Here is a 57,671-nt window from a genome sequence, read left to right as displayed (position 1 = left end):
ATGGCATGAGCCAGAGCTTCGTTTGTCATGCCGCCGCCTGCATCCTGAATACAGATCAGCAGTTGATCCGGCAATTCGGTAAAACTTAATTGAATAAACTCTGGCCTGGAGCCTGATTCATGGGCGTTTTTCAACAGGTTTAATAACAGCTGCGACAACTGCAACGGGTCCGCTAACCAGCTACGCTGTGGTAAATCGCCTTCCAGCTCAAACTCGTATTGATCCTGTAACTGATTAATCAGCCTGGCCCAGTGTACTGGTGCTAAAACCGGAGTGGGTAATTTGGCGAACTGAATATAAGACTGTAAAAACTGATTCAGATGCTGCTGGCGTTCACTAATAGTCTGGAAAATTTGTTGCAGCTGCTTATGTTGCAGTTCGGTTGCCACTAACTGGCCTGAGTAAGCTAATGAAGATAAAGGCGCCAGCGTATTATTCAGTTCATGCCCAATCACCCGCAGCAGTTTTTTCCAGGCTTTCACTTCTTCCCTATGGATTTCGCGGGTCATAGGTTTCAACAGATACAACTGATGCGATTTTTGGTTTAGCGAGAAAAAACTAACAGACAAATGCCAAATCGATGCGGGTTCGCCCAGATGCAACAAGCCTTGTTGTCCATTTTCAATAGCCAAAGCCAGCTCAGGTAACTCTGCTGTTAACTCTGAAAACAACAGACCTTCAAACTTACGGCCCTGATGCAGCAATACCCGGGCCGCCGGATTGCTCATCAGCACCCTGCCATTTTGGTCGGTTAACACCATAGCACTGGGGCTGGATTGCAGAACTGTATCAAGCAGCAGTTCGCGCTGATACAAAGTGGCGCGTTCTTGCCGCAATTGCGCTGACATTTGCTGCAATACTTCGGCTAAAGGCTTAAGTTCACATAAAAGATGGCGGTTGGCATCGACGTTAAAACTGCCGTCCTGCAAGTTCTGGGCATGTAAATTCAGCGCTTCAATTTCCTGTAGCAGCGGTTTAAGTGCCCAGTGCAACACTAAGATGAACAGCAGATCAAAAGCCAAAAAGAGCCCATACCAGAGCGGTTCAGCCTTCAGATAAGACAACAACAAAAAAGCTGGCACCAGTAAGGCCAGCACCAGCAGATATAAACGCCGCATCAGCTGCATAAGCTCTTACACAGGTTCAATGCCATAAAATTCCATTCTCCGGTACAACGCCTGCCGGCTAATACCCAGTTGTTTAGCTGCACGGGCTACCACCCCCTGAGCCTGATGCAGCGCCTGTTCTATCTGCTGTTTATCCAAATCATCCAGCGCTTTTTTCGCTGTAGTTTGCTCCTGAGGCAAGGCCAAATCGCCAGCATCAATTTCATCGGCCAGAGTCAGTAATAAAGCACGCTGACATAAATTTTGCAGCTCCCGCACATTGCCCGGCCAGCTATAACTTTGCAGCGCCTGCTCGGCTTTTTTTGTTAAACTTTTTTGCCCTGCTAAAAAATGCCGCGCCAAAGGCACAATATCATCCACTCTGTCTTTAAGGGCTGGTAAATGCAGCTGTACCACATTGATCCGGTAATACAAATCCTGGCGGAAATGCCCTGCGTTAATGGCATGGCTTAAATCAGCATTAGTCGCGCTGATAATACGCACATCCACTTTGCGGGTTTGACTGGAGCCTAAACGTTCAAACTCTCCGGTTTGCAGTACCCGCAATAATTTCATTTGGCCTGATAATGACAAATTGCCAATTTCATCCAGAAACAAAGTACCACCATCTGCAGCTTCAAAGCGGCCAATACGGGTTTTAGTCGCGCCGCTGTAGGCACCGGCTTCAGCACCAAAGAGTTCGGCTTCCATTAAATCGGCCGGCAAAGCGCCCATATTTACTTTAATCAAAGGCTGCTGCTTACGCTTTGAATTAGCATGCAGCACCTGAGCTATGCCTTCTTTGCCAGAACCATTTTCACCCGTAATCAGCACTGCGGCGTTACTTGGAGCCAGTTGCAATGCCATGTGCAGCAGTTGCTCCATAGCCGTACTGGTAAAAACTAAGCCACATAAATCTTTACCGGCAAACAAACCTAACCTTTCCTGCTGCTTGCGCTCAGCTTTTAAGTTTTGTTCGGTCAGTTGTTTGATTTTTAGTGTGTTGGCAACAGTGGTCAGCAAACGCTGATCGTCCCAGGGTTTGGCGATATAGTCGGTGGCACCGGCTTTCACCAGTTCCACCACCATATCCAGATGAGTCCAGGCCGTGAGCAGTACCACAGGAATACTCGGGTGATCAGAGCGTAACTGATAAAACAGTTCTTTGCCCTGAACACCACTCATTTCCCCCTGAGCAAAGTTCATGTCCTGCAAAATCAGATCGATAGATTGCTGCTGCAAAATACTTTTGGCGACACCAGGCTGCTGCGCGATAAACACCTGATACCCCTGCAACTGAAACAGGGTCATCAGGGCGGTACAGACCGCTTCGTTATCATCGATGACCAGTATTTTTTTCATTCTTTATAAGGTCTTAGTTGCTGTGGCCGGAGATATCCGTGTTGCTATTCTGGCAGGATACCATGTGGCCAGCGTGACACAAAGCAACAGTAAGAGCATAGTCAACAGCGGCAGCCAGACTGGTACTGCAGGTATGCTAATCACCTTAGCCAGACTGATGTTTAAACCGTAACAGACCAGAATACCAAAACCTGCCCCTATGGCGGTGGTCAGCCAGCTTTCACTTAATACATCCAATAAAACACGGGCTTTACTGGCCCCCAAAGCCCGTTTAATACCCACTTCTTTTTGCATTTGCAGCGCATGGAAATGGGCGTGGCTGTAAGCAGAAATCATAGCAACCAGCAGCATTAATCCGCTTAATACCGACAACAAAGTGGCTAAACCTATTTCAGAACGGAATACGTCGTCACGGTTTTCATCCATCCGCAGCACAGTACCTATATCCATTTGGGGTTCTGCATTTCTGATCACATCTGTTAATTGCTTGCGTACAGCTTCAGATTGCCCCTGTGCCACTCTGACAATTAACTGATAACCTTGTTCAGCTCTGTGAAGAGGGCCAAATACAATCTGACCATAAAATGGATGGCTGGCGTAACGCTGTGAATAAAAGTCAGATACCACCCCGACCACAGTGCCATTGTTGGTCACTTTACCTATCGGGTTTTGTTCAGCAAACAGTTGTTTAGCCAGCTTTTCAGTCAGCAGAATATTATCAATCCCCCAGTCCTGTTGGGTTAATAAACGGCCTGTGATTAATTGAACACCAAGTACCTGAAAAATTTGCTCTGACGTATAGTAATAAGGCACTGAATCCACATTACTTTCGTCTTGGCGGTCACGTTCAAAAATATTCCAGTTTGATCCGCCTTGCCGCAGCGGGATCTGATTAACAAAGTCTGCGGCTTCCACGCCCGGTATTTGTCTGACCGCAGTCAACTGACGTGAGATCAGGTCTGTTAAGGCAGGCTGCAAGCGCAATGTTTTGCTGGTTGGTTTTACCCATACCGTCAGAATTTGCTCCAGCGACAAGCCTGTTGGTTGATCCACCAGTTCTTTAGCAGCACTTGCCAACAACAAGGAGTTCACTACTAAACCTAAAGTAACGGCCAGTTGCAGCAACAACAAGGCTGTGACCACTTTGCGGCGCAATAAGGATTTAATAATTAAAAATACCGACATGATGCTCTCCTTATTGTTTTAACTGCTGATTCAGCGGGCTGAATGAGGTTTTTAATGCCGGGTACAAGGTCACCAGATAGCTGATCAACACAACAAACAGCGCCATCACACTCAGCATCTGCCAATCCCAACTGGCCAAAGCGCGGGTCCCGGGTAATAACGAATTAATAGTCCACAAGCCAAGTTGAGCAAACACCAGTGCCGCAACAAAAGCTAAAACTGAGCTCAATAACACATCGGCCATAATCTGGCTTTGTAGCTGCCAGCGGCTGGCACCTAAAGCACGGCGTAAGCTAAACTCATACTGATTGGCCATATAGCGGTTCAGTGACAAGTGGCTGGCGTTGACCACACAAACCAGCAGAAACAGAGAAGCAACCAAAGCAAAAGCATCCAGTTGATCGTTGGTTGCACGTAAGGCTTTTTGCACATTCAGAATATTGTCCAGTTTATTACCTTCTGGTCTGGTATGACGGCCTGCTGCTTTTTCATCCTGTACCAGATTTTTAAGGTACTGCTGATATTGCTGCACTTTTTCCGGGCTATCCAATTGCACCCAAAACTGTAATTGGTTTACAAAGTTGGTTCTGGCCATTTGTGGGTAGGTGGCCATATCACCATCCCAGTCCACATCAAAAAATGAGTTTTGGGTGTTAGACTGAATAGCCAAATCGTATGCAGTTTCCAGCGGCAGATAAATATCTTCTGTAGGTTCAGCAGAGCGGCTGCCATTCACATCATACAAACGTGGCAACATACTCCATTCATCCAATACCCCAATGACTTTATACAACTGATCATCAATCAGCATGTCCTGCCCCACTACATCAGTGCGGCTAAAAAACTTAGTGGCGGTATTTTTACTGATCACCACCTCCATCCGGGCATTGTTATCGGGCCAGGTTTCACCATGCAGAAAAGGCACATTAAACAATTTAAAAAAGTCGCGCTGGGTCACCCGCAGTTCCACCTGACTGGGTGTAGCCTGCTGGTTTTCCACAGTTTTGGCATAAGCGTTGCTGGAGTACATAGCGGCTTCGGCTGAGGTAATACCGCTGCCACTCATTTTTTGCATATCCATATAACTCATCACACGTGGTGGTTCAAAACAATCGGTGCAATCACCAGGTACTGAGTTCATCCGCACCATAAATAAGGTTTGGCTTTTTTCTGGTATTGGGTCGCGATTCATCCAGTAATACAAAGTGGCGTTACTGAAAAAGGTGCCTAAACCTAAACTTAAAATCAGCAGGGTTAAGGCATAAGGCAAAGGGGCTCTTTTAATGCTGTGCCAGCTCAGCTTCAGGTTATGAACTAAGGCTTCCATCTTAAGCTCCTGCTGCTAAAGGTTCGTACATACTGGAGTCATTGAGCTGACCGTCCACAATTTGAATATGCCGATTGGCACGACGGGCCTGATCCGGGTCGTGCGTCACCATTAATATGGTGCAGCCTTGCTGGTTAATTTTTTCCAGCAGTTCCATCACCTGACGAGCCATTAATGAATCCAGGTTACCCGTGGGTTCATCCGCCAGAAGAATACGGGGTTCACCTGCAATTGCCCGGGCTATAGCCACACGCTGTTGCTGACCACCAGAAAGCTGACTTGGGTGATAGTCGCGTCGAGCTGCTAAACCTACAGTTTCTAAGGACTGCTCGACCCGCCGTTTACGTTCGGCTGAACTAAAACCACGATAACGCAGCGGCAGTTCAATATTGTCGTACAAGCTAAAATCTTTAATCAGGTTAAAGCCTTGAAAAATAAAGCCTATTTTTTCGTTTCGAAGGGCTGACAATTCACGGTCAGACAAGCCTTTCACGGAACGTCCATCCAGCAAATAATCGCCCTGGTCAAAACTTTCCAAAGTACCAAGCACATTGAGCAAGGTGGATTTACCTGAACCTGAAGGGCCTGTTAAAGCAGCAAACTCGCCTTCATTCACTTGCAGGTTAATTTGTCTGAGTGCATGAGTTTCAATTAAATCTGTGCGGAAAATTTTGCTTAAGTTATTAATTTGAATCATGGTTTTCTCCTTTGGCATTTAAGCCGATATTCCTGTATAGACTGTTAGTTCAACTGAACTTTGTCTTGTTGTTTAAATTCATCCAGATTAGAGATAACCCATTGGTCACCTTCTTTGGCACCTTGTAAAATTTCGACGTACTGTACTGAGGATGCGCCTAAGACCACTGAGGTTTTAACCGCCAGATTGTTCGTCACCTGATAGGCGATGCGGCTGGCACCTGAGCCAACAAAGTCGCCTCTTTTGATGCGCAGTACATTGTCTTTTTGCTCAATAATGACGCGGGCAGATAAACGCTGGTTCTGACGTAAGCTGGTGCTGTCGTTCTGAGAAAAACGCACCCGTGCAGTCACTAAATTGTCTTTCACTTCGGGGGCTATATGGCTCAGCTCACCTTTGAGTTGCTGATTGCCTAAATTCACTTCAACCAGCATGCCAACAGCTAAATCGCGGATATAACTTTCCTGCACCGAAAGCTCTGCTTCGTAGCGGCTTAAATCGATCACTGTTAATAAACCTGTGCCAGCCAGTACATGGCTTTGCTGCTCTGCCAGCCAGTTGCCCACCTGACCTGTAACTGGTGCTTTAATTTGCAGTGCCGCCAGTTTTCGATCCAGTTCAGCCACAACCAAAGCCTGACGGGCTAAGGCGGACTGACCAGACTTTTTTTCAAAACTCAGCTTATCTGAAGCCAGTGCCACCTTACGTTTGGCGTGATCAAATTCCAGCTCAGCTTGCAACAGATTATCTTTCGCCACGTCGTAATCCAATTGGCGAATGACACCCATTTTGATCGACTGTTCGGCGCGGGCCAGTTCACGTTTGGCGGCCACCAAATTCACCTGAGCCGTGTTTTGCACTTGCTCCATATCCAGTTGCAGTTCACGCGCTAATAAAGCTGAACGCTCGAAGTCGGATTCCATACTGGCGAGTAAAGCACGTTGTTGCTCCAACTCGTTATCCAGAGCCGGGCTTGATACCACAGCCAATAAGTCGCCCAATTGCACAGCTTCGCCTGGTTGTTTCAGATACTGCACCTGACCTGCTTCCTGGCTAAATAAAGTGGGCGCATTAGCTGCAACCACCCTGCCCTGCACCGACAAATCACGGGTAAAACTGCCCCGTTCCACTATAGCCAGTTGCACCTGATCTTTGGGCAGCACTAAGGAAGCCTGAGCAGAGCTGGCCGCCAGCAGGCTATAACTGATATAACAGATACCAGCCATAAACAAAGTGGCCAGCACTGGACGGCGCCACTGCCTGGTTTTGCCCGGCTGGATTTGAATATCCTGATTTTCTGTACCCTGGATCATCTTTGTTCTCCGCATTCTGATTAACCAGATATAGCAGGGACTGTGCCAAGGCAAAAAATGCACATAAGCCATTGTTTTAATGATAAATATTAAAACACACTGAATACAAAAAACTGTCCGCGGACAGAAAAAGTGTCCGCAAAAACCAAGCGGACAGCGGACATAAACAAACGCAGGAGTAAAAATGCATTATTTATTGCAGTATCAAACATCAGCAGATTATCTGGAAAAACGTGTGTTGTTTCGGGCCGAACATTTGCAACTGGCCTGGTTGGCCGCAGAGCGGGGTGAGTTGGTCTTAGGTGGAGCTGTAGGAGAGCCTATCGAGAGCGCCTTGCTGTTGTTTAACGTAGCAGATCCGGCGCAGGTTCAAGCCTTTGCCGAATCCGATCCCTATGTGATCAACGGTTTAGTCAGCAGCTACCGTATAACACCATGGCATACGGTAGTGGGCGAACAAGCCGCAACACCAGTTCGCTAATTATTTTTTCAGCCACTGGCCGTTCAGCTGAATAAACTGACCGGCTTCGGTTTTTTCAATGGCTTTTTTACCCGCGATCGCTTCAACATCAGACAGTTGAATGCCATTTTTAGCCGCCAGTTTCTGATACTCGGCTTTACGGGCCTGGTTGATCAAGTCTGCAATTTCTTTGGCCTGAGCAGAGGGGCTGACCACACCTAAATAGCCATTTGGTTGCTCGCCGACCAGACCCTGAGTTTTAGCAGGACCAAGAGCCGACATGGCTTGCTGCAAATCCATCGCCAGCAAAGGCAAACTGATGGCAAACACACTTGATAGCAGTAATTTATGTACAGTTTTCATTTTGGCTCTCCTTAAAATAAACCACTGGAATCACTGATCAATTCGTCCAGTTCTTTGTCCACTTTAATCAAAATTTCATGCTGAATTTTGACATTCAGATTGATATTAATAGGCTCACTTGGCATAGCAACCTGTACTGTGGGGGTACAGGCTGCACTTAGCAGCAGTGCCAAACATAGGCTTAAGCCATGTGCCGCCCCCTTAAGGGCAGCCTTCGGCTGTGAAAATTGTCTATCCTGCCAATTTTTCATTCTTACTCCTTGCGGGCGTCTTTGGCTTTTTGAGCTGCCAGACGCTGTTGAACCCGTTTTTTTACTAACTCGCTGACCTGACCACTTAACTGCAAGCTGGTGATCATGGCCGGTAAATTTTCTTCTAAATTAATGTTCAAGTTCACAGCCCGGCCTTTTTCAAAATCCGGGTTATTGCCTTCCAGTTTAAGCGCCAGTAATAACTGGCCTTCTTTGCTATAACTCACTCCGGCCGACAACACAGTAAAATGAAAATTCTGCAGCGCCTGCACCACAATTTTCATGCCCTGATTCGACTGTGCCATAGCAATGGCTTTATCAGACTGATAGGAGATCCGGCCACCTGGTTCCAGAGCGGCCACCGAGCCCTGAGCTACCGTCAGTTTGCCTTGCTCTATGCTCAGAGGCAAAGTACCGGATATAGTTCCTTGCCCTGTCATATCGGCGCTTGGATGCTGTTTTAACAGTTCGGCTAACTGTAATTTATCCAGTTGCAGCAAGACTTTAGCATCTTTACTTAAATCAATCTTCTGCTGCGAAGCCCTCACCTGACCACCAAACAAAGCCAGTTGCAGTTGCTTCAGATCCAACTGGCCTGTTAACCAGTCTGGCGCTTTGGTTATGTATACAGCCTTAAGCTCTAAAGGCCCAAATACCAGACCATGATTGACCTGCTGCAGCTTTAAATCATCAGTCTGAACAGTCCAGGCCGCACCCTGGCTGAACAACTTTAAATTTGTGCTCAACGCAGTGAATACAGTTCTGTCGTAAATGCCACTTAAATCGCTCAACAATAGATCGGTCTGTTGTTTTGTCAAAGCCATGCTGGCCAGATCAAACTCCAGCTGGCCTTTGCCTGACAGCTTGCCCTTTTGCAATGTCAAAAGTTCAGGCCAAAATGGGCCAATTTGTAATGGATTACCAGCCAGAAAAAACAGTTCAGGCAAAGTCCAGCTCAGACTGATTTTCTGACCAGCCAGTTGCACTTTATGCTCAAGTGACAAGGACTGACTGTTCGCCAGCCGACCATCCACCTTTGCTTGCTGCTGTTGATACAAGGCTTTTCCAGCCCAGTTCCAATCCAGCGTTTTTAGCATCGCATGCTGCAGCTGTTTTACATCAAGTTTCAGTTCAGTTTGTAGTTGAGTATCTGCCAGCTGCGCCGGGTCTATCTTCAGCTGCAAAGTCTTAGCATTCAGCAGCAGTTGTTGTATCTTCAGATCAGGATGCTGATAACCGGATCTAAGCTGCAGGGGCTTAGTCGCTTCAAATTGCAGCTGATTGTTTTGCCAGACAGCTCGTCCGCTTAACTTTAAATCCAGCTCAGAGAACTGATGTTGTTGCCAATTCAACTGGCTGCTTGCAAGACTCAGTTCAAACTCTGGAATTTCTAGTTGTTCCGCTGTTGGCTGGACCAAAGCTTTCAGGGCCAGCTTTATATCACCCAGCCCCTCAATCGACACAGCTTGTTGATTGGCCAATTGCAGCTGTATCTGCTGGCTAGGCTCGCTGTAGGTTAAAGACCCTATCAGCAAACAGTCAGCATTTGCAGCACTGTTGCTCAGCTTGCTGTTTAAACGGGCACAAGGTAATGAAACTTCAATCTGTTCAAAAGCTAAAACTCCAGGTAACCACAGTGGCAAAGTGGGCAGAGTAACAACCTCTGTTTCAGGTGCTGATTCGGATTGTGTTTCAGCAGCTGTTGCCAGTTGCAAATCCAGTTGAGCTTTTAAAGATTGAGCCCGCACCAGCTCTAAAGGCCATGGCCAGCCAGTCCAGCCCAGTTCCAGTTGTTCCAGTTGCAGCTGCTGCTTGCCATAAAATGGCAGTTGTACGGAAACTTGGGCAAGACGCACTTGTCCCCATGATAAATCAAGTCCTTGCCACTTGGGGTTCAGTTGGTTCCACCAGTACTGCAACTGGATAAAAGCAAACACAATGCCTGCCAGCAGCAACAGCAGCAGGTTCCACTTTAACCAGGATCTTGATTTTTTTACGCCAGAACCAGCCTTTGCCACATCATCCCCTTTTTGCTTACTTAAACTTTAAGCCCTTAGGCTGAATCGTCAGTGAATTCAATTTGCTAGTCTGGCGCTAAAGTCAGACACTAACCAGTACTTTTGAGCCTGTCTCCATGGCATTGTATCGTTTTGTTACATAGTTGTAGCTTTTTACCTTGCAGTAAACGTGTTTTAATCGTGCCATTTTAAAGGAGGGACCAATGAAAAAATCTAAACTGGCCTTTGCCATAGCTTTTGCTATTACCTTAACTGCCTGTGGCAGTCAGATCCAAACCAACTTACCTGCTGGCGTCAAATTAATCGAACAATCTGAACCCCAGCAAGGCATTCATATTCCGTATAAAAAGTATCAGCTGGATAATGGTTTAACTTTAATAGTTCATGAAGATCATTCAGATCCACTGGTGCATGTAGACGTGACTTATCATGTAGGTTCAGCCCGCGAAGAGTTAGGTAAATCTGGTTTTGCGCACTTTTTTGAGCATATGATGTTTCAGGGTTCTGAAAACGTCGGTGATGAGGAACACTTCCGGATCATCACAGAAGCAGGTGGTACATTAAACGGTACTACTAACTCCGACCGCACCAATTATTTTGAAACTGTGCCTGTCAATCAGGTAGAAAAAATGCTCTGGCTAGAGGCTGATCGCATGGGTTTTTTGCTGGACGCCGTCACAGAGAAGAAGTTTGAAGTACAACGCGAGACAGTGAAAAACGAACGAGGCCAGCGTATAGATAATCAGCCTTATGGCCGCTTAGGTGAACGCGTGGCTCAGGCTTTGTATCCGGATGGTCACCCTTATTCCTGGCCTGTAATAGGCTACATGGACGATTTAAACCGCGCCAACGTCAATGACGTAAAAGCCTTTTTCCTACGTTGGTATGGCCCAAACAACGCGACTTTAACTATTGGTGGCGCTGTTAAAGCCGAAGAAATCTTACCTTTAGTACAAAAGTATTTTGGCTCTATTCCGCGTGGCCCTGAAGTCACAGCCGCGGCCAAAGTTGCGGTAAAACTGCCAGAAACCCGTTATATCTCAATGGAAGACAATGTCCATTTACCGCTGCTGTATATCACTTATCCGACCGCTTACGCCAACCATAAAGACGAAGCGGCTTTGGATATTTTGTCGGAAATTTTAGGTGGCGGTAATAACTCACTGCTGTATAAAAACCTGGTGAAAAACCAGGTGGCTGTGCAAGCTGCAGTAACCCACCCTTGCCGTGAACTGGCTTGTGACTTTTCGTTATATGCCTTGCCAAATCCAGCTTCAGGTAAAAACCTGGCCGATATAGAACAAATTATCCGCGCCAGTCTGACTGAATTTGAACAACGGGGTGTCACAGACGACGACCTGTTAAAAGTAAAAGCAAAAATTGAAGCTGGCAGTATTTTTGGCTTGCAAAGTGTTGCCGGTAAAGTGAGTCAACTGGCCGCCAGCGAAACCTTTTTAGGTAAACCTGACACTATTGGCGACGATATAGCCCGTTATAACGCTGTCACCAAAGACGATGTGATGCGGGTGTACAACACTTACATCAAAAATCAGCACTCTGTGGTGATGAGCGTCGTGCCAAGAGGTCAAACCCAGCTGATTGCCAGAGCGGATAATTTTAAGCCGGTGCAACATGATTTTGGTGGCCCTTCAACCACTAAAGCAGAAGATCTGCAGGTGCGTAAAGCGACAGACAATTTTGACCGCAGCAAACAGCCGGTTGCAGGCGTGAATCCAGCTGTTGAATTACCTGCTACCTGGACTACAGATCTGGGGAACGGCATTCAAGTGCTGGGCAGCCAAAGTACAGAAACCCCAACCACCTCTTTGTTGCTGAAAATTCCTGTCGGCAGTTACTACGAAACCGCAGATAAAGCAGGTGTATCAGCTTTACTGGCAGCACTCTTGAATGAAAGCACGCAAAATTACAGCACAGAGCAAATGAGCCTTGAGCTGGAAAAACTGGGTAGCAGCATCAGCATCAGCAGTGGTGACAGCTACATTGATGTCTTTGTTTCCAGCCTAAGTAAAAACCTGCCAAAAACCTTAGTATTACTGGAAGAAAAACTACGTAATCCGGGTTTTAAAGCTGAAGACTTCAGTCGCCTGCAACAACAAACCCTGCAAGGTATTCAGCACAGCGCCACTAACCCTGGTTACATTGCAGCAACGGCGTACAACAAAATGATGTTCGACGGCAGTATTGCAGCAGTGCCAAACGAGGGAACTCTGGAGTCTGTCAGTAAGCTGACGCTGGATGATGTGAAGAACTGGCACCAAACCTACTTCAAACCAGCTGGCGGTCAGTTGATTGTAGTTTCTGATCTGCCTCAGGACACTGTAGCGACAGAGCTGAAAAATCAGTTGGCAGACTGGCAAGGTAAAGGCCCGTCGATACAGGTTAACACCGGTAAAATGAAAGCTCAGCCGGGCACTATCTATCTGTTGGATAAACCCGATGCGCCTCAGTCTGAAATCCGTATTGGTAAGCGTTCACTAACACAGGACATCACGGGTGAGTTTTATCAGGCAAGCTTAATGAATTTTGTCTTAGGTGGCACTTTTAACAGCCGTATTAACCTGAATCTGCGTGAAGACAAGGGCTACACTTATGGTGCCCGTGCCAGCTTTATTGCGGATAAGTTCGCGGGTACTTACACCGCCTCTGCAGCAGTACGAGCTGATGCAACTGTCGATTCTATCCGTCAGTTTATCAACGAAATTGACACTTTCAGGCAAAATGGTATCAAAGATGACGAACTGGCCTTTATGCGCCTGGCCATCAATCAATCGGATGCACTGAAATATGAAACCCCTAATGCCAAGTTAGGTTTTATGGCGCAAATTCTGGAGTTTAATTTAACGCCGGATTTTGTCCGTGAACGTAATCAAATTGTGTCCAGTATCAGTAAAGAACAAGTGAATGCTTTGGCAGCCAAACACCTGGATACCAAAGAGATGATCATACTGGTAGTCGGAGATGCAAAACGCTTAACAACTGAATTGGAAACACTGGGTTATCCGGTGCAACAAATCAGCATGTAAAACCTCTTATCCTGATAAGGCCGCTTTGGGGCGGTCTTATCAGGAGCAAGTTTCGACATATAATTCCATTTTATTCCCTGCCCTTTGCCGCTGTAATGCCTTAACATTCCCACTATTTGGTTACAATTTTCTACCATAATTTGATAGGTGAAAGCATTTTTGCTCGCTACACTATGGCTGCAGTTTTTCTGCTGATTAAAGCTTAAAAGTCTCTGGAAAAGCAGTTTCTGGCTAGAAAATCCGGGATCCACAGCTTCATTTTTCTTAAATTTTTATTAATTTATGACTAATCGTCACAAATTCAAAAAAAACGTGGCAAACTAGCCTGCCGACTAAAGGTGTGAGTAATACATTAGATCAACACAAGGATCTGAAATTAACCTGTAGATGGTTCTAATCCGAAAGTGCAGCAAAGACGTACTCTGAACGCTGAACCTTTTGGCTCCTTATTAACTTTTTAATCTGGTCACTGCTATGAAAAGATTTAAATCCATTTTATTTGCCGTTCTGGGCCTGCTTTGTGTGTTTATGGTACTTGCAGGGGTCAAAGGTGGCCAGATTGCAGCCATGATCGAATCTGGCGAAACCTTTGTGCCGCCACCTGAATACGTCAGTACTTTTAGCGTGGAACAACAAAGCTGGCCTAATACCTACAATGCCATAGGCACTGTGCTGGCCGACGAAGGTATTGTGATTGCCGCCGAAGTACCGGGCCGGGTAAAGAAAATCAGTTTCAGCAATGGTCAGCAAGTCACAGCAGGTACAGTGCTGATTGAACAGGAAGCCACTAATGAGCAAGCTCAGTTGCGCTCAGCTGAAGCCAGTTTAAAGTTAGCTAAAACAAGTTATGACCGTTTGGTGCAGTTACGCCGCACTAATATCGCTACTCAAAGTGAGTTAGACAACGCCAAACAACAACTCGACAGCGCCTCTGCTCAAGTGGACAACTTAAGAGCCACTTTGCAGAAAAAAGTGATTCGTGCACCTTTTGATGGCCGCATTGGTATTCGTCAGGTGGATTTAGGCACTGATTTACAAACTGGCACAGCCATTGTGTCGTTGCAGGCCACCAATAAAGTGCGGGTAAACTTCCCTGTGCCACAAAACTGGCTGTCGCAAATTACCAAGGGTTTACCTGTTGAAGTGTCTGTAGGCGAAGGCGCTGTGGTAGTCAAAGGTGAAATCAGTGCTATTGGTGCTGAAATTAATACCAGTACCCGTAATGTCATAGTGCAGTCAGTTTTAGACAACAGCACTGATGTGTTGATCCCAGGCATGGCCGTCTCTGCCACTGTCACCTTAACCGAGCCTCATCAGTTATTGGTGGTGCCAAGCACAGCCATTATTTACGCCCCTTTTGGTGACACTGTATTTGTGGTCGAAAAAGATGACAAAGGTGGCTTAAAAGCTCGTCAGCAATTTATTCGTTTAGGCAAAGCCCGAGGCGATTTTGTTGAAATAATTGATGGCTTAAAAGCCGGCGATCAGGTGGTAAGTGCAGGAGCATTTAAGTTGTTTAATGGTCAGTCTGTGGTACTGAGTAAAACTCAGCCACCAGAATTTAAAGCTGCACCAACACCAGCTGATACCTGATATGTGGCCTCACATCCTAAATCATTGATCACCAGCCATTAACAATGAGCAGATTATGAACTTTACCGATATTTTTATTAAAAAGCCTGTGCTGGCCATAGTGGTCAGCCTGCTGATATTGCTGGCTGGTTTCCAGTCGATGAGCAATATGACGGTACGACAGTACCCACGTTCAGATATAGCTGTGATAAAAATTACCACAGCTTATATAGGCGCCAACGCTGATTTAGTCCGTGGTTTTATTACCACGCCTATAGAAAGGGCTATCGCCTCAGCTGGTGGCATCGACTACATCGAATCCCAAAGCACCATGGGTGTTTCTACTGTTATAGCCCACTTGCACCTGAACTATGATCCACTCAAAGCCATGACGGAAATCAGCGCTAAAGTGAATCAGGTGCGTGGTGATTTGCCGCCAGAAGCCGAAGTACCAGCTATTGCCATTGAAGCAGCAGACAGTGAGTTTGCAGCAGCTTATTTAAGCTTCAGCTCGGATATTCTGGAGCAAAACCAGATCACAGAGTTTTTAAGCCGCTCTGTCCAGCCGCGTTTAATTGCCATCAGCGGTGTACAAAAAGCCGATATTTTAGGTGGCCGTACTTTTGCGATGAGGGTCTGGTTAAAACCAGAGCGTATGGCGGCTTTAGGCATCACAGCTTCGGATGTACGCGCAGCACTTACCGATAACAATGTGCAGGCTACTATAGGCCAGACCCGCGGCGCTTACACTCAGGTGAATTTACGCGCCAACACAGATATGAAAGGTGTGGACGAATTTAAACGTATGATTTTACGTCAGAATAGCGACGGTATAGTGCGTTTATCTGATGTTGCCGACGTTGTACTTGGGGCCGACGACTACAACGTTGATGTGAATTATTCTGGTGAAACCGCCGTCTTTATGGGGGTATTTGTTGCGCCTAATGCCAACTCGCTGGATGTGATTAAAGCTGTTACCAAAGAGATGGAAGCAATCCGGGCTGAACTGCCAGGTGGTTTAACAGGCGAAGTCTCTTATGACGCCACTAAATATATTGAAGCCGCCATAGACGATGTAGTGAAAACACTGGCCGAAACCCTGCTGATTATCGTAGTGGTGATTTTCCTGTTTTTAGGCTTCAGCCGCTCAGTGCTGATTCCTATCATCGCTATTCCGCTGTCGCTGATTGGTGCCATGTTTATTATGAAAGTTTTTGGCTTTTCCTTAAACCTGCTGACCTTATTGTCGATAGTGCTTTCTGTAGGTCTGGTGGTCGATGATGCCATAGTTATGGTGGAAAACATTGAACGCCATATCCAAAATGGTCTGAAACCATTTAAAGCAGCTTTAGTGGCAGCCCGTGAACTAGGTGGCCCTATTATTGCGATGACAGTGACGCTGATTTCGGTTTATGTGCCTATAGGTTTACAAGGCGGTTTAACAGGTACTTTATTCCGCGAATTTGCTATTACCCTCGCGGGTGCTGTGACTATTTCTGCAGTAGTGGCTATTACGCTGTCGCCCATGATGGCGTCGCGCATGTTAAAGCCTCATACCAACAACAGAGCGCCACTGGATGGTATTTTCAATAAATTCCAGGGCTTTTACAGCCGCAAACTCGAAAGCAGTTTAAACAACAGAACAGGGGTTTATGTATTCTGGGTTGGCATTATGTTGCTCTGTGTACCTTTGTACAGCATGTCACCCAAAGAGCTGGCTCCTATGGAAGATCAGGGCGTTATTTTTGGTATTGTCGACTCTCCAGCCAACTCTACTGTTGATCAGTCGTCTTATTACGGCAAATACGTCAACGAAGCTTTTATGTCTGTGCCAGAAACCGACTTCACCTTCCAAATCACGTTCCCGACTGGTGGTTTTGGTGGCATGGTCACCAAACCCTGGGCTGAACGTGAACGCACTGTGTTTGAAATGTTGCCTGAAGTACAACAAAAACTGGCGGAAATTTCAGGGGTACGGATATTACCTATTACCCCCGCTGCCCTGCCAGGCGGTGGTAGCTTCCCTGTTGAATTTGTGATTGCATCTACTGCAGATTCAAAAGAAATTTACGACTATGCGCTGAAGCTTGAGCAAGTGATGCGTGAAAGCGGTATGTTTCCATTCCAATTGATTGATATGAAAGTGGATCAGCCCGAGTATCAGCTGAATATCGACCGCGATAAAGTGGCCGATTTAGGCTTGAATATGCGGGATGTAGTGCAGGATCTGGGCACTTTATTGGGTGGCGGTTACGTCAACCGCTTTAATATGTCAGGCCAAAGCTACAAAGTGATACCACAAGTAAAACGTCTGGAACGTTTAACACCTGATGATTTAACTAACCTCTATATCAAAGGCCCTGAAGGTCAGATGATCAGAGTCGATCAAATCGCCAGCCTGAGCCACAGCACAGTGCCGCGTAGCATTAATCGTATGCAGCAGTTAAACGCAGTGAAAATCAGCGGTGTGACGATAAAGCCGCTGGATGAAACATTAACCTTCCTTGAAACTGAAGCGAAGAAGTTATTGCCAAGTGGTTATTCTATTGATTACACAGGTGAATCGCGCCAGTTAAAACGTGAAGGCAATACCTTCCTGCCAGCCTTTACGCTGGCTGTGACTATGATATTCCTGGTGCTGGCCGCTCAATACAACAGCTTCCGCGATCCTATCGTCATTCTGCTCGGTTCAGTGCCGCTGGCGCTCTTTGGTGCTCTGGTCTTTACCTTCCTGAAGATCCCGGCGCCAATGCCATTTTTCACTGACGCTTTTACCAGTACGCTCAATATCTATTCACAGGTGGGTTTAGTCACATTGGTGGGTTTGATAGCGCGGAACGGTATTCTGGTGGTGGAATTTGCCAACAAGCTGCAGGAGCAAGGCAGAACCAAACTGGAAGCCATTCGTGAGGCTTCTGTACTGCGTTTACGCCCTGTAGTCATGACCAGCTTCGCCACTATTGCCGGCCACACGCCGCTGATATTCGCTGAAGGTGCAGGCGCTGAGGCCAGAAATTCGATTGGTATAGTGCTGGTACTGGGCATGACCATAGGTACCTTTATGACTCTCTTCGTTTTACCTTCGGTTTATATGCTGATTGCTAAAGATCACAGCCATGACAAAGTCATGCTCGAAGATGATGAAGAAGAACATCAGGTGAAACCAGCCTGACCACTGCGGGTTGAACGAAGGGCTAACTCAGGTTAGCCCTTTTTTATGGATACCAGCCTGTAACAGACTGGCTCAATGAGTTGGCAAACTACAAAATAGCTTCGTTTGTAAACTCGTCCTGCTGATATTTTGATTTAAAGGACTCAGTGACATCCTGTAACTGCCCGTGATGCAGCCGCAAGATACGTTGAGCTTTCACTATGGTTTGTGGTCTGTGAGCAATAATGATGCGGGTAATTTTCAGTTGGCTGATCGCCTGATTCACCTGATGTTCAAGCTGCACATCCAAATGACTGGTGGCTTCATCCATAAACAGAATTTTGGGTTGACGATACAAAGCCCGTGCTAAGAACAGACGTTGTTTTTGACCGCCAGATAAACTGTTACCCATGTCGCCAATCAGACTGTTATAGCCCATAGGCATTGCGGATATATCCTGATCGATACCGGCTAACCTGGCGCATGCAATCACCTGCTGCATATCCACCTGACTGTCGAAAAAGCTGATGTTTTCAGCCAAAGTACCAGACATTAACTGATCATCCTGCATCACAGCTGCAATCTGACTGCGATAAAAACGTAAACCAGACTGTCGGACATCAACGCCATCAGCTTCAACCTTGCCACTTTCGGCAGGCATTAAGCCTAACATCAACTTTAACAGGCTCGATTTACCGCAGCCTGAGGGGCCAATAATAGCCACATTCTCTCCAGCCTGAACATCCAGCTCCAGTTCGTTAAAGAGTAAAGGTTCGGTATTGGCGTACCTAAAGCTGACGTTTTTTAAACTAAGCTGCCCAGTGAGTTCATTCGCAGCTACTCCAGTCCCTTCATCTTCTTTATCGGTTAATGCAATATCTGCTAATCGCTCTAAATGTAATTTAGTCATTTTGATCTGCACCACTAAAGAGATCAAAGCAGACATCCGGCCGGTAAACTGACTTTTATATGCCATAAAAGCAAAGAGCATACCTACAGTCATGGAGCCGTCCAGCACAGCATGAGCGGCCAGATAGATCACCAGAATACCTTCAATACCAAACAGTAACTGGTTCACAGTGCTGGCACTGATGCCCCACTTCGCCAGACGGTAACCAGAGTTGATGGCTTCAACATGAGTGTTTTGCCAGATACTTAATCTCTGGCTCTGCTGACCAAACAACTTAATAGTACGGACAGCCCTGATACTTTCCATAAACACGCTGTCTTCTTTGGCGCCTGCAACTATGCTCTGCTCAGTTAACTGACGCATCGGCCAGTAAAACATCCAACGGAAAAAAGCATAAAGAACCACAGCACAGACCACGACCAGACTGAGCTGTGGGCTATACAAATACATCATGGCAAATACAGCTATCACCATAATGCCATCAAGTAAGCCTTCCACTAAACTACTGGTCAACAAAGACTGCACTGCTGACAAGGCTCCAAAACGGGAGGTGATATCCCCCATATGTCTATTTTCAAAATAAGGGACGGGCAAGTGTAATAAATGCCTGAACAGGTTAGTCACCATTTGCATATTCATCATGGTGCCCAAGTGCAGAGCTATCCAACTTCGCAGCACTTTAATAATGATTTGTATCAACATGATCAAACCAAAACCCAGGGCCAGTACCACAAGCAGCGGTTTATCCTGACTAACCAGTACGTCGTCCACCACCAACTGGGTGTAATAAGGAGAGGCCAAAGCAAAAAGCTGCAAGACCAACGACAGCACAAAAAGCTTCAACAAAGCAGGAGCAAGGCCCTGCACCTTAGACCAGAATGACGTCAGACTTAGTTTTACTCTTTCATCAACTGTTTTGAACTCACCAGTCGGAGTCAGCTCCAAAGCCACTCCGGTAAAAGCTTTGTCCACATCTTTCATCGATAAACGCCGCTCTCCCATAGCAGGATCAAGGATAGTAATACCATTGCGATGCACCTGTTTCAAAACCACAAAGTGGTTCATTTCCCAGTGCAAAATACAAGGGGTTTGTAGTTTATGCAGCTCCTCTGGTTCAAGCCGCAAAGCCCTGCCAGCAAGACCCAGTTGATTCGCCAACACCACCAATTGCTGCAGGCTGGCTCCTTTTAATGACACGCTGTAGCGACTACGTAACAAAGTTAAATCTATCTTGTGTCCATGGAAGTTAGCCAGCATAGCAATACAGGCCAAACCACACTCAGCCGCTTCGGACTGGTAAGTGATCGATAATTTTTTATAGTTCATCAGCTCTATTCAGCTCTGTCATCGGAAATAAATTGTTAAAACAGCGATAGTATTGCTTACCGCATGCAGGAAAATTGCTGGATACACCGAGTTTGCTTTTTCTCTCGCCCAGCCATACAGCAGCGCAGATACAAAAACGAATATCAGGCCATAACTGTACTGAAGATGCATCAAGGTAAAGGGCAGTGCCACAATCAAAATTCGCGGCCATATATAAGGTAAAAAACTTTTTAGTTTTGTCTGTAAATAGCCGCGAAACAATAGCTCTTCTGCTACAGGAGCTAACACCGCAGACATAATCAATGAGATCATCAAATGATCTACAACTGTGACTGATGTCTCTGCCCTGTACACATCTATTGTAACGGGAGAAACAATACTGAGTGTTAAATAGAAGGCAAACTGTATGATGTAGGTTATTAGCAGCAACACCAGCCAATACAACCATTTCTCGTTTGGATTAAAACGTAAAGCCGTATTTAATCTGAACTGGTGAACATTAAATCCTGACAAAGAAAAGACACCAAAAATCACAGTAACAAAGAAATACAAAGTTACACAGCCTCTGAAATCAAACCACTGTCTATCATGACTATCGACACTCTGAGAGCATAACAAAGCGACTGCGACCACCAACATAAAAAAAGCTGTTATTGAAGCTAAAGATGTCAATCGTGACGACGAAGCGAATCGAAGCTGATTCATGTCTTTCAATCTAAAAAGTGTGCTGTAACTCTGATACTGACTATATAAGAAAAACAGCCCAATCAGAGCTATTAGTGGATACAAAACGACTTTCATCTGTAGTAGTAATGCTTCCTGCTGAGCAGAGTCAACATTTATATTCAGGTCGGAATATATATAATAATAGAAAAGCTGAATTGTCTGAGCAACTGGTTCCACCCGAAACAAACAAAACACAACCAGCACCACTGCAATCATTGGAGGGCAGAGAAATTTAGTCTTTAACAAGTGAATTATCCTTGCAACCAAAACCGGCCACCCCCCAGTAGCTTACATTAAACTTGCCACAGACCACGAGCGCGCGTTCTGCATTCAATTTTATAAAAACCTTGATAATTAATGGCTTCGTGTAAGAAGCGACAGAAAGAAAAAAAATAAAACAGAATAAAAACCTTATAAAATTATTCATTGTCACCTCGTAGCTAAATTTAATATCAAAGAAAAAATACAGAATTGTACGTGCCATGCATGACCATACATGGATAAACAGAGCCACTTACTATTCCTGCATAACCTATCATGCTTGAGACTGTAAAAACTTCAAAAAGGAAAGGCGACGAGTAGTTATAGTGGAACGCAGTAAATAACATAGAAGAAAACACAACACAAAAGTGTTTATTCAACATCCTATCCAATAAGTAGCGTATCAGATAGCCTCTAAAAAAGATTTCCTCGCATGCGGGAACTATCAAACAAACGAAAAAAAATGCTAGAAATATTTTATAAGTGTCACTTTCCAGAAGTCTATCATCTACAAATAATCTTGAAATAGAAGTACCGCCGAATAGACACCTTAAAAAATCATATAGTGAAAAATACAAAAACACGCAACCAACACATAAAGAAAAGCATTTAAATGATACTACTTCAAACCCCAATATATGTCCGCAGCGATTCCTGTTGGAAATACAAATGCACAATACCAGAATAAATGTCACGATCAACTTTATAAGGCTTGAGACAAAGTCGAAATCGCCACTCCCTCTTAAAGAAACATACTCATGCAGATATATTGACTTATAAAAAAACAAAAAAGAATTATAAACAACATCAAATAGAAAAAAATAACCAATGACAATCAATGCAACACCAGTAATACCTGATCCTATTTCATAGGAAACTCTTTCATTTATCATATCAACACCGATATCGCATTATCACTGGAACAGTAAAAAATCAGTAATAATGCTGTATATACCTACAAAGGACCGCCAGTCATCATGCCACGATCTACTGCAGCTCTTAGTTCATCCGCACTTGGTAATGGTTGGGATGCAACATCCCTTATATATTCAGAATAGTTAAATTCCCACACCGGAAAATTATAATTAAATGGCCCAAAGCTCCCAAAACAACAATCTATAGTTATATAATTATCATAACAATAACTCGTCCCGTCAGAGTTATTATCAGTTCCATAATTATTTCAGTCACCTGAAGATTTTTTATGTATTAGCGCCAGCACACTGTACGTGACTCAGCATTTCCATACTTATTTCTTGCATATTAAATTCATCCTTACGTCTACCAGATCAAAAAATAAAAACAACCAGCTAAACTAAATAGCCTCCTTTTCATTGAAGCAATGCCAAGCCTATATAAATCACATATAACATCAGTTACATCATAATAAGAAACTGCAGCTTTCAAAGCTGAAATTGTTGCACTGCCAGTTGCACAAACCACATTTAGTATGTACAGACCAACATCATTCAGATTTATTTTCATTCCACTGGAACACTGAAGGTCAGGTATTCCCCTACGCCATAAAAATACTGCAAAACAAATTATCCAAAAGCACAATAGCCCCAGAAAGTAAGGGCAGTCTCATCTTCCCTGTTAGTACGCCATAACGCATCTAACTCTATGCTCGAAGCGAGACCTGCCCTCCTTTGACTCAAGTCACTCAAACTCAGGGGCACAGGGCAGCAGGGAAATATCGCGAACGCTTTTTGAACAACTTTAGCTCGTTGTTTGAGTGTTTTATGGGCGTAATTTGCATGTTTAGCCTTGTCTTCCGGGTCAGCCTGATCGATTGCCAAACAAGATAAATAAAAAAGGAACACTCACGTTCTCACCCTGGACCTAACCAAACTTCCGTGTAAACAACTGAGAGCGATTTCTTGTCATTGCCAAATAGTCCGGAAAAAATACAAGTTAGCCTCACGCTCTACCGCTATTAAATTGAAACATTCATACATTAAAAAACACCAAGCTCATCACTCTGTATGAAATAAAATTTCACACCAAAAATTACTTATGCTTCCTACTTCCCCCCCTGAACCTACTTAAGATGCGTTTTTCAAAAAAGTAAAAATAAATAATTATCCATAGAGTAAGAAACAAAAATCTCAACACCCAGTTTTCTTGAGGTATTAAATCAAAATAAAAAACAAAATAAGATGCAAAAAAAGTTAAAACAACGTACAAAGAACGATAAATCATCATATAATTTCACATTAAGATAAGAGGGTGCACAACGTACACCCAATTAAAGTTTAGAAAAAAATTAATATGGACCGCCCGAGGTCAGTCCACTATTAATAATATTTGTTATATCGCTCTGATTATAGACAGGAGCAGGAGACATATAACGATCCTGAGCTATGGTTGCGAGGAAATACTGAGATCCAGCGGCCCCGGCAACACCTAATGCTGGATGAATAAGGCCGGCAGCAGCCCCCAACCCAGTCACTGTTGCTTGCGCCAATGGAGAGAGCGTTTGCCCTTTCACGAGATATTCATCATTATACCCAGTGCCGTCAGAGTTATAATTTGTACCAGACTTGTTACCACTCGCTGAAGAACTTTTACTGTTAGCGCCAGCACACTGCACGTGACTTAGCATTTCCATACTTATTTCTTGCATATTAAATATATCCTTACGTCTACTAAATTATAAATATTAAAACAGCCAGCTAAATCCAATCACCTCCTTCCATTAAAAAATAAAAAACCCATACAACATCATTCAAATTTAATTTAGCCCAATGGATATAATATAAACTCACTCAAACAATGCACTTTGTTCGAATTAATACTCATCGCCACATCATTCACCATCAGAGCGCCAAACATATCGATTACAGGTACCAATCGACAGCACTGTGAAGCATGAAAATAATTCAGGAAATTACAACGTTTTTCAATAATACATTTCAAAATAGTTCACAACAACGCAGCAGATAACGCCACGCCACACGGAAATAAACTCATAACTTCTTATCAAAAAAATAGCAAAACACTGTAAGCAGTACTGCGAAAAACGCTATTAACCAAGAATCAATATCGAAATACAATGCATCAGGAGTCCTTAATATTAGAAGAAAAATAAATAAGGGAACCCCTCTATATAAAATGGATTTTTTAACTCGCTCAGATTTCATTACATTTACTCCTGTATTTCTATGACAGGAATGCACCAGTACACAGCTGCCAGAGAGCCTTATCAGTTGTTGCCGTAATATGCACTCGTACCAACTAAAGCACCAACAAGTGCTCCGGCAGCAGCAGGTCCTGGCCCACCGAGAGCGCCTCCAATTGCACCTATTCCCGCATATCTGACAACAGTTGAGAACAAGTTATTATTATTGGACGTCCAGTGTTTTGATTTATCAAAACCGTCGTCCGAGTCGTTGTAATTTGTTCCCGATGAATTTTATGAGCTATAGTTTGTACCTGTATTATTTCCGGCAGCGGAAGTTACCTTATTATTTGCTCCAGCACACTGCACGTAATTCAACATGTCCATACTTATTTCTTGCGTAACATCCCTCTCTTTATTGTTACAATGTCCAACCTACTCAAGTTCCATACAATTTCATTCAGAACAAGTTGATGTTCCATTGATATCTTCTCTCTGAGTTCACCAAAAGTGATGCACCCCGAACTATGTATAATGGTTACTATGTTCAGCCCAACATCATCAAGGTCGAGTTTCATACCATTGGCAATTAAATAGTTCTCTGACAGACCATATGCTTTGTTAGCATTTAGACTTAGTGTCATATCATCCGCTATAGTATTCACAGCAGGGTTGCCAAATATATCTATGGCCGGTGCTGACGGAAGGCGTTGTGAAGCATAAAAATGATTCAGAAAATCCTGATACTTCTCAGGGTTTAACAGCAATGCCGACATGTGGTCAGCGAGCTCTTTTAAAGTGGCCAGATCATCCTCCCCACTATCCAGCGACTTCCGTGCAGCAGGCAGATTTGGCAGTTGAGTCATAATCCATTCCACATAATTGATCGCAAAAGGCGGGAATGTACCAACGGCCAGATGGAATGTTTCCTCGCCAACTGGCATAGGGTTATGCCACCAGCCTCTTGGCAGATAAAAGATATCCCCGGCTTCAAGCATAAACTCCATATACGGAGTGTCAGAGCATGGAAAAGATTGCTCCAGATCTTTGCTCTGTTGCATAAATAAAGGGTTTTCAAAACTGGGAGGGTACACAGTCCATTTCTTGCGACCAATCAGTTGGAGTACAAACACATCACGCGTATCCCAATGATTTCTGAATGAATCCTTTTCGCCAAAAGCCGCATAGGAGCTCACCACTGTCTGACGGCCACAATAAGCGGCAATTTGTTTTGCCAGATCATCAAACAAAGGTTCACCAACAATCTTGTTATCTATCAGTGTGGCACCTTGCCTCAACAGCTTATATAACGAGGATTTATTCAGTCTGTGCCTCAATGTACCTACATCAATGTACGACTCCACATATTCGCTTTTGGGCACAATGCCATTTAGCGATAACTTAAAATCGTCAGAGTTGACATCACGACCTGTCAGGATCTGATTCACGTCCTGCCAACTGATTAAATCCTGAGCCAGGCATCCCTTCATCAATAGTGGTTTTTTCTCCTGATATAAATTCAGGAACTCTTCTGGCGACACTTTAAAGTTAATATCCATGCTTCTCTCTACGCAGCAGCTCATTACAATTTCCCTTTCAGGCTAAAAATGGGTTCCAGCAACCAGGCTAATAAACTACGCTGCTCCAGCACTATGTCGGCACTTAATGACATACCCGATTGCAACTGGACAGAATTGCCAAATGCCTGAATATGCTGTTGATCCAGAGTCACAGACACTCTGTAAACAGGCTCCTGCACCACAACAGGCATATCGAGTTCCTGGGGTAACACTATGGTCTGAGCTGTCTTGGTGACTTCCCCTTCATACAAGCCAAATCGCTGATAAGGAAAGGCATCAAAACGTAAGCGGGTACGTTGTCCTGGCTGGATAAACCCATAAGCTCTGGTAGGGACAAGCAAAACGGCTTCCAGTTTGGCATCCAGCGGCATAATGGTTAACAGGGTGAAACTACCTTGAACACTGGTGCCAATCTCGGCCATTAAGTTGGTGACTCTGCCGCTGACAGGAGCGGTCAACAACAACTGCCCCCGGGCGTTCAACTCAATTTGCTGTTGGCTCAGCCGTGATATATCGCTGTCAAGCAATGCCATTTGCTGTTGATGTTCAGCGGGTAAGCGTTCTGATAGCCCTTTCACCTGAGCAATCTGTGTCAGCTGGCTTTGTTCACTCGCGTTCAGTTCAGATAGTTGTTGCTGGATAGTCAGATGCAGTTCGTGCTGTTGTTGCAGATCATTAGCAGAAACCGCCCCCTGAAGGCTTAAACTCTGATAATTCCGGTAACGTGCCTGATGCAGCTTCAGCCGTTGTTGCACTAATTGCTGCTGAACCACAATGTCCTTGAGTAAGTTTTGACTCAAAGTCAGACGATTTTTCAGCTCTGCTTGCTGTTGTTGATACTGATCAAGCGATTGTTTTTTTCTCAGGTGCACCAGTTCAATTTGCTGTTGCAGGGCCAACGCCAGACTTTCGGTCAGACTCTGTCCTTCGGCTAAGTTATCCTGCATTTGGAGCAACGCCAGATGTTGTCCGGCTTTGACTTGTTGACCATCTTCAACATAGAGTTGACTGATCACACCCGGGCGGGGCGAAACTATTTTGGCTAAACCTGTATCGGGTTTTAAATAACCAATCACTGTTTCTTTACGATGAAAGGAGCTCTGACTTAAAAAGCTGATGATTACAACGACAAGCAGCAGAAAAACAAGGGTCAGTACACTGCTGCTTATAGGTTGAGCAATAATAACTTCACCATCCAATCTGGCGGCTTGCTGCTTTACTGCAGCTGTACGAAAAAAATCCATTTCAGACATCAGGCTCTCAAAATCAATTAATTAACAGTTTATTCCTAAACCAGTAACTTTTGGCGGCGCGGATGATATTGAGAATCACTATCAAAAACAACTGTAATTAACTGAATTTAATGGGCGGGCACACTGAGCGACTAAAGACTGATCGATTTCAGTTCAATACGCATACATCAGTGTAATTGTTCGTCAATGTCTATCTGCTTGCTTACAGGCTCAGTCGCAGCAGCCTGTTGATAAGTTCTGACATCAAATGAGATTTCAGGTGATAAAGGAAAAGGCAATTTTGGTTTTGACCACTATCTGCAGATTTATGTCGTTTTCCTCAGGTGCAATGTAAATTCTTCCGGTGATACAGCTTTTGACCATAAATAGCCCTGAGCACAGCTGCACCCCGCCTGCTGCAACAACATCAGGCTTTGTGTGTCTTCCACTCCTTCGGCCACAGTATGTAAACCTAAACTGCTTGCCAGCTGAATGATGCCGTTGACCAGCGCTAAGTCTTTTTTATTGTGACCAATACGGGCCACAAAAGAGCGGTCTATTTTTAAACTGTTCAGACTAAACTGGCTTAAATAGCCCAGATTGGAATAGCCGGTGCCAAAATCATCAATAGCAAAGCGCACACCCAAAGCAGACAACTGATCAATGTGTTGTTTCACTAAAGCCGTATCATCAATCAGCACAGACTCAGTCAATTCCAATTCCAGCCAATGTGCCTCTAAACCAGTATCTGCCAGCACTTGTGTCACCACTGCTGGTAAATCACCTTGCTTAAACTGCATGGCGGAAATATTCACCGCAATACCTAAAAGAAAACCTGACTCTTGCCATAGCTTTACCTGGGCACAGGCTTTTTGCAGCACAAAAAGCCCAAGCTCCTGAATTAAACCGGTTTCCTCTGCCAGAGGTATAAAAACGTCTGGTGGAACAGCCCCCAATTCTGCATCAGACCAACGCAATAAGGCCTCTGCCCCACTGATCTGATTGGTTTTTAAATCATAGGTCGGCTGGTAGGCCACAGTAAAAAGCTGCTGCTTTACCGCCACACGTAAGCGCATCATCAGGTTAAATTTATCCAGCTGTTGCTGCTCCATGTCAGAGTGATACCAGCAAAATCTGTTACGCCCCATTTTTTTTGCCTGATACATAGCCGTATCCGCTTTTTTGCAAAGCAGATGAAAATCAGTGCCATCTTGCGGCGCTCTGGTAACCCCAATAGAAGCAGACAACTGAACTTTATGCTGCTGTACTACAAATTCCTGCTGACAACTGTGTAATAAGTTTTGAATGCGTTGCTCAAGCTCAGCCGGATTTTGCCACTGGCTTATAATCACCACAAACTCATCACCACCAAAACGACTCAGTACATCCTGCTCTGACAACTGGCTTTGCAGCACCGTCGCCAGTTGTTGTAATACTTCATCACCCGCCTGATGACCCAGGGCATCGTTAATAGGCTTAAAATTATCTAAATCGATAAATAACAAAGCCACAGATTGCTGTGCACTGGCGGCCACAGCACGCTGAAAACCCAGTTCACATTGAGTTCTGTTGACCAGACCTGTCAGCGGGTCGTGCTGAGCCAAACGCTGAATTTCCAGCTGGGATTTCACCACCCGTTCGTTTTCTTGTTTTAACTGCAGCAACACATCTTTGGTATCCCGGGCTATCAGCCTCATGGTTACCCCACTGACCAACAACAGAAGATTTAAGGTGATAAAAGTATTTACTGTGGCCACTGCAGGACTAAAAGAAAGCCAGTCATACAGAGCTGCCAGGGCCAAAAAGGAACAAAATAGCAGGATAAAACCAAATAACAGCAGATAAAAACGCCGGCCACTGTACATAGCCGCATAAGCCAGCACCAGCGGATAACCCAGCAGCATCAGATCAAAAATACCCGCATTGATACTAATCAAACTGCAGATCATTAACGTCAGCAGCCACAACAAAGCCCCAATGGCAAAGCGGATTTTACGCCGCTGCAGCAAAATTAAAATGCAAACCAGGCCCATAGCTGTCGCCATTAAAACCGTGGTGGATTTAGGACCGGAAGCAGCTGCGCCGCAGATCACAGCAAGCAGACAAATCCAGACAATTTGTTTCAGTCGCTTTAACTGTTTAGCAGTTAAAGCGGTAATATCAGAGCCAGCTGAAAATTCAAATAAGGTCCACTGCTTCATATTCTGCCTTGTCTCTGCATTGCCAGCATACTGCTGTCATTTCCCACTAGAAACGATAAAACCTGCAATACCAGGCTGGATGTCAAGAATACCAGACTGCTAACAAATTAATACAGTCAGAGTTGGGTTAATTTGTTATGAAAATAGTTTCAGACCTTTGCTTCATGAATAAAAACACCGGCACTAAGTCCGGTGTTTTAGCGTTCAAATACAAAGAAAAAGTGGCGACGTCTATACCCAGGTGACTGAAAAGCAGAAAGCAGTAACGGATCCCACCCTGTGTTTTTGCAGTTAAAGGCTAAACCTAACCCCTGCGTTTGTTTAGGGAAAAATTCAGTAAAAGAGGGACTTACCTTGTGGATATTTAGACAATACTATCTTTAGTCAGTTGTACTCATTTCTGTTTCAGCAAATGCAACACAATAGGGATATTTCATGCAAGGTGAACTTCAGCGAAAAATACTCAACAGATGCAAAGTCGTGATGTTTTGTTTGTTTTGCAGCTCAGCCAGTGCTGCAATGCAGCCGAGTTTGACTGAGTTCCGCACTTTCTCTGATCCAAATGGTCAGTTGTATTTAGAGGCCCCCAAAGATTTTGTGCTTATAGCCGCAGAAGTAAACATTCCTTTGATGGTCAGTAAAAAATATGGCTACCTGAAAATTATCCAGACGCCAACAGGCTGGGGACTTGAACCTGTCACCTATGAACAATGGAAAGCATTGCAGCTGACAGAAGGCCACCCTTTTGTGGTTTCAGCAAACAATACAGAGCAGCCTGATAAAGTGTCTTTGAATGTGGTGAATCAACCTTTTTCTGTATTTGTTATTAGCGGTTTAAATTCTGTGTTCTCCTTCTCTGCCTTTAATTCAGACGGTACAGCTTATAATCCTGCCGATCTAACCCGTCAGACCATCTATAACTACGACAATAAAGGGCGTTTACTCAGTACAACAAAATAGTCTAAGTAATTTTCACCACAGTTTTTTGTTGTTCAATACAATTTGACACCACAAATAATAAAACGGAGCCATCCTTTCCCGTATAGCGCTTTGCTTATCGGGATTGCGCGATAAAGCATCCGTCACTTTAGTTCGGGCCATTTGTGCTGCCATTGAACTCTATGGCAAACCACGGGTGATACGCACTGACAACGAAGCCGTGTTTACCTCCAGAACTTTTAGTTGGGCTTTGAAATTCTTAGGTATCAAGCATCAATGCGCGGAATTAGGTTGTCCTTGGCACAAAATTGCTTTTCCAATTTTGAACATCGAAGCGCAGCGACGATGGTCCGGGGGGTGAGCAATGGCACATTGCGAATAAAACGGACGGATCGAAAGACTATTCGGGACATTAAAAAGGCACATTGGTCAAGTCTTGATCGCTCAAGGCGATGAACTCACTCAACGTTTGGCTGAATTTCAGTTTTGGTATAACGCCATCCGTCCACACCAAAACCTGAAGGGCCAGACACCAGATGAAATCTGGCATGGCAAAGCAATACCTCAGACCAAAAACTGGAACTATATCGAATTCTGGAATGGAGTGCTGCAGGGGTTTTATGCCAGAGAGTAAATTCGGCAAAGGAGCGCAACAAAACAAAAAACACTGTCCGCGCAGGATAGAGGCAACGGCTACCTGAATAGCAGCGGTTTGCTTAAAAAGAAGATATTTTTTAAGGAGTGCTAAAAACTCTGATCTCTTTCAGAGATTTTTAGTTAGAAACCCAAGCCAGATTGTTTAACTTTCAAACAAAATGGCGTTGCCAAACCCCTCAATAATCCTGCCGGACACTCGGACGGGACAACACCGTTTCTACAAGCAAATATCTGAAAATAAAGCTCTAGTTTCCATCCAGTCTTCGCTACTGCAGAGCCTATACACTAAACGCTTTCTGAGCTTCTCATATGCTGGATTCTTATGCATTATGTATAGTAAATCTCTAGCATAATGTTCTGTGCGAGAATAATCATTAGTAATAAAAGTTAATTCAAGAAGCCGGTATTTAGCGTTCACTTCCTGACTAACTGTTAGCACAGTTTTTTGCTCAATCAGATTTATTAGCTTTGTCTCTGCTGCGGCAAATTTCTTAGCCCGAATATCATCATTTGCAAGAGCTATTATGGAGTTAATATCTTCACTGCAACATAATGCTGATGAAAATAAAGCAACAGAGAACAACAAATATCGAATCAGCATCCTTCTTTCCCTGTAAAGTTGGAACATATAATCCCATGAATATATTGCTCTCTCGCATGTACAGCGCGAATGTACTATCCCACAACGCCCCAGTTTTTCAGGTCGAAACCGTTAGAGTACTTAACATATGCACCTTGCCCTAGTTGAAAGCAACACCAGGGTCAGGTCTTGCTCTGTGCTCCAGTATTAAGTTAATGGTCTTACATTGAAAATCAAACTCATACTCTTAAAGGGAAAATCTTAACTCAATCAGTTTTTGACTCGGCTAACGAGCTCCAATATGCCAAGATTGCATCTGGGGCACGGGGCAAGACTTGACCCCGTTTGCGTTAACCACTTCAGTGACGCCCTTGCCATTCAGATGGTTTTTCCTTGATCAAGGGAATGCTGTTTGCTTTCAAACTAAAAAAACCGGCATAAAAGTCGGTTTCTCTAAAAACAAAAGAACATTACTTTTGCAATGACTGGTCCCTGATGGCTTTAAATCCTTCGCTTAACAGCCTGTAGAATCAGTTTTTTTGACGACTTTTCTGCAATTCTATTACAGAGTCCAGAACCTTGCCGTCGAACGCCTTATCCAGACCAAAACCGAAAGACAGAGTAAAACCCAATAGCCTACAGAGCCGCCACCTGAGTCATTACTTCCTTTACCTTTAATCATTCCTGAAAAAGTTGCACTCACAGATAAACCGGAAGGGTCTGTAGCGGTAATAGAAAAACTGTAACGTCCGGGCGAAGTTGGTGTAGCCATAATCCGAGTGTCTTCACGGATAAAACCAGCAGGTAGCGTGGACATCTGGAAACTCAACGTATCCCTGTCGATATCTTCAAATACTTCAAAAAAATCCAACATATAGGTATCGCCAATATCGAGATCATTCACGCGTTCTCCCGGTTTAACTCTTGGTGCATCGTTAATATTATGCAGGGAAAATTCATAAGGCAGATTCATATTCCACAGATCATTACTAAAGGTGAAATTCAGATTAAATTTTGGATTATAAAGAGCCAAATCATTTGATGTATTCAGTTGCCAACTGGCATCACCGGTTTTTAGCTGCAAAAAACGCAGACTGAACAAATGAGCATTCGCTGTTTCTTCAGCATTGACCACTAATCCGTTTAAAGATGTCAGATGATTATTTAAATCTAAGATTATATTTTCATCCTGAAATGCATCGACAAGAATATCCTTATTAGTGAAGTTAATTTGTGGCAAATCCAGACGATGCCATACGATTTGATCCTTTGATGACGTCAACACATAACCATTTTGAGTTGCATGACGTAATGCACCACCTAAATTCACTAATGACGAATCCTGCCCAGGTCTTATAGCCATAGCTATAGTAAAACTTTCATTAAACCTGAAGAATTCAAAAGCATTGCTGGGGCATAAAATATCTGTTTGCCCTAAAAAAAGACAATTGCCGTAAAAACTCGGGCCAGAAGGAGTATCAACAAAAGTACCAGCACCATCAGATAATCGAATTTGAGCTTTGCGCCCCAACACAACATCATGTTCCTCTACATATACATGAGGAACTACTTTAGATTGCTCCTCATTCAGAGAAAGGCTCCAGCTTTGTTGTAAGCCAGCCGAAGTTAAAGTAAACATCGAAGCTGTCAGTGCTGATTCTGAAGCTGCTTTTTGATAAACCAGCAGACCATGTTTAGTGGCAACCTTATATTGCATGTTCTCCGGCAGAGGTATTGGCTGACAGCCCGATGTTTCAAGATTGCTGACATTGGAACATTGCATGAAAATGCCGTCCTGAGTGTGAATCAGTAAGGTATCTTGATCTTTGAAGTAATACATATCGTAGATACTGGAACTGAAACCATGTGGATATGCCACTTCTATCTGCCGGAATTGATGTTCAGGAGTCCACAACCCCAGATATAAGGTATTGTAACGAATACCTGCAAACCACCAACTATATTCATGGTTTGCAGTTGCAGAAATATTTACTTGTTGAAACTCTGTAGTTATTAACTGAGCATAACCGCGAACAACAGGCATTTCGGATGGCTCACCTAACCAAATTTGTTTAGTAAAACCACCAAAAACTACAGCATTCACCTTTGGAAAAGATTCGGCCACAGAATGAGAAACCCCCAGCTTATGTTGCCAGGTATTACCCCTAAAATCGTAAAGGCCTGACTCTTCGTTCTTTACCCATTCATCAAACCCAAGAAAAATGCTGTCTCCGACTTTATGTAAAAAAGCAGAAAAGTTTTTATAGCTCGCTAAGCCCAAGGCTTTGTCGAATGATGAAAATTTTAGCTGTTCAACAATCTGCCCATTATTGTCGAGACGTATAACCTGCCTGGTTGCAGTGGGGTCCTGGTTTTCAACTTTATCTACCAGAAACAAAGAGTCTCTCGAGCTCTGATAAACCTCTGTGACTAAAGAAATTGAACTAATTTCATTAAGGCTTGGCAAAGCTAACGTGACAATTTTCGACAGATCCGGATGGTAAACAATCAAAGCTGAGTTCTCAGGATTCAGATGCAGGACTTGGCCATAAATAGTTTTAAATAACTCATAATGAAGGCCATTTTTCCGGTAAACCACATTTTCATAAGAGCCACACGCCAGCACCAGCCATTGGCTGGTCATAAGGAAGCCTCCTGGCGAACGACAACTCGGTGGTTCCAGCTCTTGCTGCTTGATTTGGCCATTGTCCAAAGTAAACACCCATACGGCAGTCACATACTGATTTCTGCCATGACTGACGACACCAGAATTATCAAGCGCAACAGTCATGTCCACATGCTCACCTACAGCATAAGCTAATGGCAATTCGACTTTATTTTTTATAAAAGGAGCGGATTCCGATAACTCAAACGCAGTAACCTTATCAGCCTCAATCATCCAAAGGTGCTGATCCGTGACGGCAAAATCATAAATGAACTTAGATTCAAGCTCACTACCTTCAGGCACAACGAAACGACGATTCACCCACTGCCCGTTGACAAACTCTGTCTCCATAAACTTATTATTTGCCTGGAACCAAAGATGATTGGAAGAAGTTAAACTATAAGCATCAACATCAGCTGAGGTGAATATAGTTTGTCGTTGAATTTCAGTTGCAAAAGACTGCGCTATAAATAAAAAAAACAGACCAGCTACCAGGCAGATCTTTCTCAACAACGACATAAAACCCTCTTTGATTTTGATAATCCGCTAACTTACAGATATCTGTGGCGTAAAGTTAACGATATATTGACTTAGTTTCAACTTCAAATCACGTCGACTTTTATAAAACACAGACAAAAAACCGGCTCTAAAGCCGGTTTTCATCAACAAAAACAAATCACTACTGCAATGATTTATCCCTGATTGCTTTAAATTCTTTACCAGGCAACCAGTTGGGCCAACTTTGGCTGTTCGCCACTTCTAAGCCTACCTGATAAAACAGAAATAAATCCTGTTGTGAACCCCGTAAATCCCACTTGGGATCAAACTCGTCATTGACCTTGTGGTAGTAATTTGTGACATAGTTTTTACGTTGCTGCAGGCCCCAGTCTTTACCATGAGCCATGCTGTCAATACCACCACGGGCGTACAGCATAGGCACACCTTTTTTCGCCAGATTAAAGTGGTCTGAACGGTAATAAAAACCATCCTGTGGTGTAGGTTCTGGGGCAATATAACGGTTTTGTTTTTTAGCGTATTTATCCAGTATAGGCTCCAGCTCTGAGCTGCCGTAACCAAACACCATCACGTCACGCATAGGACCATACACATTCATAATATCCATATTGATACCGGCCACTGTTTTATTCATCGGAAACAACGGATTTTCGGCATACCAGGCAGAGCCCAACAAGCCACGCTCTTCCACTGTAACAGCAAGAAAGGCGACTGAACGTTCTGGTGCCGGACCTTGCTTAAACTTTTCAGCCAGCGCTAATAAAGCAGCTACACCGCCCGCATTGTCTTGTGCGCCGTTAAAAATTTTGTCGTCGCTGCGGCTGAAATCCAGACCAAAATGGTCCCAGTGCGCCATATAAATGACAGCTTCATCCGGCTTTTTACTGCCCGGAATAAAACCTATGACGTTATTGGAATCAATTTCGCGCAGGTTGTTTTTGATACTGATGCTGGCTTTGGCATTCAGTGGTATAGCTTTAAAGTCTGGCTTTAAGGCTCGCTCTTTCATCTGTTTTAAGCTGCTGCCATTGGCGGCAAATAAACGCTCGGCGGCGTCCAGCGATAACCAGCCTTCCACTTCGGCTTTGTGCATATTGTTGTTGGCATTGGCCAGTTCAAAACGGATAGGACTGGTGCCAGCAACGACGTTCCAGCCGTAACTGGCGGCTTCAGTTTCGTGCACTATCAGCACCATAGCAGCGCCCTGACGGGCCGCTTCTTCGTATTTGTAAGTCCAGCGGCCGTAATAGGTCATGGCATTGCCGGTAAAAAGTTTGGCATCCTGAGTGGCAAAACCCGGGTCGTTCACCAGCACGACCACTGTTTTGCCTTTTACATCTAAATCTTTGTAATCGTTCCAGTTGTATTCAGGTGCCACTATGCCGTAACCGGCAAACACCATTTCGCTGTTCTCAAGCTTAATCTCCGGCAACATACGGGTCGACCAGGCCATCATATCGGTTTTGTAACCCAGAGTAGCAGCCGTTTTATTCCCTGTTAAAGTCATGCCCGATACAGCCACAGGGTCAATTTGCACCACAGGCACAGCCTGACGGTAACTGCCGTTTTTATAAGGGGTTAAACCTAAGCGTTTAAATTCAGTTTCAAGATAAGCCACAGTGCGCTTTTCACCTTCAGTGGCAGGAGCGCGGCCTTGCATTTCATCCGATGCTAACTTTTCAAAATAGCCGGAAAAGTTAGGGTTAAAGTCGGTTTGTACCAAAGCTTCATCAGCAGCACAGACTGCAAATACAGAGGTCAGAGCAAGAATGCTCCATATCTTCTTCATGTTGTATTCCTTAAAAAAGGCACGGTACATTGGCCTCTAAATGTAAGGCAAAACCGAAAGTCTGCCTTGTCGTCAGTTAATAAATGACCTGCTGAACAATCTGCGTACCGTAGCTTATTCGCAACCAAATGCAGTTAACTCCAGTTGTTTTACATGCTCCATGTAACGATCGGAATGCTCTATCATCAGTAAATTCTCATGCTGGTAAAAACTAAATTCTCCCAGCCAGTCCAGTTTGGCGATGGGTTGCAGCCTGTAGAAACCATACTCATTGCGGCAAAGGTAAGAAAAATAGTGATAAGACTTGCCTATAGCGCCAGTATCAACGGTATAAACATAAATATTGCCGTTTTCACGGTCGGACTGTTCACTGACACCAGACGCCAGACGCCAGATAAACCATAGATACCAGAGCAAGAATAACACTATGTAGAGTGCCTGCTATCATTACTGGTATTTTCAGGTAGTTAAACCAGGCCGGAACTTCAGCTCTTGAAAGTAACACCAAAGCTGCCAGCGTCAGCAGTAATTTAACAGGAACAAGATAAGCACTAACCAGATACATTAGCCGTGGGCTGTGCCATTGCAACCCCAACGCATTTCCCATAAACAGGCTTTCAAGTAGTGGCAAAATCACGAGCAGGCAAGGGATTAAAAGCAATTTTTTCATTAAATATCAATCGAATGCAATGTCTGCCCTTACTTTAATCTGAAAGGTCATCAATCACCAGAGCCAAAAACAGGATCAGATCACAGTGTTAACTGTTAACAATGTGATCTGACCCCATTTTCAGTTTATTTGGCTGCTAAAGAGGCGTCGCGAATTGCACGGAACTCACGGCCTTCGAACCAGTTTGGCCACTGTTCAGAGTTCGCCAGCTCGTTACCTACCTGATAGAACACATTCATATCCTGCTGCACACCACGTAAATCCCAGCTGTCGTCAAATTCGTCAGCGGCTTTGTGGTAACAACAAACGTTGTATTCTTTTTTCTTAGCGGCGCCCCACTCTTTACCATGCTCAAAACTATCGATGCCACCTTTAGCGTACAGCATAGGCACACCTACTTTGGCCAGATTGAAGTGGTCTGAGCGGTAGAAAGAACCGTGTTCAGGGCTTGGCTCAGGTGCCACATAACGGCCCTGCTGTTCAGTGTATTTGGTCAGAATGCTTTCCAGCTCTGAGTTGTTATAGCCAACCACCACCATATCTTTCATCGGACCATAGACGTTCATCACGTCCATATTGATGCCTGCTACGGTTTTGTTCAGCGGGAACACAGGGTTTTGTGCATACCAGGCAGAACCTAATAAACCACGCTCTTCAGCCGTAACAGCCAGGAAAGCCACTGAACGTTTTGGTTTAGGCGCTTTCGCAAAATGTTCAGCTAAGGCCATGATGGCGGCCGTGCCGCTGGCGTTGTCCTGCGCACCATTAAAAACCTTGTCTTTTGGGTTGGAGAAATCCATCCCTAAGTGATCCCAGTGCGCCATATAAAGCACCACTTCATCCGGTTTTTCTGAGCCTTCGATATAACCCATCACGTTATTGGACGTCAGTTCGCTGATATTATTTTTCACCGAAACCGAAGCTTTCACTCCCATTGGCACTGCTGCAAAGTCTTTACTCAGCGCTTTTTGACGCATAGTGTCTATATCAGTGCCCATAGAAGCAAAGAGTTGCTGAGCTGATTCAGTGGTCAGCCAGCCTTCTACTTTGGATCTGTCCATATTTTTATTGGCATTGATCAGATCAAACTTAGTAGGTGACCCTCCTGCTACAACCTGCCAACCGTAAGATGCAGGTTCAGTTTCATGGATAACCAGCGCCATAGCTGCCCCCTGACGGGCCGCTTCTTCAAACTTATAAGTCCAGCGACCATAATAGGTCATGGCATTGCCACTAAACAGATTTGGATCTTTGGTGGCAAACCCCGGATCGTTGACAAACATCACCACTGTTTTACCTTTGACATCCAGGCCTTCGTAGTCGTTCCAGTCGTATTCCGGAGCTACTATGCCGTAACCTACAAACACCAGTTCACTGTCTTTGACTTCAACCTGCTCCGTTACTTGCGTGGTCCAGGCCATCATTTGTTCTTTGTATTTCAGCTCTGTGTTCAGCTTGTCGCCCGACAGTTGCATGCCAGACACTTCTTTAGGATCAATACGCACTAAAGAGACAGGCTGCAGGTAGCTATCGCCATTAATGCCTTTTAAGCCAATGCGCTTAAAATGCTCTGAGATATAGTTAATGGTTTTTTCTTCGCCCGGCGTGGCAGGCATACGGCCCTGAAATTCATCAGAAGCCAGAGTTTTTAGGTAGTCTTTGTACGCTGAGTTAAACTCTGTCCCCATCAAAGCACTGGCGGCTTTGGCTGGTTCAACTGCTGCAGTGGTCGCGCTTTGCTCTGGTTCAGCTGGTTTAGAACAAGCTGTTAAGGTTAAAGCGGCCATCATGGTCAGCGTTGTGGCTGAAAACCAAAATTGTGGTTTCATAACACTCCCGGATTATAATTTTTAAGTTTTTGAGTAAATACTATTTGATACTAACCAAGACAGCTGCAACTCACCAGATCAGTGGTCGCAGCTTTTGCCCCGTTAAAGGAGAAATGGCGCTCGTTCAGCTTATTTAGCCGCGCCCCAGTTTGCTTTTGGTAAAGCGACTGCTTTAGTTAAATCAAAATCCACACGAAATTCACGGCCTTCGCGGGTTAATCTATAGCTAAAACTTTCGTTAGGGTATAAATACATATGCCAGGTGTTGCCGATAGACTGTGGCATTTTAGTTTTGATAAACAGGTTTTTAGAATAATCATCTGCAGGGAAACTCTGAGCTTCAGTCCAGCCAGGAGTCGCTGTGTGGCCACCGTACATAGTAGAGATGTCATCGCTGCCATCTTCATGTTTATGCTGATGCTGTAACTGCAGGCCATCAGCAGTTTTAGTAATAATCCAGGTGCGTGAACGGTCTTCACCCACTACAAAAGGCACCTGAATTTGTGTGTCGCTGCAATCGCGCACATGCATCACCATATCGCCGCTAAACGCCGCACTTGGCTGATTATCCAATGTGGTTTTACCGGCAAAAGCTTTACCACAAAGCGATTTTAATTGATCAAAAAACTGCAGCTGTGCCGGACTGGGTGCCGCCACAACAGATAAAGACGTAAGGCAAGCTGCTAAAGTGAAGGTATTGATAAGTAGTGTTTTTTTAGTTATGTGCATCAGTGGACTCCTTTTTAGTCACCGCACTATACCTTTATTAGCGGCAAAAACGCAAAGCGCCACAACAACAGGAAATGTGATGCAAAACTTAATAGATGCAAAATTGCTGATGAAAGTATTCAGCAAAGTCGAACAGCAAGGCAAGCCAGTGGACACTCCTTTTGGCAAAGGTTTTGAACTCGATGGTATGACCATCGCCAGCGGCTTTGATGGCTACGATTTATATTTCATGGCTGATCAGGTGACTGTCACTTTAGGTTTTCATCAAAAATATCATATAGATGCAAAAGACGAAGAACATATAGAGCAGTTTATCCAGCGCTTAAAACGCATAGATGCCAAATAAGTCTGACCACAACTGCAAACGTATGCAGCCTGAGTTCAGTGCCAATGGCCTGTGATAGCATAAGGAAAAACGACATGGATACAAACGAAGATGCAATTTTCTATTTATTCCAAAAGCAGCCGCCAAAAAGCCTGGTTGCTCAGTGCTCTGGCTATAGCTTTATTAGCGTCCTGCGGTAAAGCGCCAGTGCAAAACCAGACGCCAGCTACAGAAATCAAAAAAGCAGCAGAAAAACCAGCCCCGGCACAAGCCGAAGCTCAGACAGGCAAGGTTGTGGTGTATCAGATGTTCACCCGCTTGTTTGGCAATAGCAACAACACCAATCAGCCCTGGGGCACTATTGAACAAAACGGTGTTGGCAAATTTAACGATATCAATGAGGCGGCGCTCAAAGGCATTAAAGAGCTGGGCGCAAGCTATGTCTGGTACACAGGCATTTTGCACCATGCCGTGATCCGCGATTACAGTGCTTATGGCATTAGCCACGACGACCCTGATGTGGTGAAAGGCCGCGCAGGTTCGCCTTATGCGGTCAAAGATTATTACAGCGTCAACCCGGATTTAGCAGTAGACCCGGCCAAACGACTGGAAGAATTTCAGTCGCTGATCAACCGCACTCATGCACAAGGGTTAAAAGTCATTATTGATATAGTGCCAAACCATGTGGCACGTCATTACCAGTCACTGCATAAACCCGAAGGTATTGAAGATTTTGGTGCCAATGACGACACCAGTGTTGAATACAAACGCGACAATAACTTTTATTACGTTGTGGGCCAGCCTTTTCAGGTACCTGAACCACAACATGGTTATCAACCTTTAGGCGGCGAAGCGCATCCATTGGCGGACGGTAAATTTGAAGAAAACCCGGCGAAATGGACAGGCAATGGCTCTCGTTTGGCTCAGCCGGATTTTAACGATTGGTATGAAACCGTAAAAGTAAACTACGGCGTCAAACCAGACGGCAGTTACGACTTTGATAGCCTGCCTGCCGACTACGCCACTAAATCAGTACAGCAACACGCCGCCTTCTGGCAAGGCAAAGACGTACCCAACTCCTGGCTGAAATTCCGTGATATTACCTTCTACTGGCTGGATAAAGGCGTAGACGGTTTCCGTTTTGATATGGCCGAAATGGTGCCGGTGGAATTCTGGAGCTTTTTAAACTCCAGCATTAAAACGAAGAACCCAAATGCCTTTTTATTGGCTGAAGTGTATAACCCGGCCTTGTACCGCGACTACATTCGTTTAGGCAAAATGGATTATCTGTACGACAAAGTGGAAATGTACGACAGCCTGAAATTAGTAATGCAAGGCACAGGCAGCACTGATGCTATCGCCAGCGTACAGCAAGGTATGGCTGATATTGAACACCATATGCTGCACTTTTTAGAAAACCACGACGAGCAGCGTATTGCCGCCCCTGAATTTGCCGGTGACGCCAATAAAGCCAAACCCGCTATGGTGGTGTCAGCGTTGATCAGCAGCTCTCCAACTATGCTGTATTTTGGTCAGGAAGTAGGTGAAGCAGGCGCTTTGGATTCAGGTTTTGGCGACCCAAGCCGCACTACTATTTTTGATTACGCTGGTGTACCCGCTCATCAAAACTGGCTGAATGACGGTAAATACGATGGTGGAAAACTGACGGACGAGCAAAAACAACTGCGTGAGTTTTATAAAAAACTAATGACTTTATCGGCTACAGAAGCGGTATTTAACGGTGCTTACCAGGAACTGCATACAGTGAATAAAACCACAAAAGGGTACACCGATAAAACCTATGCTTTCGCCCGTTTTAACGATAAAACCAAAGCGATAGTAGCCAGCAACTTTGCAGCTACAGCCACTAGTTTTGCGCTCACACTGCCGGCAGATTTACTGCAACAATGGCAGCTGAGCGGCAGCGATATTGAATTAAAAGATATGTTGTCTGAACGTAAAGCTTCGTTAAAAGTGGCAGGTGATCAAGCTTCAGTGCAAATCGATTTAGCTCCACTGGAGTCTGTGGTATTGAAGTTTTGATGGTTTGAGCTGGAGAGTTATATTTAAGTTAAAAGGCGCCACTGGCGCCTTTTAACTTTTGGGGCTGATTCACACAAGCTGTCCGAAATAACCAAAATGAAAACAGCAACACTTCGACCAACACAGCCAAAGCAATACTCAAGCCCTTTGAGCAGTTCAAATCAAAACTCCCTGTTTTACTGCTTAATCCAACAGAATAAATCATCAGGAGCAAGCCTGGCTTATTGCACTACGATACGCCCAAAGCCTCAAAAAGCTATCTCTGTGCTGATGTCTACTTACAAAACAGTGTTTTAAAAAGCTCTTCTGCCTTTTTCAGCCCATCATCCGTAAAGACCACTGATTTTGTTTTGCTTATCGGGTCTAGGATAAAACCTTTTTCATAAAGCCGGTTTGTCACATCCCAATCCAGTTGCTTCCATGCCCGGCGCTGTTCATGCAAGGTCAGATAAAGCAAAGCCAGGGCAGCTTCGTCTATTTTCTCTTCATCAATATCCATGGTCTTCTCCACTTTGGTGTGCTGAAACTGGTTTAGCCACACTTCGGCCGGTTTGCACAAACCAGCTGGCCTACCACTTGCTGGGATTAAGCTGCCAGGTGGTCAGCAATATTGAAAATGATACCGGCAATCCACGACTGGATAGCTTGAGGTGTTACTTTAAGCTAATGGGGCTGGAGATAGCTTTGCTGCCACGCCAGCGCACAGAGCTTGATGAACTGCAGCGCAGTTGAATAGAGTGCAACAAGCACTGTATTCAACTTAAAAGATAAAGCGCTTATTCACACTTCTACCCATTAAATGCATGAAGCCTGCTTTACAAACTTGTTTGTTTTTTTGGCCCAGAACGCCAAGCCAATCATGATGCCTGTCACCGCTATTACTGTGATAATAGAGTCTTCAGGGCCAACCACTCCCCCACTTAACCAGTTAGGCCCCTGATAAGTACTTACGATGGGAGCGACAGCTGTCCATTCGTCCAGACCTGAAAGTGGCAAACCTGTCAGTACTATGGCAAAGTTCCAGGCCGCGTGATTGGCCGTGACTACCCAGATACTGCGGGTCTGAATAAAGATCAAAGTCCAGAATGCGCCAAGCAGAGTGCCTGAGATCACTGTCATCACTAACTCTGACACTCCCATCTGAGAATCCATATTGGCTATATGCAATACTGAAAAGATAAGCGACTGCAGCCAGAGCGCGGACACTGTGCCCCAGGCTTTTTCCAGCGCCAAAAACAACACTCCACGGAATACAATTTCTTCAATAGTTGCCGCAACTAAAATTACCCCGGCCACCCCCAGCAGAGCGTGATCGAGGCCCTGATAGCTTTTGATTTCATACACACCAAGAGCAAACAAAAACAAGGAGATGAGCGCAATAATGGCCGCACCAGAAATAGCTCCGACAGCAATGGCCACTGGGGCTATTCGAAGCTCATTGGCCTGCCGTCTTTCATAAAACCTGACATAAGCCCAATAAGCCAAAACCACAGACACAAAGATGCCAGCCCTTCTGATGATAGCTATAGTGTATTCCTCGAACTGAAACAGCCACTGAACTGCAGGTAACAGCCCCCATCGAAATAATGCGATTGCCATGACTATGGCTGTGGTTGCCACAAGCAGTTTAACTAACAATTGTTTTACATTTTGATTCAAGATCATCAGCATTCCTGAGACTAAGAGTAAGCGCGGTTAATTTAGCACCACAGATGAAACAGAGTGGCCAAGCGCGGCCACTGCATAGCTAAAGTTTAGCCAGGGCTTTGCTTTATCAGGCTAAACGAAAGTAATTCACATGGCCTGCCAACCTGCTGGCAATGTGTTTCAGTTCTACACTGGAGCGGGCGACCTGATCGGCGGCGCTGGCGGTCAGTTCCGTTGCACCTTTAATTTGCATCACATTACGGTTAATGTCTTCGGCCACTATGCTTTGTTGTTCGGCTGCACTGGCAATTTGCTCATTCATTTGATTTAAAAGATTCACAAAACCTTTGATTTTACCGAAGGACTCCAAAGCTCCTGCTGCAAAGTCTACGGTATGACCTGCTTGTTTCTGGCTGCCAGCCATGGCACTGACAGTAGCTTGTACTCCCTCGTGCAGGCGACTGATCATGGCCTGGATCATTTGAGTGGAGTCCTGAGTACGACTGGCCAAAGTACGAACTTCATCCGCCACTACCGCAAAACCCCGGCCTTGCTCACCCGCCCGTGCAGCTTCTATAGCAGCATTCAGAGCCAGCAAATTCGTTTGTTCTGCCACACCTCGTATCACTTCCACCACCTGGCCTATTTCAGCGCTTTGAGCTGATAACAGCTCTATAACGCTGGTGGTCTGGCTGACGTCTTTGGATAAAGACTCAATGGCGGCAATAGTTTTTGCCATTACCTCGTCACTTAATTTCAGATTAGTTTCAGTTTCATTGGTTTTTTGTGCTGCGGTCACTGCATTTTGCGCTACATCGGCCACTGAAGTGCTCATCTCATTCATAGCGGTGGACACCATTTCTATTTCCTGGTGCTGCAAAATCAACTGATCTGTGGTTTTTTCACTGCTGACAGCCAACTCGTCAGCTGCCTGATCCAAAGCGCCGGACGCCAGTTTTAACTCCCCCACTATGCCAGATAACTGCGCCACCATAGCGCGCAAATGATGTAATAAACTGGAGTTGTCCTGCTGCTTTAATTCAATTTGAATATCGAGCTCTCCGGCAGCTACTTTACGCACTATCATGGCAGCATATTCAGGTTCTCCACCTAAATGCCCAAGGGTATGACGCACTATCCAACTAGCGGCAGTGATAGCAGCCAACACAGCAACCAAAGTTAAAATACTGATCAACCAAACTTCCTTGTTATACAACTTTTCAGAGGCCAAAAATTCAGTTTCTGCCACCTGCAACTGCAAGTTCACCAATTCGGTAATTTTTTCGCTGATAGGGTCAATACTGAGATACAAAGGGCCATTAAAATCCTGTAAAGCTCCGCTGACATCCCCGCTTTGTTGCCGTAAAAACAACACCAGTTGTTTGATATCAGCATCAGCATTGTTAAACAAAGCTGATGCTTGGTTAGCAAGCTGTTGCTCCTCAGCCGTCAGAGTTGTAGCCATAAAACTTGCCCACTCAACATCGATCTGTTGTTGTGCTGTCTGCACCTGAACCAGCGCCTGCTCTGAGGTTAACAAACCTGAATGGGCCTTATTCACTGCATCAATCACCGAAACCGCATATAAATCCGCGATATTTTTTAAGCCTTTCAGTGGTACTACTCTATCCAGATAGACAGTCTTCAACCCCTGATTCATGCTGTTCATTGCAAGCAAGCCTGTAGCTGCCAACAACAGCATCAGGAATAAAGGGATGGCAAAAGAGAATGACAGACGAGCGGCTAAACCAAATTTTGTTTTCATAACAGACTCCGATTCCGTTCAGGCGAATGATGACCCTATGGCACAAGCGAGACCCGGGCGAGCCGCAAGAAAAATTCCATAGTTGATTCAAGTCTAGAAGTTGTTTGCATTAGCGCAAGAGCTGATTAACCTTTGTAACAAATTAACAAATCTTAATCAGAAGTCGGTGGTATTGCAGCAGACACAGATTTCACTTTTTGTAAGTGCTGATTAAATTTTTCTATCAGTTGCTGATGCGCTGGTTCCCGCCGCAACGCCAGATGTAAAGTTTTCAGTTCAGTTAAGCTGCTGTTAAACTGCACCTTGCCTGAGGCTAAGCGTTTTATTTCAGTATCGTACTCCAGCAAATAGAGTAAAACCCTGCGATCGATGACCGCCAGATCCAGCCGGCCCAAGGCTACTTTCAGAACATTGAGTCTGTCAGATATAGCCACCTGTGGTGTCAGTTGCCCTCTGGCTATCATCTGATCCACTCCAGCCAGATTAATATAGTCCTGCACGACCCCCAACTGTAGCAAAGGCAATAGAGAAAAACTTAACTCTCCCAATGGTTTAGCTGTGGCTTCAACAAAACCCAGTTCGCTGATGCCAAGACTGTCCGACAAAATGAAGTCCGGATTATAGGTATAGTATTCAGGGAAATAGCCAACGTATAAACCACCTGCTTTTTCGCTTGCCCGTATTGCTCTGGACCAGGGCAAAAACTCAGTTTGTACTTCCAGTTGCATGGACGTAAAAACCTGTCTGAGTACTACAGTAGTTTCGCCTTGCCCCGGCAGTCCTTCGCCGGTGTATGGCGGCCAGTCTAAACTGGCAAGCCGCACAGGGTCGGCTTGCGCTAACGAGGACAAAAAATAAAGCCAGCCCAAATAGTGCTTCACTAGTGTTCCTCAGCAGCGCAATTGCGCCAGTTGAGCGTCCATGGCTCCGGTAATAGTGTCAATTTCTTTGCTGATCAACAGGTTTTGTTTCGCCAGTTGATGCAAAGCCTTAGTCGCGTCATCTATGGCTGTAATATTGCGGTTAATTTCTTCACTGACCTGATTTTGCTCCTCAGCAGCCGAAGCCACCTGGAAAGCATTATCCGCTATGCTGGAAATACCAGCTGTAGCTAAAGAGAGCTTTTCATAGGAGCTTTCGGCTTCCTGCAGAGTACTGGTGACTTTGTCGGTATTGGTATGAATTTGTTGTACCGCTGCCGTCACTTGTTGTTGCAACCCATGGATCAGATTTTTAATTTCATCTGTCGAACTATGGGTACGGGCCGCCAGTGACCGCACTTCATCGGCCACCACAGCAAAACCACGACCCTGTTCACCAGCCCGCGCAGCTTCAATAGCGGCATTCAGTGCCAACAAATTGGTTTGTTCGGCTATGGCCTGGATCACATCAATAATGCCATTAATTTTTTGGCTGCTTTGTGCGACCTCATTCACACCCTGACTGGTATGGTTAAATTCAACAGATACAGTTTTAAAAGCCTCAACCGTATTCTGAAACAAATGATTAGCATCAGTTAAGGCTGCCAGTGATTCCTGTGCCCCCTGTGCAGTGCTGCCAGCCAGATTAGCAACTTCATGTGCAGTGGCTGACATTTGATGCATAGCTGAAGCCACATTCTGAATTTCACTGGCCTGAATGCTGACAGAGCTATTGGTTTGATCTGTGGTTTTTACCATTTGTTCTGACTGGTACTGCATCAGTTTTGAGGACTCTTTTAAGTTATTGATCATCGAACGTAATTTGGCAGTGAACAGGTTAAAACCATCCGCCATATCATTTAATTCCTGATGCTGACTTTGTTTTAACTGCCGGGTCAGATCGCCCTCAGAACCTGCCAGCTCTTTCATCAACAAGCTCATATGTAAAATGGGCGCAGTGGCGCTTTTCAGACCCAAAGCCATTAACAGGACAAAAGCTAATAACAACACCAGACCTAAACCAATCATGCTTTGAGTAGTTTTGGCTGAGTCTGCATTGAGCTGATTGGCCAACTGAATCGCCATAGCCAAAGCCGTGGCTTCAGGCACAGCGACCACAACTTTCCAGCCCGACTCGGTACTGTCGAGTTTGATTGGCTGTGTCACCAGCATAGAATCTTTGTATAAGCTGACACCCGCTTGTTGCTGTTGTAAATGTGCAGCTAAATCCGCATCAAGTACCTTAATCGACTGGCCCAATTGAGCGGGATATTTGTTACTGGCAACCACAAGCCCATATTTACTAATCAGATAAAGTTCGGCTTTACCACCGTAAAGCAAATCAGCCTGAGCCTGTAATAGGGTTTGCAATACAGGCAGGTTTAAATCAACCCCTGACACCCCTCTGAACTGATCCTGAGTCACGACCGGATACACAAGGGAGGTTAGCAGCACCTGATTGCCAGGTGTTATTTCCCATAAATAAGGTTCCATCAGACAAGCTTTTTTACTGTCCTTGCTGCATAAATACCATTCAGCTTCACGCACGCCATACTCGTTTTTTGTATCTTTGTACTTCACCGCAGGATCCGGGGTTTGTACGAACTTCAGTTGATTTTGCTCACGGACCCAATAAATCTCCATAGAACCGGTTTTAGAGCTGTGATCATTGGCGATGGAATACTGACTGTCGGCACCATCGTAGCCATTAGGTTCAAACTGACCATACAAAGACGAAATACCGGGGTTGCTGCCCAAAATATGACCCGCCATCGCTTTCACCTGCTCACGACTATAAGGTGTTTGACCGCTGCCTGAAGCTGAGCCGGATAACACTGCGGCAAAGTTTTTCGCCGTATCAAAATTGCGGTCCAGCACAGCACTTGTCTCAAGCGCAGTGCGCTGTGCAGCTTCGGTCAGAATTTGCTCAGCCAAAGTGCGCACCGACTGAGTCAGCCGGGTGACAGCAGAATCATTGCTGCTGGTCATCGAATACCAGCCAATAAAGGCCATACTGCCAATACTGATAGACAATAAAAGTGCGACGCCAAAAGTGAGTTTAAAACGTAAGGAATTCAACTGCATAATCTTCACCTAAAGCCAATTAAAGGTTTTTGCCACTGACAGCGAAAAAGTGGGTTCGCCTAAATCGTCCAGCGCCAAATCTGTGTCATCAAAAGCGGCAGTCCATTTTGCCCCTAACCATTCACCAGCGAGAGCGACCCGCCAATGATGATAAGTGCCATCTGTGTCGCGCAAAAATTTGTCTGTGTCTGTTGACGTTGAACGATCGCCTGAGAGGATCAGCGTCAGATGGTCTGTCAGCTGAATAGTATGAGTCAGCATAATAATATAATGGCCACCGCCAGCACCGAAGTAATCGCTGGCATACCAATAGCTGAGTTTGGTGTTGTCATAAGACACTTTGATGTACGCCTCAGGATAATCAAAAGCACTGCTTTCGCTGCTGCCATAATAAGTGTAATGCGCCACCCCAAGGTCTAACGCCCAGTTACCACCAAGCTCAGTGTAATAACCAGCATAAAAATCGACTTCCAGATCTGTGTTTTCGACAAAACTGACGTTAGAGCCCCAGGTTCCGACATACCAGCCTGAATCAGATGCCCAATCGAGGCTTGGCTGCAATGCAGGATCATCTTCGGTTAACGTAATACCGTTAAATAAATAGTTGGAGGTAAGAGTTACTGTAGAGCTTAAATTCGCCAGAGCTGCGGGGCTAAGCACCAGCATAAACAAAGCGGGAAAACTGATTTTTTTTGAGATCCGCATAAAAACTCCACTGCTGATTAAGAATTAAATTCAATCACTTAGATTAAATTCATGGTTCTAGCCTCTAAGTTATAGCAAGGCTTTGTAAAAAAAGCCCGAGTTCTATTCAATTTCCCTAATATGAATATAGACTTCTAAACACCCAGAAATCTCTTTATTTCAATACTGAAATCGGGTTAACTGGTCCTTTCATTGTTCAGGAGCATAAATCAGATGTTTAAAGTAAATAGTTATTTTGACGGCAAGGTGACATCCATCGCTTTTCAGGGTGAAACTTTATCAGCCACTGTAGGTGTGATGGCACCTGGTAACTACGAATTTGGTACCAGTCAGCATGAAGTTTTAACTGTGATTAGCGGCGCTTTAACCGTATTATTGCCAGACCAGACAGAGTGGAAAACCTTTGAGCGCGGAGCTGTATTTGAAGTACCAGCCCAGACTAAGTTTCAATTAAAAGTAGAAACTGACACAGCTTATCTTTGCACTTATCAATAAGACGGAGGCTGGGTTTGACTGGCACCGGATTGTCATTTGAGACGGGCGGGTTGTAGGGGCTGTGGCTTGTCCCCCGGCCCTTTACCCGCCCCTACCGTTTTTTACTTTTTGAGGCTACTGAGTTATGCGTGGTATGGGAACAGCAGCCAAAAGAGCAGATGCGCCTAAACAAACTGAAGCTCTTAATCTAAAGCAAACAGTACAGTATATGTGGCCCTATATCTGGGCCTTTAAAAGCCGGGTTTTATTGGCTGTGGCTGCGCTTCTGGCCGCTAAAGCTGCCACTTTGTATTTGCCTTATGCACTCAAACTTATCATCGACGATTTAGATCCCAGCTTAAACTCCGTATTAACTTTGCCACTGGCGTTTCTTTTCTTTTACGGTTTCTTACGTTTTGGCGCAGTTTTTTTTGGTGAAGTGCGGGATGCCTTATTCAGTCGGGTCACTGAACATGCAATGCGTAAAGTAGGTTTGCGGGTATTTAATCATCTGCATCAGTTGGAACTGAGTTTTCATTTAGACCGCCAAACCGGTGGCATAAGCCGCGATATAGAAAGAGGCACCAACGGCATCAGTTTTCTGATGCGGTTTTTGATGTTTAATATAGTGCCTACCCTGCTGGAAATACTGCTGGTCGCAGTGATTTTTGCGCTGCTGTTTTCGTACTGGTATGCCGTTTTAACTTTTGTCGCTGTTGCTTTGTATGTGGCCTTTACTTTTTATGTGACAGAGTGGCGCAACAAATATATCCGCGAAGCGAATCAGGCCGACTCGGCCACCAATAGCAGAGCGGTCGACAGCCTGCTGAACTATGAAACCGTCAAATACTTCAATAACGAAGCTTATGAAGAGCGTACTTACGATCAGTTTTTAGCCAACTGGGAACAGGCCAAACTAAAAAACCGTATGTCGCTGTTAGCGTTAAACTCAGGTCAGGCGTTGATTATTGCCGTCGCTATTACCCTGATGATGTGGATGGCAGCACAAGGTGTGCTGGATAAAGAGCTGACGCTGGGCGATTTGGCGATGGTGAATGCCTATATGCTGCAGCTGTTTATTCCTTTGAATTTTTTAGGTTTTGTTTATCGTGAAATCCGCCGCTCATTAACCGATCTGGAAAACATGCTGGGGCTGTTGAAAAAAGAAGCGCTGATTAAAGACAAAACTGATGCACCAGAGCTTCAATTACAGCAAGGCCGTATTGAATTTAATCAGGTCCATTTTGGTTATCAGGCTGGCCGCTCTATTCTGAACGGCTTAAGTTTTGTGGTCGAGCCCGGTCAAAAACTGGCAATTGTTGGGGCTTCTGGCGCAGGAAAAAGTACCATAGCCAGGCTTTTATACCGCTTTTACGATATTCAGAACGGCAGCATTTGTATTGATGGCCAGGATATCCGTGATGTCACTCAAAGCTCGTTACGCCAAAACATTGCGATAGTGCCGCAGGATACTGTGCTATTTAATACCAGTATCAGAGAAAACATTCGCTACGGTAAACCTGATGCGAGCGAAGCTGAAGTGAATCAAGTGATTAAGCTGGCTCATCTGGACAGCTTTATTCAAAGTTTGCCTCAAGGCGATCAAACCTTAGTGGGTGAACGGGGCTTAAAAGTATCAGGCGGTGAAAAACAACGTATTGCCATAGCCAGGGTGTTGTTAAAAGGCTCACTTATTCTGATTTTTGATGAAGCCACCTCAGCGCTGGATTCTCACTCGGAAGCCGCTATCTTAAAAGCTTTGCGTGAACTGGCGAAACACCATACCTCTGTGGTCATAGCTCATCGTTTATCTACTGTGATTGATGCAGACAACATTTTAGTACTGCAACAAGGTGAAGTGGCTGAATCAGGCACACACCAGCAACTGCTGGATCAGCAAGGGCTCTATGCACAGCTGTGGGCCAAACAACAAGAGGCCAAAACTAAAGCTGAGTAAAGATAAGTTAAGCAGAGTAAATGCCGGGTAAAGAGCTGAACCCGGTTACATAAGGTAATAACTTATCGCAAAACTATTGGCAAGGCTTTAATCCGCCTTGGCCCTTCCTTGTCATTTGTTTTTCCTTTAAATTAGCGCCCAGTTGAAATAATCAGATGGAGTACAGCATGACCTGGTTTTTGTTGGTGGTCGGCCTGGTGTTATTGGTCGTTGGCGCAGATTTACTGGTAAAAGGAGCTGCGCGTTTGGCAGGCTCTTTTGGTATACCAGCTTTAGTCATTGGTTTAACAGTAGTTGCTTTTGGTACCAGTGCGCCAGAACTGGCTGTAAGTGTTAAAGCTGCTTACTCAGGACAAGCTGAACTGGCTATAGCCAATGCTGTTGGCAGTAATATCTTTAATGTACTGTTTATTTTAGGCGCAGCCGCCATGATTTCGCCTTTAGTGATTTCGCGTCAACTGATCCGTCAGGACGTACCTATTATGGTTTTTGTTTCTGTATTGGCGATGTGGATGACCTTTGATGGTGCTATTACACGTTTTGAAGCTGCTATTCTGGCTTTGGGTTTAGTCAGCTACACCTGGTTTTTGTTCCGTCAGGGCAAGGCTCAGGGGGTGGACACAGCAGACGAAGAAGTAGAAGAAATGCTCAAAGCCAAAGTTCCGGCCTGGCAAAACCTGTTGTTGTTATTAGGTGGCCTGGTATTACTGGTTTTAGGTTCACGTTTTTTAGTCGACAGCGCCGTAGAAATTGCCCGCGCTTTAGGGGTAAACGAAGCTGTTATTGGCCTGACTATTATTGCGGCAGGCACTTCTCTACCAGAAGTGGTGACCTCTGTGGTTGCTACCTTAAGAGGTGAACGTGACATAGCAGTAGGTAACGTAGTTGGCAGTAATATCTTTAATATTCTTTGTGTACTAGGAATTGCAGGTGTGGTCTCTCCTATCCCGCTGCTGGCAGGCGAACAAATGGCTATGGTCGATATTCCGGTGATGGTGGGTGTGGCAGTGTTGTGTTTACCACTGTTTTTTATCGGCTCATCGCTGAACCGTATCGAAGGTTTGTTATTTATGCTGCTGTATATCGCCTACACCTGGTATCTGGTGGCTGTGGCGTTAAAAGAAGCTTATCTGCCAGACTTACAACAAGGTATTTTGTATGGACTATTGCCAGTGGTGGTGTTTTATATCGTCGCGTCATTTATTCACGACAGGATAAAAAATAGAAAAGCTAGTTGGTCATAAAGGCTTATATTCTAAACAGCAGGCCCGAATGGGCCTGTTTTTTTAATACAACAATACCTTCGCTAGACAGACTAAAATGCCACCCTTTGGATGGCGTCCTGGTTTAATATCAGTCTTTGCGACTTTTATTGCGTAAAGCTAAAGGGTCGGCATTCAGGCCAAAACCCAGCAGAGGCAATAACTCCGGTATTTCATCTTCCGGTATACCTACTTTGTGAAAATGCTTTACCACATACTGCAAATCATGGCCTTGCTCTTTGAATTGTTGTGCAGTTTTTAAATGCACAGTACGCATAAAGTTAGATGTCATGGCAGTCACTCCCTGAAGAAAAAGCGACTGTCATAGTGGTGAAATATCAGCCAGCAGGCAAGCAGTTTTCGACGAAAATTTGCACAATTTTTCGAATAAAGCCTAAGCCTTTGATCCCGCTCAAAGATTATCGGGAGAGCTTAAATTTTCGGCTCAGCAGTTTATCCAGCCATTTTTGTGGCATCAGACGCGCCAATAAAGGCAAAGTAAAAGCACCATGACCTATGCCGCTGGAGCAACCTGTAATGAATAGGGTTTTAGTCATGCAGAAGCCCGTTGTAACAAATGGTGCTCTTCAGGTCTTAAGGTCAGCACAGAAAAACCTGTTTCTGTCACCGCTATTGTATGTTCCCACTGTGCAGACAGTTTTTTATCTTTGGTGACCACTGTCCAGCCATCGGATTTTTGTTTAATACGCCTGTCGCCCTGATTGATCATAGGCTCAATGGTAAATACCATACCGGGTTTTAACGTCAGTCCTGTGCCTGGCTTGCCATAATGCAAAATCTGCGGTTCTTCGTGCATTTCACGGCCTATACCGTGACCACAGTATTCCCGCACCACAGAATAGCCAAAACGCTCAGCGTACTGTTGTACAGCAGCAGCTATATCTCCTAAACGAGCGCCGGGTTTCACCTGATAAATACCCTGCCAAAGTGCCTGATACGTTACGTCCACCAGTTTCTGCGCTAAAGGACTCACTTTGCCAATACAATACATTTTGCTCGAATCGGCAATAAAGCCATCTTTTTCCAGCGTTATGTCCAGATTGACAATATCGCCCTCTTTGAGAATGTCCGTCTGTTTGGGTATGCCATGACACACCACCTCGTTGATGGAGCTATTCAGTACATACTGATAATCATACTGACCTTTACTGGCCGGCCTTGCCCCGAGCGGACCACGGATAAAAGCTTCGACTGCATCATTAATTTGCATAGTACTGATACCGGGTTTGACCAAATCATCCAGCATCAGAAATACCTGCGCCAACAGCTGCCCGGCTTTGTGTTGGATATCCAGTTCAGCCTGGGTTTTCAGATGGATCGAGTTCATTCAATAGGTCCTGCAAAGTAGAAGATTTATTTTTCAGTAATTTATGGCACAACTGCTGATAACTAAGCTGTGGATGTAATTCAGCAAGCATGCCCACTCTGATCCAGAATTCAGCCTGCGCATTGATAGAGCGAGCCATCACTCTGCTGGCTTCGCGCAGGTCTTCATGCAGGTCGTCTGATATTTTTACTATGCCCATAGATACACTTCATATACGATTCATACACGCATTGTATAAAAACAATCTGCTCTGTGCACTTAAAAAAAACAGAAAAACTGGTTATGGTATGACACAGAACAATAATGCCTCTGTAACAGTGGGTTATAGTTCAGCATCAGCAATTGGGTTTGGAACTTAGACTGAGAGTCAGGACATGAGCTTATTTAACGATATATACAGTGCGGTCGAACGGCAGTTTTTTTACAGCCTGACATTAAAAATTGTTGGCAATATCGGCTTTTTAACGCTGATTTTCTGGCTGGCCATGTTTGCGGCTTATCCGGATGAAGGTAGTGCCGACCAAAGCTGGTGGTGGATCCTGATCCTCGGCACCGGGGCTTTTATGTTTACCATAGGTTATCTGGTTTACTTGATAGTGCGCCCAGTCAAAGCTTTGGTGTATGCACTGCAACAAGCGAATCAGGCCGGCAGCGATTTAAAAACCCGTTTACCTGCTTTTACTTTTGACGAATTCCGCACTTTATCTGAGCAATACAACTTATTTGTTGATCAGTTATCCGGAATGCTGCGGGACATTCATCAGCAAGCGTCCAGTAACTTTCATGTCAACCAGCAAGTCGCAGAAGCAGTGCACAGCACCAGACAACAATTGCAGGGTGCAGAACAAAGCAGCCAGCAGATCCGCTCTCAAAGTGATCAGTCTTTACAACGCTTGTCTGAAATAGTGCAAAGCAACGATCAGGTGATAGAAGTGGCCAGCAGCACTGTACACAACGCTAAAACGGCCAGCACTCAATTAAACCAGCTGACCACCCAACTGCATAAAATTGAGCAGCTGTTGGCCAATTTTGGCGGCACAGTGACAGGTTTGCAGAAAAACGCCGAAAACGTGCGGCAAATTTTATTGATGGTGGAAAACTTCTCCGATCAAACCAACTTACTGGCACTGAATGCGGCTATTGAAGCAGCACGAGCTGGTGAAGCTGGTCGTGGTTTTGCGGTAGTGGCAGATGAAGTCCGTACTTTAGCGGCCAAGGTCAATAGCGCCACAGGCCAGATCTCAGGTTTTCTGAATGAAATGGATGTATTGGTGCGGGACACTAAAAATGAGTCGGAGCAATTGCAACAGCAAGCCGGTGAAGCACAACAACAAATTCAGCAAACCAGCGGTGATTTCAGCCAGTTGGAGCAACAACTGAAAAATGCCCAGCAACAGCTGAACCATATTCAGCAGCATGTGCAGCAACTGGCACACAGCTCAGAGCAAAATCACCATCACCTGACCGAAATTGAACAGGGTACCAATCTGGCCTATCAGCAAATGGCGGCTATCGATCAGGCGACAGAACAGTTGTTGTCTGGTACTAAGCGAACTCAACAGCAGTTACAGCCATTTTCTGCTGCTTAACGACTTGTTTTCTCAGCATTCGTCTGGCCATCCTGTTGCAGCGCTTTGACCAGCTGCAACACGGCCGGGTGAGTGAGCTTACGTTCGGGTGATATGGCATAAAAACGCTCAGTTACCCTGTGGATCACCCCTACCTTTAACAACTTATAATTAGTTAACAACTGAGCTTCCAGTAGTAAAGGCGCGGCAAAAGCACCAAGCCCCTGCTGAGCAAAAGCCTGCATTAAGGCACTGTCATCAAATTCAGCCACTACATCAGGCTGCACCTCCACTTCATTAAACCACCCCATCAATTGCTGGCGAATAATGGACTTTTTACCCTGCAACAAAAAAGGCTGATCGTGCAAAGACCTGGGAAAATCTGCACTAAGCTGCTCTGCTAAGGCCTCGCACGCATAGACAGCCATAGGAGACTCAGTCACAAGATGACTGTAAGCTTTAACATGACTGCCTGGCTGGATGGGCTGATCGGACAACACCATATCCAGTTTATTAATAGCAAGCTCCGATAAAAGCCCGGCCTGCTCGCCTTCGCGGCAAATCAGTTTAATAGGCAACTGCAGAACAGGTTTAAGCATTTCATAAACAAAAGCTTTAGGCAGTACATCAGTAATACCCACACTAAAACTCTGCCAGCTGCTGTGCTGACGGGTCAGAACAGCTTTCAGCTCATCTCCTAGCTGAAAGATATCAGCGGCATAACGCTGCACCACGACACCCAGTTCGGTAGGGATCAGCCGTTTACCCTGACGGGAAAACAAGGCTGTACCTATGCCATGTTCAAAAGCACTGATTTGGCCACTGATGGTTTGGGGAGTGATATGCAACAGCTCACTGACTCTGGCAATACTGCCGTGTTCAGCGACCAGATAAAAATAATAGAGTTGATTGTAATTAACAGGAGTCATCTTAATCGCAATTTTTAACGAAGATATCAGCAGTTATATTCGAATTTTACTGACAAAGTAAAGGGCGTATAACTGTATTCGTTGTGATAGTTCCTGCTGAATTTCACAGTAACAGTGTAACCCATAGGCCCATCCGCGCCTTTTGCCCCTTGTCTCTAGCTAGCAAGGGGCTTTTTTATGCAGTGATCTTTCAAACTGTAGCTACTTTGCAGATACAATGGCGCAAAAGCGCTAAAGAGTAGTGATGATGATCCAATACCCAGCAATGTTTAAATTCGCAGGTCAGAATGAGCTTATTTACCTGGCCGACCTCAGCAGTTTCGAGCAGCAGTATCAGTTACAACAGCCCTATTTAACACCAGAAGATCTGCTGATTGATGCAACAGGACAAGCTTATCTGCTGGATCAGCTGAATCAGGATAGTTATGCTTTACCTTCATTATTTAAGCAGTTTGAGTTGTCTGAATTAACGGCTCTGGTACAGGCTCATTTTTTTGCTTTAGCTCAAAGTTGTGTGGTAAAAATTCAGGCCCCGTCCATCCCAGCCTTGATTGGCCTTTTGGCTGATGCTGACGAAGCATAGAATTTAATACTGCGATGTTCTGCCAGCACCAGACCCGTATAGATGATTTTATTCAGAGCAGACTGGAAAATCGCAGTAGAACACTGAGCCCTGCCCTGGTACAGAACTGAAATCAATAGTACCGCCCATGGATTCAATAATGGCTCTGCTGATCGCAAGACCAAGGCCTGTACCTGAACGGGCTTTGGTATCAGAGCCATCAGCCTGGGCAAAACGCTGGAATATCTTTTCCTGAAAATGCAGCGGGATCCCTTCGCCTTTGTCTTCCACCTGAATGCGGATTTTGTTCTCCAGCAGGTAATAACTCAGAAAAACCTCAGCCCCACTTTTTGAATACTTAATGGCATTGGACAACAAGTTGCTGAGCACTTGCTGTAGTCTGTGACTGTCCAGTTGCATCATCAAGGGTTCGTTGTTCAGTAAAGATAATCGCACTGCAAAACTGTCGGCGTAGGGCTGATTTTGAGTGATGGCCTGCTG

The 57,671-nt window shown here is 44.9% G+C and carries 48 protein-coding genes (2 of these 48 cut by a window edge); 13 read left to right on the top strand and 35 right to left on the bottom strand.

Features of this window, described 5'->3' with window-relative positions; all coding sequences use genetic code 11:
* The 6 genes in view from RHEIN_RS03295 to RHEIN_RS03270 are tightly spaced (at most 44 nt apart) and all read right to left on the bottom strand, a layout consistent with a single transcriptional unit that may run on beyond the window.
* A protein-coding gene (locus RHEIN_RS03295; RefSeq protein ID WP_202797767.1) for a sensor histidine kinase crosses the window boundary here: on the bottom strand, positions 1-1,127 show its 5' portion. It extends 187 nt beyond the left edge of the window; 1,127 of the gene's 1,314 nt are visible here — the first part of the coding sequence; the start codon lies at positions 1,125-1,127; its stop codon lies off the left edge, out of view.
* A 6-nt stretch (positions 1,128-1,133) separates the two neighbouring features.
* A complete protein-coding gene (locus tag RHEIN_RS03290) occupies positions 1,134-2,468 on the bottom strand; it encodes a sigma-54-dependent transcriptional regulator (RefSeq protein WP_008897552.1) in 1,335 nt (444 codons plus the stop codon).
* A 3-nt stretch (positions 2,469-2,471) separates the two neighbouring features.
* Entirely contained in the window at positions 2,472-3,653 is a 1,182-nt protein-coding gene (locus RHEIN_RS03285) for an ABC transporter permease (RefSeq protein ID WP_008897551.1), read from the bottom strand.
* A gap of 10 nt (positions 3,654-3,663) precedes the next feature.
* Positions 3,664-4,980 carry an ABC transporter permease gene (locus RHEIN_RS03280; RefSeq protein WP_008897550.1) on the bottom strand — a complete coding sequence of 439 codons (1,317 nt, stop codon included), beginning with the start codon at positions 4,978-4,980 and terminating at the stop codon, positions 3,664-3,666.
* A gap of 1 nt (position 4,981) precedes the next feature.
* Positions 4,982-5,677, bottom strand: coding sequence for an ABC transporter ATP-binding protein (locus tag RHEIN_RS03275; protein WP_008897549.1), 696 nt, complete (start codon positions 5,675-5,677; stop codon positions 4,982-4,984).
* Between the two features lie 44 nt (positions 5,678-5,721).
* Positions 5,722-6,990, bottom strand: coding sequence for an efflux RND transporter periplasmic adaptor subunit (locus tag RHEIN_RS03270; protein WP_008897548.1), 1,269 nt, complete (start codon positions 6,988-6,990; stop codon positions 5,722-5,724).
* A 184-nt stretch (positions 6,991-7,174) separates the two neighbouring features.
* Between RHEIN_RS03270 and RHEIN_RS03265 the strand changes: the two genes are divergently transcribed.
* A complete protein-coding gene (locus RHEIN_RS03265) occupies positions 7,175-7,471 on the top strand; it encodes a YciI-like protein (RefSeq protein ID WP_008897547.1) in 297 nt (98 codons plus the stop codon).
* Here RHEIN_RS03265 and RHEIN_RS03260 read toward each other — a convergent pair whose 3' ends face one another.
* Genes RHEIN_RS03260 through RHEIN_RS03250 form a run of 3 tightly spaced genes read right to left on the bottom strand, consistent with a single transcriptional unit; the run spans position 7,472 to position 10,082 of the window.
* Positions 7,472-7,813, bottom strand: a complete 342-nt coding sequence (locus RHEIN_RS03260; protein ID WP_008897546.1) for a YdbL family protein — start codon at positions 7,811-7,813, stop codon at positions 7,472-7,474.
* Between the two features lie 11 nt (positions 7,814-7,824).
* Complete coding sequence (locus RHEIN_RS03255) at positions 7,825-8,064, bottom strand: YnbE family lipoprotein (RefSeq protein ID WP_008897545.1); 240 nt, start codon at positions 8,062-8,064, stop codon at positions 7,825-7,827.
* A 2-nt stretch (positions 8,065-8,066) separates the two neighbouring features.
* Entirely contained in the window at positions 8,067-10,082 is a 2,016-nt protein-coding gene (locus RHEIN_RS03250; protein ID WP_008897544.1) for a YdbH domain-containing protein, read from the bottom strand.
* A gap of 203 nt (positions 10,083-10,285) precedes the next feature.
* Between RHEIN_RS03250 and RHEIN_RS03245 the strand changes: the two genes are divergently transcribed.
* The 3 genes from RHEIN_RS03245 to RHEIN_RS03235 all read left to right on the top strand — a co-directional run bounded on the left by RHEIN_RS03245 (position 10,286) and on the right by RHEIN_RS03235 (position 17,870).
* Positions 10,286-13,126 (top strand): M16 family metallopeptidase, encoded by a 2,841-nt coding sequence (locus tag RHEIN_RS03245; RefSeq protein WP_008897543.1) that lies wholly within the window; start codon positions 10,286-10,288, stop codon positions 13,124-13,126.
* A gap of 474 nt (positions 13,127-13,600) precedes the next feature.
* A complete protein-coding gene (locus tag RHEIN_RS03240; RefSeq protein WP_008897542.1) occupies positions 13,601-14,719 on the top strand; it encodes an efflux RND transporter periplasmic adaptor subunit in 1,119 nt (372 codons plus the stop codon).
* 55 nt (positions 14,720-14,774) lie between these two features.
* Positions 14,775-17,870 carry an efflux RND transporter permease subunit gene (locus tag RHEIN_RS03235; RefSeq protein WP_008897541.1) on the top strand — a complete coding sequence of 1,032 codons (3,096 nt, stop codon included), beginning with the start codon at positions 14,775-14,777 and terminating at the stop codon, positions 17,868-17,870.
* Positions 17,871-17,958: 88 nt separating this feature from the next.
* On the opposite strand, the gene RHEIN_RS03230 is transcribed toward RHEIN_RS03235, so the two are convergent.
* The 7 genes from RHEIN_RS03230 to RHEIN_RS03195 form a co-directional block, all read right to left on the bottom strand.
* Complete coding sequence (locus RHEIN_RS03230; RefSeq protein ID WP_008897540.1) at positions 17,959-20,085, bottom strand: peptidase domain-containing ABC transporter; 2,127 nt, start codon at positions 20,083-20,085, stop codon at positions 17,959-17,961.
* Positions 20,086-20,103: 18 nt separating this feature from the next.
* Positions 20,104-21,057 (bottom strand): CPBP family intramembrane glutamic endopeptidase, encoded by a 954-nt coding sequence (locus tag RHEIN_RS03225; RefSeq protein ID WP_139056394.1) that lies wholly within the window; start codon positions 21,055-21,057, stop codon positions 20,104-20,106.
* 206 nt (positions 21,058-21,263) lie between these two features.
* On the bottom strand, positions 21,264-21,965 hold the full coding sequence (locus RHEIN_RS21430; protein WP_008897537.1) for a CPBP family intramembrane glutamic endopeptidase: 702 nt from the start codon (positions 21,963-21,965) through the stop codon (positions 21,264-21,266).
* A 1,373-nt stretch (positions 21,966-23,338) separates the two neighbouring features.
* Positions 23,339-23,698: a hypothetical protein gene (locus RHEIN_RS03210; protein ID WP_008897536.1), complete on the bottom strand. Its 360-nt coding sequence runs from the start codon at positions 23,696-23,698 to the stop codon at positions 23,339-23,341.
* Between the two features lie 884 nt (positions 23,699-24,582).
* Positions 24,583-25,752: a JmjC domain-containing protein gene (locus tag RHEIN_RS03205; RefSeq protein WP_008897534.1), complete on the bottom strand. Its 1,170-nt coding sequence runs from the start codon at positions 25,750-25,752 to the stop codon at positions 24,583-24,585.
* A gap of 23 nt (positions 25,753-25,775) precedes the next feature.
* A complete protein-coding gene (locus RHEIN_RS03200; protein ID WP_008897533.1) occupies positions 25,776-27,026 on the bottom strand; it encodes an HlyD family secretion protein in 1,251 nt (416 codons plus the stop codon).
* A gap of 305 nt (positions 27,027-27,331) precedes the next feature.
* Positions 27,332-29,206, bottom strand: coding sequence for a putative bifunctional diguanylate cyclase/phosphodiesterase (locus RHEIN_RS03195; RefSeq protein ID WP_008897532.1), 1,875 nt, complete (start codon positions 29,204-29,206; stop codon positions 27,332-27,334).
* A gap of 435 nt (positions 29,207-29,641) precedes the next feature.
* Here RHEIN_RS03195 and RHEIN_RS03190 point away from each other — a divergent pair, with 435 nt between their 5' ends.
* Entirely contained in the window at positions 29,642-30,166 is a 525-nt protein-coding gene (locus RHEIN_RS03190; RefSeq protein ID WP_008897531.1) for a hypothetical protein, read from the top strand.
* Positions 30,167-30,536: 370 nt separating this feature from the next.
* Positions 30,537-30,779: an integrase core domain-containing protein gene (locus RHEIN_RS03185; RefSeq protein ID WP_083826265.1), complete on the top strand. Its 243-nt coding sequence runs from the start codon at positions 30,537-30,539 to the stop codon at positions 30,777-30,779.
* A 240-nt stretch (positions 30,780-31,019) separates the two neighbouring features.
* Here RHEIN_RS03185 and RHEIN_RS03180 read toward each other — a convergent pair whose 3' ends face one another.
* From RHEIN_RS03180 to RHEIN_RS03155, 7 genes are all read right to left on the bottom strand, one after another.
* The gene (locus tag RHEIN_RS03180) at positions 31,020-31,403 is read right to left on the bottom strand and encodes a hypothetical protein (protein ID WP_008897530.1); all 384 of its coding nucleotides are present in this window, start codon (positions 31,401-31,403) and stop codon (positions 31,020-31,022) included.
* 541 nt (positions 31,404-31,944) lie between these two features.
* The gene (locus tag RHEIN_RS03175) at positions 31,945-34,566 is read right to left on the bottom strand and encodes an Ig domain-containing protein (protein ID WP_008897529.1); all 2,622 of its coding nucleotides are present in this window, start codon (positions 34,564-34,566) and stop codon (positions 31,945-31,947) included.
* A 160-nt stretch (positions 34,567-34,726) separates the two neighbouring features.
* Positions 34,727-36,352 carry a M28 family metallopeptidase gene (locus tag RHEIN_RS03170; RefSeq protein WP_008897528.1) on the bottom strand — a complete coding sequence of 542 codons (1,626 nt, stop codon included), beginning with the start codon at positions 36,350-36,352 and terminating at the stop codon, positions 34,727-34,729.
* A gap of 114 nt (positions 36,353-36,466) precedes the next feature.
* Positions 36,467-36,778 (bottom strand): hypothetical protein, encoded by a 312-nt coding sequence (locus tag RHEIN_RS03165; RefSeq protein WP_008897527.1) that lies wholly within the window; start codon positions 36,776-36,778, stop codon positions 36,467-36,469.
* The gene (locus tag RHEIN_RS20870) at positions 36,720-37,022 is read right to left on the bottom strand and encodes a hypothetical protein (RefSeq protein ID WP_139056392.1); all 303 of its coding nucleotides are present in this window, start codon (positions 37,020-37,022) and stop codon (positions 36,720-36,722) included. The genes RHEIN_RS03165 and RHEIN_RS20870 overlap by 59 nt, the downstream gene beginning before the upstream one ends.
* Positions 37,023-37,147: 125 nt before the next feature.
* The gene (locus tag RHEIN_RS03160) at positions 37,148-38,851 is read right to left on the bottom strand and encodes a M28 family metallopeptidase (RefSeq protein ID WP_008897526.1); all 1,704 of its coding nucleotides are present in this window, start codon (positions 38,849-38,851) and stop codon (positions 37,148-37,150) included.
* Between the two features lie 129 nt (positions 38,852-38,980).
* A complete protein-coding gene (locus RHEIN_RS03155) occupies positions 38,981-39,580 on the bottom strand; it encodes a hypothetical protein (RefSeq protein ID WP_008897525.1) in 600 nt (199 codons plus the stop codon).
* 79 nt (positions 39,581-39,659) lie between these two features.
* Between RHEIN_RS03155 and RHEIN_RS03150 the strand changes: the two genes are divergently transcribed.
* Together RHEIN_RS03150 and RHEIN_RS03145 are read left to right on the top strand one after the other, a co-directional pair.
* Positions 39,660-39,926, top strand: coding sequence for a DUF3081 family protein (locus RHEIN_RS03150; RefSeq protein WP_008897524.1), 267 nt, complete (start codon positions 39,660-39,662; stop codon positions 39,924-39,926).
* A gap of 90 nt (positions 39,927-40,016) precedes the next feature.
* Positions 40,017-41,948, top strand: coding sequence for an alpha-amylase family glycosyl hydrolase (locus RHEIN_RS03145; protein ID WP_008897523.1), 1,932 nt, complete (start codon positions 40,017-40,019; stop codon positions 41,946-41,948).
* Between the two features lie 274 nt (positions 41,949-42,222).
* Here RHEIN_RS03145 and RHEIN_RS03140 read toward each other — a convergent pair whose 3' ends face one another.
* The 6 genes from RHEIN_RS03140 to RHEIN_RS03110 all read right to left on the bottom strand — a co-directional run bounded on the left by RHEIN_RS03140 (position 42,223) and on the right by RHEIN_RS03110 (position 49,070).
* Complete coding sequence (locus tag RHEIN_RS03140) at positions 42,223-42,447, bottom strand: DUF6429 family protein (protein ID WP_008897521.1); 225 nt, start codon at positions 42,445-42,447, stop codon at positions 42,223-42,225.
* A gap of 296 nt (positions 42,448-42,743) precedes the next feature.
* A complete protein-coding gene (locus RHEIN_RS03130) occupies positions 42,744-43,613 on the bottom strand; it encodes a CPBP family intramembrane glutamic endopeptidase (RefSeq protein WP_008897520.1) in 870 nt (289 codons plus the stop codon).
* A gap of 109 nt (positions 43,614-43,722) precedes the next feature.
* Positions 43,723-45,360: a methyl-accepting chemotaxis protein gene (locus tag RHEIN_RS03125; protein WP_008897519.1), complete on the bottom strand. Its 1,638-nt coding sequence runs from the start codon at positions 45,358-45,360 to the stop codon at positions 43,723-43,725.
* Positions 45,361-45,512: 152 nt separating this feature from the next.
* A complete protein-coding gene (locus RHEIN_RS03120) occupies positions 45,513-46,241 on the bottom strand; it encodes a hypothetical protein (protein ID WP_008897518.1) in 729 nt (242 codons plus the stop codon).
* A gap of 9 nt (positions 46,242-46,250) precedes the next feature.
* Entirely contained in the window at positions 46,251-48,365 is a 2,115-nt protein-coding gene (locus RHEIN_RS03115) for a methyl-accepting chemotaxis protein (protein WP_008897517.1), read from the bottom strand.
* A gap of 9 nt (positions 48,366-48,374) precedes the next feature.
* Positions 48,375-49,070, bottom strand: a complete 696-nt coding sequence (locus RHEIN_RS03110) for a TorF family putative porin (protein ID WP_008897516.1) — start codon at positions 49,068-49,070, stop codon at positions 48,375-48,377.
* Positions 49,071-49,283: 213 nt separating this feature from the next.
* Here RHEIN_RS03110 and ppnP point away from each other — a divergent pair, with 213 nt between their 5' ends.
* From ppnP to RHEIN_RS03095, 3 genes are all read left to right on the top strand, one after another.
* Positions 49,284-49,565: a pyrimidine/purine nucleoside phosphorylase gene (ppnP, locus tag RHEIN_RS03105; protein WP_008897515.1), complete on the top strand. Its 282-nt coding sequence runs from the start codon at positions 49,284-49,286 to the stop codon at positions 49,563-49,565.
* Between the two features lie 124 nt (positions 49,566-49,689).
* Positions 49,690-51,501 (top strand): ABCB family ABC transporter ATP-binding protein/permease, encoded by a 1,812-nt coding sequence (locus RHEIN_RS03100; RefSeq protein WP_008897514.1) that lies wholly within the window; start codon positions 49,690-49,692, stop codon positions 51,499-51,501.
* Positions 51,502-51,668: 167 nt separating this feature from the next.
* Positions 51,669-52,745 (top strand): calcium/sodium antiporter, encoded by a 1,077-nt coding sequence (locus RHEIN_RS03095; protein ID WP_008897513.1) that lies wholly within the window; start codon positions 51,669-51,671, stop codon positions 52,743-52,745.
* 109 nt (positions 52,746-52,854) lie between these two features.
* Here the strand turns inward: RHEIN_RS03095 and RHEIN_RS03090 are convergent, their stop codons facing one another.
* The 4 genes from RHEIN_RS03090 to RHEIN_RS03080 all read right to left on the bottom strand — a co-directional run bounded on the left by RHEIN_RS03090 (position 52,855) and on the right by RHEIN_RS03080 (position 54,310).
* A complete protein-coding gene (locus RHEIN_RS03090) occupies positions 52,855-53,055 on the bottom strand; it encodes a hypothetical protein (RefSeq protein ID WP_008897512.1) in 201 nt (66 codons plus the stop codon).
* A gap of 127 nt (positions 53,056-53,182) precedes the next feature.
* Positions 53,183-53,320, bottom strand: a complete 138-nt coding sequence (locus RHEIN_RS21020) for a hypothetical protein (RefSeq protein ID WP_008897511.1) — start codon at positions 53,318-53,320, stop codon at positions 53,183-53,185.
* Complete coding sequence (gene map / locus RHEIN_RS03085) at positions 53,317-54,111, bottom strand: type I methionyl aminopeptidase (protein WP_008897510.1); 795 nt, start codon at positions 54,109-54,111, stop codon at positions 53,317-53,319. Before map ends, RHEIN_RS21020 begins: the two co-directional genes overlap by 4 nt.
* Positions 54,080-54,310 (bottom strand): ParD-like family protein, encoded by a 231-nt coding sequence (locus RHEIN_RS03080; protein WP_008897509.1) that lies wholly within the window; start codon positions 54,308-54,310, stop codon positions 54,080-54,082. Before RHEIN_RS03080 ends, map begins: the two co-directional genes overlap by 32 nt.
* Positions 54,311-54,485: 175 nt before the next feature.
* On the opposite strand from RHEIN_RS03080, the gene RHEIN_RS03075 reads away from it, so the two are divergent.
* Entirely contained in the window at positions 54,486-55,700 is a 1,215-nt protein-coding gene (locus tag RHEIN_RS03075) for a methyl-accepting chemotaxis protein (RefSeq protein ID WP_008897508.1), read from the top strand.
* Here the strand turns inward: RHEIN_RS03075 and nhaR are convergent.
* A complete protein-coding gene (gene nhaR, locus RHEIN_RS03070; protein WP_008897507.1) occupies positions 55,697-56,608 on the bottom strand; it encodes a transcriptional activator NhaR in 912 nt (303 codons plus the stop codon). The two genes, RHEIN_RS03075 and nhaR, sit on opposite strands and share 4 nt — an antisense overlap.
* 244 nt (positions 56,609-56,852) lie before the next feature.
* Here nhaR and RHEIN_RS03065 point away from each other — a divergent pair, with 244 nt between their 5' ends.
* Complete coding sequence (locus tag RHEIN_RS03065; RefSeq protein ID WP_008897506.1) at positions 56,853-57,191, top strand: DUF4144 family protein; 339 nt, start codon at positions 56,853-56,855, stop codon at positions 57,189-57,191.
* Between the two features lie 48 nt (positions 57,192-57,239).
* On the opposite strand, the gene RHEIN_RS03060 is transcribed toward RHEIN_RS03065, so the two are convergent.
* On the bottom strand, positions 57,240-57,671 hold the 3' end of the coding sequence (locus tag RHEIN_RS03060; RefSeq protein ID WP_008897505.1) for an ATP-binding protein. 1,143 nt of this gene lie beyond the right edge of the window; the window shows 432 of its 1,575 coding nt (coding positions 1,144-1,575); its start codon lies off the right edge, out of view; its stop codon occupies positions 57,240-57,242.

Origin of the sequence: Rheinheimera sp. A13L, assembly GCF_000217935.1 — a bacterium.
GTDB lineage: Bacteria > Pseudomonadota > Gammaproteobacteria > Enterobacterales > Alteromonadaceae > Pararheinheimera.
Note: the sequence above shows the minus strand (reverse complement) of the source record. Positions and strands in the feature narration are given on the sequence as shown.

Coding starts and splice junctions, on each gene's coding strand:
- RHEIN_RS03075 (WP_008897508.1), top strand. CDS start 54,486: ATGAGCTTATTTAACGATATATACAGTGCGGTCGAACGGCAGTTTTTT.
- RHEIN_RS03130 (WP_008897520.1), bottom strand. CDS start 43,613: ATGATCTTGAATCAAAATGTAAAACAATTGTTAGTTAAACTGCTTGTG.
- RHEIN_RS03180 (WP_008897530.1), bottom strand. CDS start 31,403: ATGCTGATTCGATATTTGTTGTTCTCTGTTGCTTTATTTTCATCAGCA.
- RHEIN_RS03200 (WP_008897533.1), bottom strand. CDS start 27,026: ATGTCTGAAATGGATTTTTTTCGTACAGCTGCAGTAAAGCAGCAAGCC.
- RHEIN_RS03065 (WP_008897506.1), top strand. CDS start 56,853: ATGATGATCCAATACCCAGCAATGTTTAAATTCGCAGGTCAGAATGAG.
- RHEIN_RS03170 (WP_008897528.1), bottom strand. CDS start 36,352: ATGAAGAAGATATGGAGCATTCTTGCTCTGACCTCTGTATTTGCAGTC.
- RHEIN_RS03115 (WP_008897517.1), bottom strand. CDS start 48,365: ATGCAGTTGAATTCCTTACGTTTTAAACTCACTTTTGGCGTCGCACTT.
- RHEIN_RS03275 (WP_008897549.1), bottom strand. CDS start 5,677: ATGATTCAAATTAATAACTTAAGCAAAATTTTCCGCACAGATTTAATT.
- RHEIN_RS03280 (WP_008897550.1), bottom strand. CDS start 4,980: ATGGAAGCCTTAGTTCATAACCTGAAGCTGAGCTGGCACAGCATTAAA.
- RHEIN_RS03240 (WP_008897542.1), top strand. CDS start 13,601: ATGAAAAGATTTAAATCCATTTTATTTGCCGTTCTGGGCCTGCTTTGT.
- RHEIN_RS03125 (WP_008897519.1), bottom strand. CDS start 45,360: ATGAAAACAAAATTTGGTTTAGCCGCTCGTCTGTCATTCTCTTTTGCC.
- RHEIN_RS03190 (WP_008897531.1), top strand. CDS start 29,642: ATGCAAGGTGAACTTCAGCGAAAAATACTCAACAGATGCAAAGTCGTG.
- RHEIN_RS03235 (WP_008897541.1), top strand. CDS start 14,775: ATGAACTTTACCGATATTTTTATTAAAAAGCCTGTGCTGGCCATAGTG.
- RHEIN_RS20870 (WP_139056392.1), bottom strand. CDS start 37,022: ATGAAAAAATTGCTTTTAATCCCTTGCCTGCTCGTGATTTTGCCACTA.
- RHEIN_RS03100 (WP_008897514.1), top strand. CDS start 49,690: ATGCGTGGTATGGGAACAGCAGCCAAAAGAGCAGATGCGCCTAAACAA.
- RHEIN_RS03080 (WP_008897509.1), bottom strand. CDS start 54,310: ATGGGCATAGTAAAAATATCAGACGACCTGCATGAAGACCTGCGCGAA.
- RHEIN_RS03175 (WP_008897529.1), bottom strand. CDS start 34,566: ATGTCGTTGTTGAGAAAGATCTGCCTGGTAGCTGGTCTGTTTTTTTTA.
- RHEIN_RS03140 (WP_008897521.1), bottom strand. CDS start 42,447: ATGGATATTGATGAAGAGAAAATAGACGAAGCTGCCCTGGCTTTGCTT.
- ppnP (WP_008897515.1), top strand. CDS start 49,284: ATGTTTAAAGTAAATAGTTATTTTGACGGCAAGGTGACATCCATCGCT.
- RHEIN_RS21430 (WP_008897537.1), bottom strand. CDS start 21,965: ATGATAAATGAAAGAGTTTCCTATGAAATAGGATCAGGTATTACTGGT.
- RHEIN_RS03160 (WP_008897526.1), bottom strand. CDS start 38,851: ATGAAACCACAATTTTGGTTTTCAGCCACAACGCTGACCATGATGGCC.
- RHEIN_RS03145 (WP_008897523.1), top strand. CDS start 40,017: ATGCAATTTTCTATTTATTCCAAAAGCAGCCGCCAAAAAGCCTGGTTG.
- RHEIN_RS21020 (WP_008897511.1), bottom strand. CDS start 53,320: ATGACTAAAACCCTATTCATTACAGGTTGCTCCAGCGGCATAGGTCAT.
- RHEIN_RS03150 (WP_008897524.1), top strand. CDS start 39,660: ATGCAAAACTTAATAGATGCAAAATTGCTGATGAAAGTATTCAGCAAA.
- RHEIN_RS03260 (WP_008897546.1), bottom strand. CDS start 7,813: ATGAAAACTGTACATAAATTACTGCTATCAAGTGTGTTTGCCATCAGT.
- RHEIN_RS03205 (WP_008897534.1), bottom strand. CDS start 25,752: ATGGATATTAACTTTAAAGTGTCGCCAGAAGAGTTCCTGAATTTATAT.
- RHEIN_RS03290 (WP_008897552.1), bottom strand. CDS start 2,468: ATGAAAAAAATACTGGTCATCGATGATAACGAAGCGGTCTGTACCGCC.
- RHEIN_RS03255 (WP_008897545.1), bottom strand. CDS start 8,064: ATGAAAAATTGGCAGGATAGACAATTTTCACAGCCGAAGGCTGCCCTT.
- RHEIN_RS03195 (WP_008897532.1), bottom strand. CDS start 29,206: ATGAAGCAGTGGACCTTATTTGAATTTTCAGCTGGCTCTGATATTACC.
- RHEIN_RS03285 (WP_008897551.1), bottom strand. CDS start 3,653: ATGTCGGTATTTTTAATTATTAAATCCTTATTGCGCCGCAAAGTGGTC.
- RHEIN_RS03155 (WP_008897525.1), bottom strand. CDS start 39,580: ATGCACATAACTAAAAAAACACTACTTATCAATACCTTCACTTTAGCA.
- RHEIN_RS03095 (WP_008897513.1), top strand. CDS start 51,669: ATGACCTGGTTTTTGTTGGTGGTCGGCCTGGTGTTATTGGTCGTTGGC.
- RHEIN_RS03265 (WP_008897547.1), top strand. CDS start 7,175: ATGCATTATTTATTGCAGTATCAAACATCAGCAGATTATCTGGAAAAA.
- nhaR (WP_008897507.1), bottom strand. CDS start 56,608: ATGACTCCTGTTAATTACAATCAACTCTATTATTTTTATCTGGTCGCT.
- RHEIN_RS03110 (WP_008897516.1), bottom strand. CDS start 49,070: ATGCGGATCTCAAAAAAAATCAGTTTTCCCGCTTTGTTTATGCTGGTG.
- RHEIN_RS03230 (WP_008897540.1), bottom strand. CDS start 20,085: ATGAACTATAAAAAATTATCGATCACTTACCAGTCCGAAGCGGCTGAG.
- RHEIN_RS03090 (WP_008897512.1), bottom strand. CDS start 53,055: ATGACATCTAACTTTATGCGTACTGTGCATTTAAAAACTGCACAACAA.
- RHEIN_RS03270 (WP_008897548.1), bottom strand. CDS start 6,990: ATGATCCAGGGTACAGAAAATCAGGATATTCAAATCCAGCCGGGCAAA.
- map (WP_008897510.1), bottom strand. CDS start 54,111: ATGAACTCGATCCATCTGAAAACCCAGGCTGAACTGGATATCCAACAC.
- RHEIN_RS03245 (WP_008897543.1), top strand. CDS start 10,286: ATGAAAAAATCTAAACTGGCCTTTGCCATAGCTTTTGCTATTACCTTA.
- RHEIN_RS03210 (WP_008897536.1), bottom strand. CDS start 23,698: ATGCAAGAAATAAGTATGGAAATGCTAAGTCACGTGCAGTGTGCTGGC.